Source organism: Pontibacter pamirensis, assembly GCF_010015475.1.
Lineage (GTDB): Bacteria > Bacteroidota > Bacteroidia > Cytophagales > Hymenobacteraceae > Pontibacter > Pontibacter pamirensis.
On sequence record NZ_SSNI01000031.1, the window covers coordinates 1 to 57,671 of the forward strand.

Genomic DNA, 57,671 nt, shown 5'->3' on the forward strand with positions numbered 1-57,671 from the left:
TTTTAAGACAGTACCTTACAGACATCTCACTTTTGAGATGATCTGGCATAAAACCATGAGAGAAGTGTTGGGAAGAGCGCTGGTTCCGAGTCCCTTTTTCATTTTTAAACTTCCCATGCCATGAAAATCATCAAGCAATCGGTGGGCGCTGACATCGCCAAAGACAAGTTTGACGCCTGCTTCTCGGTGCTTACCCATGAGCAGCGCGTAGTGGTGAAAGCCTCCCGCAAGTTCCCCAACTCTCCCAAAGGCTTTGCTGAGTTTACCCAGTGGGTGAGCAAGTGGGCAGATCCATCAGTGGAGCTACTCTTCATCATGGAGGCCACCGGGGTATACCATGACAACCTGGCCTGACAGCTGCATCAGGCGGAACGGAAGGTAATCATCGTGCTTCCTAACAGGGTCAAGCAGTATACCAGGAGCCTGGGTCACAAGTCCAAGAACGATAAGGTTGACGCCAAAGCCCTGGCTCACATGGGGGCGGAAAGAAACCTGGCACCCTGGCAGCCCATGAGCTGTCAGCTCTACCTGCTGCGCAAACTCACCCGGGAGCATGAGCAGATTCATCAGATGCACACCGAGGTCAGTAACCGCCTCCACGCTGAGACCCACTCCATGCTAGCAAGTAAGACCACACAGCGAAGGCTCCAGAAAACCCTAAAGCTCTACGACATGCAGCTGCAGGCCATTGAGGAGGAAATAAAGGCCACCGTCGAAGAGGATCCTTTGCTCAGTGACAAGGTAGAGAAGGTGACCACCATCAAAGGGGTGGGTTTGTTGACAGCGGCCACCGTTATTGCCGAGACAAACGGCTTTGCCCTCTTCACCAGCCAAAAGCAGCTCGTCAGCTACTCGGGCTATGACGTGGTGGAGAACCAGTCAGGGAAGAGGAACGGCAAGACGAGGATTTTCAAGCAGGGCAACAGCCACATTAGGCGCATTCTCTACATGCCGGCTTTGCATGCAGTGAGACGAAACGTGCCGGTTTTCCGGGCGCTATATGATCGCCTGACGGGGAAGGGGAAAAAGAAGATGCTGGCCTATGTGGCAGTGCAGAAGAAGCTACTGATTCTGATTTACACTTTATGGAAGAAAAATGAGGTTTGGAACCAGGACCGCTACGCGCAGCAAACCCCCAAAGGAGACATCCAAGGCCTGGAGGCCGGAGCCTCTCTTTCAGGTGTCAGCGCAGCTGACAAAAACACAGTAGCCCCGACTCTTGCCAGGGCTACACAAGATGAGCATCCAGCACCTATCGGCCAGGAGCTCTCTTTCAGGTAAGGTGAAGATAAGAAAAATTCAACTAAAATCCTTGACTTTCAAAACAGTACCTCATGCTCTGCACCACTGGTACCCCCTCGAGTTGCTCCCGGAAGGCACTGCAGGCATACTGCACGCCCCGGTCAGAGTGGAACAAAAGGGAGTGGGACAGGGGCCTGTTCCTGATGGCCATCTGCCAGGCCGCCACGGTGGTCGCCTCCGCCTCCATCGTCTGGCTCAGCGCCCAGCCCACCACTTTCCTGTCCGCAAGGTCCAGCACCACCGTCAGATAGAGCCAGCCTTCCCCGGTTCTGATGTAGGTTAAGTCGGATACCCATTTCTCCGCCGGTCCTGTCGCTTGAAAATCCCTCGAGAGGTGATTCTCCGCCACTGTGTATGCATGGCTGGAGTCGGTGGTCTGCATCCGGTATTTCTTGCGTATAATGCTCTTGACCTGATGCTTCTGCATCAGGCGGGCCACGCGTGGACGCGACACGTGAACTCCCTGCTCTTTGAGCTCAACAGCAATCCTGGGGGAGCCATAGCGGCGTTTGCTCTGCTCATAAACCTGTTTAATCTGCTCGACTAGTTCCTGTTCTTTGCCTGCTCTCACCCCCACCGGATGCTTGAGCCAGTAATAGTAGCCACTGGTACTTACCTGGAGCACCTTACACATCCTCTCAACGGGAAACTGGTTTCGGTGCTCCTTTATGAACCTGTATACCGCCCGTCTCCCCTGGAGAAGTTGCTCACCGCCTTTTTTAGAATATCGCGCTCTAATTGCGCCTCCTTCAGTTCTTTTTGCAGCCGCTTTATCTCCCTTTGCTCGTCTGTCAGACCTTCCGTGGGTCGGATTGGCGAGCTGTCCTTCTGTCGCCACTTGCTCAACCGGCCGGGATCTATTCCCAGTTCCTCAGCTACCTCTTTTACCGAACCTCTGGCGTAGGAGAGGTCAATGGCCATCCGCTTGAAGGAGGCATCAAATTCACGTCTGTTCATAGTAGTCAAATTTAAACCTTTATTTAAATCTGCCTAAGAAAAAGCCTCCAGTCAAAGGTAGCAAGTTCAATGCGCTGTATCTGATGCTGTTGAGTCTGGGGATAGTGCTGGTGAACCTACCGCCCAATCGCCCGACCTTAACCCAATAGAGCGCATATGGAAACAGGTAAAGAAGGCGATAAGTGAAGATAAGATATGACGCAGTCTATAACCAAAGCTATCTTAAAGAAAGCCAATTCAAGGAGCTAAAACTCTTTGTTATATCGCGCTATTTTTGCGCCTGAATGACCTCATACTGTATAGGTTTGAAGCTATAGTTGTTGGACTGCTCCGCTGAGCAGGCCGTAAGCCCAACAATTAAATCCATCTTAGCTTCCAGCAGCAGATAATCTCCAGCCTTACTGGTGGGCGGGGCAACAGTCAGTCTGCCATCTGCGGCGAACTGCACATTCATGAAGATGTTGAAGGCAGTCGGCACGTCATCAGGCTCTACGCCATACTTTGCCAGATTGGTGTAGAGGTTTTCGAAACAGCTGGGATGGTACTCGGGGTTTTGGTACATAATTTGAAAGGTTTCCGGACTGCAGGGAGCCAGCAGGAAATCGTTGCGGCCGTTGGTATCCTCCAAAATATGCATCATCTTATGGCTGCGGTTGCTCCAAAGATGGTGCCCCTTCGTAATCAGAATCGTCTCTTCAAAATCTAGTGTTTTCCCTGAAGATAGTTTCTCACGCTTGTCCTCGGCATTGAAAAGCACCATATCGCTTACCTGCTCGCCCTGTGGGTCCATCACTTTCAGCTTATCGCCTTTATTTAATTTAAAAGCGGCACCTGTCTGCCTGGCTATTGTTTCTATCATTCTTAAATATTTAGTTGCTTCTATTCGAGTGATTATAAATTACCTGCCAGGAAAGGGCACTTCCAGCTTTCGTCTACGTGGCGGCCGCTGTACTGCGGTGCTTCCAGCCCTTTGTCGAAGTCTTTCAGCATAGGATTTATACTTCCATCATAGGCAACATCCCGGTCGCGAATTACATTCTTCATGTTTTCATAAACGCCTTTCTCGCGCAGCTGCTCAAACTGCCGGTGCAGGTTAAAGGCCATAGCTGTGTAGCCTAACCTCCTGGCTTTTCTGCTGGCGTTGGGATGCAGGCCTACCACAAAAAAGGCGGTACCGTTGTAGCTGAAGCTGAAATTAGTGTCAGTGGGGTTGCTGCTAACCTCAGAATCCCAAGGTTCGGAACTGTTGTCGCTGTTATGCAGCAGCTGCAGCTGTGCCCACAATTTGTTCTCAAAGTCAAGCTCAGCTGCTGGCTCTTCCTCTCTGAAGAAGGCAACCAACGTCATATATTCGCTGTCGGCTGCAATTGTCTCGGCTATATATTGCTTCAGGTCATGGCCCAATAACCCGGTGGTTTCATCTGTCGCCATCCTGTTATACACCCCTATCCGGAGCTGCTTTGAGTTCAAGGCAGCCTTGGCACCCACGCATGGATACTCCATATCGCCTACTTTATCGGAAATGCTACTGAGGAGGTCTTTTAAATGTGCACTATCGTCTGATTCCAGTTCTTCTGGCGTAAAGTATGTTTTGGTACTCATATTGATTATATAAAAAAGTCGTAAATGAGGCTATTCCTTTCAAGAGAATGAAGCCTTTATATTAAGTCAGTAGTAGCAGCGAAAAGCATAAAACACATATAAATTGGCTGCGCAGGCTAGCTAAAAGCATAAACCCATGCTCTTGCCTTCTGATTTTAGCTGTTGCCGATAGGAGATTAAACTTACTCGATTGACAGGCGATTATACTCTCATTGTCTCAAAAGGGTGCTATTTTATTAATTTAAATCTGATGAGTAGAGGATATGTATACTTGCGGGAGGAACCAGTTATCTATACGCTTTTTTCTACTGTACTAGCTACTTTGCTGCCCCACACTATCTTACCAAAGGCTGCTGTTGCTTTAGCTAATGCTAAAACGTGCGTGTTGTGCCTTATAATGGTCTTTAAGCTTAACTGATATGATACTTTAACTATCTTTTCAAATAAATGTTTATATTTCTTGGTGATGATGCTTCACCGTACTTCTATAACACGGATGCAGTGCACCCACTTGCAGGCCTTTAAGCTGCTGCTCCCGCAGCAAATACCACTTTTTTTGGTAACGGCAGGGGAATCTTATTTAATCTGAAGATGATGAAACACACCTACAGGTAACTTTTATTTCTCTTTCATACTATCATGGGTTTCCCCAGTTCGCTTTTGCTTTGAGCACCGGCACGCATCACATCATCGAATTTAAGAGAGCCAGTTTTCCCCTTAAGGCATGTTCTTTTTCTCAACTCTCCAATTTGGGTTCTTTGAAAGACCTGCAGGTTCACCTGTAAATAGCTTGCCTGCCGCGCTGTCGCCCTTCAGTTGCCACTTGTACCAAGCGGTAGCAACCTTAGCAAATTCACCACCATGCGGCTGGCTGTAAGTTCCGGCATGCCCAACATCCATGTTGGCCATGAAAACCGGTACATGGTTAATTTGTTCGTAATCGTCCATGCCATTGGCATAGGCTATGTCCTTTTCGCCTCCAAGCATATACAGTGTTGGCGAATGAATTTTCTTCAGGTTTTCTTTCGTAAGGTTCGGCATGGCACTCCTCCCGTTTCCGGGGGTATTAAAAATACCGCTATTAAAGACCACTACTGTGCTTACACGTGGGTCGGAGGCTACTTCAAGCGTTTGTAAACCACCGCAGGACATACCGCTTACTGCTACTTTGGTGACATCAATTTTATTGTAATAAGGGCTTTTCCTGTTTTTATTCTGAGCAACCGCCCAGTCAATGGCATCAAGAAGCTGGGAAGATGTTGATTTCCCGGTCCCTTTTTCTCCTTCCTGTGGCATGGGGCCGATAGCAACCACTAAAAAACCATAAGAGGATACCTCAGACAAAAAGTTTACATGTTCCCAGGGAGAATTGGCACAAGCTCCATTGCCCCAGGCAATGATGGGCAGTTTATTTTTTTTCCCAAAAGCGCTCAGGTTTTTCGGGCGGAAGACGGTATGCGTGGGTAATGTGCTTTCGGTGAGCATCAAGGCGCTAAATGGACCGGTTCCGCCGTCTTCCACCACTCTTGACGCAGATTGATCGGAGGTAGATGGCCGCTGTGCATAGCCCGGATTGAAAGCGCTTAGCAAAGACAAAGTCAGGAAAGCAGAAAATAAAATTTTAGTCATCATATGAATCATGTGCTATCATATAACAGCAGCATAAGCTGCTTTCAATATGTGCTTTGAAGAGAAGTCGCAAAAGAAAATTTACCTGCACGTTGGGTGATTTTAAAATCACCCAACGTGTTAAGACCAGATGGCAATTTCTACTTATTCTTTTATTAGCTTCTTTAGAACATTGTCTCCGGCCGGGTCTGCTTTTATACTGGTGCTGCCCGGTTTATGCTGCAGGTGGCCTTACTTTTTTTTGAATTAAGTTGAAAATTTCTGATTACTGCTGACAGGCTGTTGTCATTCTGCAGCTTTAGCTTTGCCTGTACAATCAGTTAAAAGATAACCCTTGAGCTATGAACATGGAAGAAACAAAGAAGCGAACTGCTTCGGTGGTCACCTCAAAAGACCTGCTAAAGCACTGGCAGGGCCACAGAAGCCTTACCCGCAGGGTAATTGAGGCATATCCTGAAAAAGAGTTGTTTGAGTATTCCGTTGGCGGGATGCGCCCTTTCGCGGCCATGGCGCAGGAGCTTCTGGCCATTGCTGTTCCGGGTATCCGGCAGATTGCCGGAGAGGGGACGGAAGAATTAAACGAGCACCTTGACAAGGCCGGTAGCAAAGGGGATTCTAGCCCTCTGGGACGAGGCTACAGCGGAAATCAACAGGTATGGGGCGCAAATCCCTGAGGAAAGATTCCAGGAGCACATCCTGGCCTTCGGGCAGTATGAGGGGACGGTGTGGTCTACCCTTTTTTACTTTATCGACAATGAAATCCACCACAGGGCGCAGGGCTACGTGTTTCTGCGCTCACTAGGCATAGAACCGCCTTATTTCTGGGAAAGGTAAAAGCCTCACGCATCGCATGGAAACAGTGCTGGTATTCAGAACATCGGTGACAACAAACCGCAAAGTCAGCCAGGTCAGGCCGCTGCTGGACAGGCTCATGGACAAAAGCGAGAAATGGAACTTTGACCTGGAGGATTGTGACCATATCCTCCGGGTCGAGGCCGTCTCGGTGCAGGCCGCTGCCATCATCGAGAAACTCGGGAAAGCCGGCTTCGCCTGCGTAGAACTGGAGAACTGACGCTGCCTGCTTAACTTCCCGGTTTCAGGTTGGTGCTCGCTTTTTCCAGCAGCTCGCTCACCCGCGCCCTGAGGCTCTCGGGCTCCACAATATGGGCGCAGTCGCCGAACATCATAAACCAGCGAGGGAAGCCGTCCTGCATGCCGGAGGTCTGGAAGACCATCTCCACCTGATCGCCTATGGTGCTTTCCGATGTGAAACCGTAGTACCTGCGCCCGGATTTGATGTGCTTTGACACCTCTCTATCCACCCGTATCACCACTTTGGTTCTTTCGGCAGGAACATCACTGTTCCTGTAGCCGGCTGCGTCCCTGTGTTCCTTTGTAAAAGGCAGGTTCGTTCGTCTTATCACCTGCATCCGGTCGGTGCGGAACTGGCGGTAGTCGGCACGCAGGTGGCAGTAAGCCATCACGTACCAGTAGTTGTTTTCATTGAACAACCCTACAGGCTCAACGATACGGTCTGTCGGCTCATCTGAATAAAGGGACTGGTACTGAAGGGTGACTTGCTTCTTTTCTGCGATGCCGTCCAGTATCACGTCCAAAGCATCGGGTGTGCTCTCATGAAAGAGCTCCTGGGAGGAGTGGACCCAGATCTGCGTCTCCAGGGCGGCCACCCGGTCTTTCGCACTACCCCTCAATATGGATTTTACTTTGTACATGGCTGACTCGTAATGGGCTCCCAACGCTTTGTCGCTAAATTTCTGCATCAGCTTTTCGGCTGCCACGAAGCTGCCGGCCTCTTCCCGCGTGAACATGACCGGGGGCAGGCGGTACCCTTCCACCAGAGAATAGCCCACGCCAGCCTCCCCGGTAATGGGCACTCCGGATGCCTCTAACGAGCGAATGTCCCGGTAAATCGTGCGCAGGCTCACCTGGAAGCGGTCGGCCATCTCCTGTGCCTTTACTACCCGCCCTGACTGCAGGTGAACGAGCATTGCTACAATGCGGTCAAACCGGTTCAAGTGGTCACTTTTCATAAGCAAATGGAATGCCCTTAAAAATACATAAACAATCTGGAAATGCGCCTTTGGCACGTTTCTTCCCTTTCCTTTTAATGGGTTTATAATTGAAAAAATCAGGACAAAGAATAAAACATTGTGCACAAGACATACAAGGCATGCACTCGCTCAGGCCGTTGGTCTGCTTTGAAAACCGCCCAGTAATATTGTGGTACTAATTTTAAGATTTTTAAACAGTCTTTATAAAAGTGTAAAGCCCAGCGGCAGGTGCCCCGACACAAACCTGCTCTCTCTCTAACTGGTGCTGCTCACAGGATTGAGCTGATAGAACGACACACCTTGTCTCTAGGGCGTTATACCTTCTAAAAAAACCTCAAAAAATAAATCATATGCCTTGACTTTACGTAAAGCATTATTAACTTTGAAACACAAAGTACTTTAAAGATGAATCAACAGCAAGACCAGTTAGCTACCCTGCACGAGATCAGGAACATCATGAGTCGCTCCTCCCGCTTTATCTCACTCAGCGGCCTGTCCGGCGTGGCTGCCGGGGTTTCTGCGCTCTTGGGCGCGGCTGTTGTGAAATGGTACCTGGTCACCCACCAAATTAACTATACACAAAGCCTAGGGCGCAACCTAACAAGTGAGTCTGTCCTTTTTATGGCCGCTGTGGCGGTGCTTGTGTTCATTCTTGCACTCTGCTCTGCTACTTACTTTACTGCACGCAATGCCCGCAGAACCAACCACCAAGTCTGGGATAGTAAAACAGAGCGGATGCTGGTCAACTTGTTCATCCCTCTGGCAGCAGGCGGCGTGTTCTGTGCCGTGCTGCTCTACCACAACCTGCTGTACCTGGTGGCACCCGTGATGCTTGTCTTCTATGGCCTGTCATTGTTAAACGCCAGCAAGTATACCCTGAACGAAATCCGCTACCTGGGCCTCTCTGAAATTATACTTGGCCTGCTTAGCAGCTTTTTTCTGGGCTATGGCTTGCTTGCCTGGACGGTGGGCTTTGGAGTGCTGCATATTGTGTATGGCACGCTGATGTACTTCAGGTATGAGCGCTAACGGACCTGTGAAAGATTATCTTGAAAACATAAATAAGGCCTTCGAGAGCAGGGTGCGGCTCGGTATTATGTCGGTGCTGATGGTGGAGGACCGTGTGGATTTCAGTACGCTGAAGGATACACTGCAATTAACAGATGGCAACCTGGCCAGCCACCTGCGCGCACTGGAGGAAGCAGACTACCTACAGGTGGAGAAACAATTCGTGGGCCGCAAGCCGAACACCACTTACCACGCTACTGCCACCGGCCGCGACGCATTCGGCAGCCACCTGGACGCCCTGGAGCAGCTAATCCTGAGTAACCGGAAGGACAGTTGAAATTTTTTTGCTCTTAAACTTTGTAACTCAAAGTACTTTACTGAAATGGAAAGTCAAATCACCATACATACGCTTAAAAACGCAGGGCAATGATACTGGAAATTCACAATCTCTCTAAAACCTATCCGAATGGTGTTCAGGCACTAAAGGATGTCACACTCACCATTCCCAAAGGGATGTTCGGCCTGCTCGGCCCAAACGGTGCCGGAAAGTCTACGTTGATGCGCATTCTTGCGACACTGCAGGAGCCGGACCAAGGCAGCATTCAACTCGGCGATATAGATGTCATCAGGCAAAAGGAGGAGGTGCGCCAGACACTTGGCTACCTGCCCCAGGAGTTTGGCGTTTACCCAAAGGTAAGTGCGGAAAGTCTGCTCGATTACTTCGCTATACTCAAAGGTATTACCGAGCGGCGGGCGCGCAAAGAGGTGGTGGAGGCGCTTCTGCGGCAGACGAACCTTTGGGAGGTGCGCAGGCAGAAGCTGGGCGGCTATTCGGGCGGTATGCGGCAGCGCTTCGGTGTGGCGGTGGCACTTCTGGGCAACCCGAAGCTGCTGATAGTGGATGAACCGACGGCTGGCCTGGATCCGGCTGAGCGGGTGCGGTTTCTGAACCTGCTGAGTGAGTTGGGCGAGAACAGCGTCGTTATCCTTTCAACTCATATTGTAGAGGATGTTTCGGAACTGTGCACCAACATGGCCATCATCAACAAAGGAGAAATACTGCTGGAGGCACAACCGCTGCAGGCTGTGGCAGAACTGGAAGGCAGGATCTGGCGCAAGCTCATTGAAAAACACACGCTGCCTTACCTGGAGCAGGAGCACCAGGTGATTTCTACTAAACTTCTCAGCGGGCGCACCATGGTCCATATCTATAGCCATGAAGCACCCGGCCATGGCTTTGAGCTGGTGGTGCCAGACCTGGAAGATGTTTACTTCAGCACCATGGCAGGCTACTACAGCGCCAGCCATCATAAAGTGGTGGCACCATGAAGTTTTGGGCAATTTTTCGGTTTGAGTTTACTTACCAGGTAGGCCGTCCCTGGCCCTGGCTCTTTGTCATGGTGCTGCTCGTACTCACTTTCCTGATGACGAGAGACGGCTCCCTCTCCGAAGTGCTATACTCCGAGTTCTTTCTAAACTCGCCTTTCGCCGTCGCAAAAACAACGGTATTTGGAAGCCTGATCTGGCTTGTGATGGCCGCGGCCATAGCCGGAGATGCGGCGGCGCGGGACGTGGAAACGCGCATGTATCCACTTACCTACACCACTCCCGTCAGCCGGACCAATTACCTAGGTGGCCGGTTTCTTGCTGCGCTCGCTCTTAATGCCTTGATCCTGCTCGCCGTGCAGGCAGGTATTTTGCTGGGCGTTTACCTGCCAGGCGTGGATGCTGAATTAACCGGTCCTTTCCGTCCGGCTGCCTTCCTAACAGCCTATGCCATTATCGCGCTTCCCAACGCCTTGGCTGCTACGGCAATCCAGTTTTCGCTGGCGGCACGAAGTGGCCGTGCTATGGCGGGTTACTTCGGAAGTTTCCTCCTCATTTTCATGGGCTTTTTTGTTGCTGCGCTGCTGCTGTACCACCGGAGCGTGGGGACGCTGCTGGACCCAATCGGGGTCCGTTTTATAGTAGAGGATGTGGCGCATTTATGGACACCAACAGAGAAAAACTGGCGCCTGCTCGGGATGGAGGGAATTGTGCTTCAGAACCGCCTCTTCTGGTTCAGCATCGCGCTGGTGACGCTCGCCTTCACCTATCTGAGCTTTCGCTTCGCCCATCGTACGGAAGGCATCTGGTGGTGGCGCAGAAAAGTAAAACGGTATGACAATACCCCAGTGGAGGCAGGTATAGGAGCCAGACAGGGCGCGCCAATCTTCGTTCCGGCGATCACTCGTACCTTTGGCCTCGCCACTCATGCACGTCAGACTGCCGCCATCGCATGGGCATCGTTTCGAACGGTTGCAACGAGCTGGGGCGGAATCTCCCTGTTAGTAGCCCTGCCGCTCCTGACGATTCCGGTGGTGCTTGATCAAATGGAATCCAGAGGTGTTCCGCTGGTACCCAATACCATCTACGTCATCAGCGAACTGACAGGCTCTCTTTCTGATGAGCTGAGTCGCTGGGTGATCATCCCCTTCCTCATTGTTTTCTTCGCCGGTGAGCTGGTATGGCGGGAACGAGACGCTGGACTGGGTGAAATAACGGATGCTATGCCGGGTTCGGAATGGGCTCCGTTCCTCGGTAAATTCCTGGGACTCGGCTTCGTACTGGTCGCTTTTCTGGCTCTCCAGACTATGGCCGGGATAATTGCTCAGGTTATATTGGATTATCAGGGCTTTGAGATCGCTCTATACCTGAAAATCATGTTCGGGCTTCAGCTTACCGAATACCTTCTTTTCGCGTTGCTTGCCCTCGTGGTGCACGTGCTGGTGGACCACAAGTATATCGGCCACCTGGTGGCGATCATTGCCTTTGTTTTCATCGCTATGGCCTCGCTGTTCGGTATCGAGCACAACCTGCTCATCTACGGCGCCGGTCCGGGGTGGTCCTATACGGAGATGCGCGGCTTCGGCCCTACTCTCGCGCCATGGCTCTGGTTCAAGGGCTACTGGGCAGCCTGGGCAGTGCTTCTCGCAGTGATGGCGCGGCTGCTTTGGGTGCGCGGCAAGGAGAGTGGCCTGCGGGTGCGGCTCCAGCTAGCGCGCCGTCGTTTCATAGGTGCCACCACCTGGACTGCTGCGGTGGCGGCGGGGCTTATCCTTGTGCTGGGTGGGTTTATCTTCTACAACACGAACGTGCTGAACGAGTACCTCACTTCTTCTGAGGTGAAGGAGCGGCAGGCGGAGTACGAGCAACACTACGGACGGTACGCAGGTATCCCACAACCGCAGGTGTCGGCCACTAGGCTGCACGTGGAGATTTATCCTGTGCGGCGGGAAGTGGAAATACGCGGCACCTACAGCCTTGTGAACAGCACCACCGAGGCAATCGATTCTATCCACATAGCTACCATGCCCGGGATTGAAACAGAAGCCCTAGCGTTTGATCGGCCCGCGGCCCGTGTGCTCGCCGATGAGGAGCTTCACTACCGGATTTACGCGCTGAAGCAGCCGCTCCAGCCTGGCGATTCAATCCAGCTTGACTTCCAGGTGCGCATGAAACCGCGTGGCTTCCGCGAAAATGGAGTCGATGCTTCTGTTGCTGAGAATGGGACTTTCTTCACGAATGCCTGGCTGCCTGCTATCGGCTACCAAAAGAGCCGCGAACTAATTCTTGCCAGTGACCGACGGGAACACCATCTTACCCAACGCCCGCTGATTGCCTCCCTCTATAATGTGGAAGCGCGGAAGAAAAGAGCAGGGGGGAAGACCACCTTTGATGCCGTTATTGGCACCGATGAGGGGCAGGTCGCCGTTGCGCCGGGGGAACTGCGCCGGACATGGGCAGAGGGTAGTCGCCGGTACTTTCGCTATTCCACCAGTGCCCCCGGGCATGAGTACGCCTTCTTCTCCGCCGGCTATGCGGTGCATGAAACACTGTGGAAAGACTCTACGGCTGACTCCGCGCGAAATATCTCCATCCGAATATTTCATCACCCCGAAAACACGGCGCAACTGGAAAGCATGGTTCAAACCATCCAGGCTTCTCTGGATTACTACACCGCACAGTTCGGCCCATACCGCTCCAGCCATCTCACCTTTGTCGAGCGCCCTGGCAATGGTATGGGCATGCACGCTGAAGCCCGCAGGATCTCGTACGCGGAAGGATTCTCCCACTGGATGCCGAAGGACGAACCGGGTAGTCTGGATGTCCCGTCTGCGATAGTGGCACACGAGATGGCCCATCAGTGGACTGTGCCCTATGCAAATGTCGAGGGCGCACCGGTGATGTCTGAGAGCATTGCCTGGTATTATGCTATGAAACTTTTCGAGTACGACAGAGGTCCCGAGCAGTTTCGGAAGCTTCTAAGCTGGATGCACGAGCCGTATCGACGGGAGATTCGCCAGGGGGAACCCTTGCTCCGCGGTCTTGACCCTTATATGTCCTACCGCAGGGGACCTTTTGCGCTGTACACGATGAGCGAATACGTTGGCGAGGATCAGGTAAACAGTGCGCTCCGGCGCCTGCTGGAGAAGCACCGGCAGCAAGACGCACCCCTGGCAACGACGCTCGATCTGTACCGTGAGTTGCAGGCGGTCACACCAGATTCGCTGCAGTACCTGCTGCACGATTTGTTCGAGGTGAACACCTATTGGGAACTGGAGACAGAGCGCGCCACAGCGACTCAGACGGAAGCAGGAACCTGGCAGGTGACGCTCGACGTGCAGGCGCGCAAGCTTGTGTCTGATAGTGCAGGCGTGGAAACGGAGGTGCCGATGAATGACTGGATACAAATCGGAGTGTTCGCCAAAGGCGATGAGCTGAAAGAGCCGCTATACCTGCAGAAGCACCGCATTCGCTCCGGAACGCAGACGGTAAAGGTGACGGTGCCTCGTGAGCCCGCTCGTGCCGGCATCGACCCCCATTACCTGCTGGTGGATCAGGAAGCAGGCAACAATGTAGCGGAGCTGAAGATGGAATGATGAAGCTGCATCACAAGCACGCTTGTCAGTGCCACTCCATTCATAAAGACTTCCCTAATGAAAATCTCATTCAGCATCTAAAGAAATAGAACATGAAAATAGACATCATCATCGCCTATGTGCAACGGTATGAGTTTGGGCATGAAAGAGATTTCGTTCCGCCCATTACAGGCATCCATTTAGCGGCCATCACACCTGCAGAACATGAAGTCAGGGTATTTCATCAGCAGGTCGACAAACTTGACTACAATACTGATGCTGATGTAATAGCCATCTCTTTCTTTAGTGGCTTTGCCATGGCGGCTTACAGTTTGGCTGCTGAATTCAGGAAAAGAGGAAAAGTAGTGGTGGCCGGCGGTCCTCATGTGACTTATTGCCAGGAAGAAGCCTTGAACTATTTTGACGCCATTGTGACGGGCGAAGCAGAAAACGTGTGGCCAACGCTGTTAAGGGATTTTGAGCTTGGACAGTTGCAGCAGGTATATACCGGAACACCCTGCGACATGGTAAATTTGCCCACACCCCGGTATGACCTGTTGCCCGAAAAGTTTTTCATAAAAAAGGTGCTTCAGGCCACTAGAGGCTGCCCTTTCTCCTGTTCATTTTGCACTGTTCCTTCCTTGAACCCCGGGTTCAGGTTACGGCCCATTGAGGATGTGATAAGAGATGCTTCCTATGACAATTTCAGCCATTGGTGGCAACGAAAGATTGTGTGGTTCTGGGATGATAATCTAACCATTCGGAGGCCCTACATCAGACAGCTCCTGAATGAAATGATACCCCTGAAAAAGTGGTGGCTAACCCAGGCCAGTATGGATATTGCAAAAGACCCGGAACTGCTGGACTTGATGAAAGCCTCTGGTTGTATAGGTGTTTTTCTGGGGATAGAGTCTTTTGGTGTTGATTCCCTGGCGGATGCCAATAAGCGGCAAAACAAAATAGCCCACTATAAAGTGGCTGTTAAGGAAATCAGAAAACGGGGAATTGCTGTGATGGCAGGGTTCATTGCCGGTTTTGACCATGATGATGAAAAGAGCATCATCCATATGGCTGACCAACTGATGGAAATCGGGATAGATGTTCCCTTTCTAAGTATCATGACTCCTTTTAAGGGAACCCCCATTTATACCAAGCTAAACCAGGAAGGCCGGATTTTAAGCCAAAGAAACTGGAATTTCTATAACGGCTACAATGTAGCATTCAAACCGAAGAAATTAAGCGAGGCCCAGTTACTGAATGCGCATAGGGAGTTGTGGAAAAAGTCTTTTTCGCCCTGGTATTCGCTCAAGAGGATTTTACAGGGGATTTATACTTTAAGAACGGGTGCTTTTCTCTTGTCCTTTTTCATGAACTCATTCTATACCTACAAGAGACTGAGAAGTAATTACCCGATTGACATGAGCAAGAGAACAGACTTGAACAATCTTGTGCCACCTCCAACAAAAGCTGAAAGCAACAGCAGCCTGCTCGTTGTAGCTGAAGCCAGCTAAACTGCCAGTTGCAGGCTAAAATATGGAACAACATTAGATTCTTATTCAAAGGGGAAGTGAATTAAGCTGCACACCATGATTATCAACTCTAAATAGTATATGAAACAGTCCAAGTTCATTAGAATCTATTCATTAGTACTGCTGTTTACAGCATTTTCCGCAGGTGTTTACGGTCAGGAGGTTGATATAATTCAAAAGCCTAAAACAGTTGAAGAACTAAGAAAAGCTATCCTCGAGGTGTTAGCGGAAACAGGCACTCCTGCTGCCGGTATAGCCTTGGTAGATAGTGAAGGGCCGGTATGGATTGAAGGAATTGGGATAGCTGATCGGGAAAAAAATGTTCCTGCTGACGAGGAAACCATGTTCAGAATTGGATCTACCTCCAAAGTCTTTGTTGCGCTAGCGATCTTAAAACTACAGGAGCAGGGAAAGTTAAGCCTGAAGGACCGTGTCAAAGACTTGGTGCCTGAAATTGAGTTTGCAAATCCTTGGGAAGACACAAACCCCATCCTTGTGGAGCATCTCCTGGAGCATACCACAGGCTGGGACGACATACATCTACCAGAATTCACTTCAAATGACCCTGAACTTAAACCACTGAAAGAAGGACTGGCTTATCACCCTCATTCCAGAATTTCCAGGTGGGTACCGGGCACAAGAATGGCCTATGCTAACTCAGGCCCTGCAGTGGCTGCCTACATCGTGGAGAAAACTACAGGTCAAACCTATGAGGCTTATATCCAGGAGAATTTTTTATCTCCTATGGGTATGGAGACCATGACTTATTTTCTTTCGGAAGATTATAAGCAGAAAGGAGCCACCTTATACAAAGAAGAGTATCCGCAGGAATACTGGCACATCATCATGCGGCCTTCGGGAGCTATTAACGCATCTCCAAAAGATATGGCCAGAATGCTTCAGCTTTTTGTCCAAAGAGGAAGGGTGAACGCCACACAGCTGATATCGGAAAGCGCCTTAAAAAGGATGGAAACTCCTTCGACGACCTTAGGCGCTAAGGCGGGATTGAAATACGGGTATGGCTTAGGCCTCTATACTTCTGACCATAATGGTTTCACCTATTACAAGCATGGAGGCGGGATAGGTGGAGGCGTTTCTGATTTCTCCTATCTGCCGGATTATGGTGTAGGCTACTCCGTTCAGATAAATGCCGGCAAGCCTGAGGTTATCCGTAAGATTTCAGGTCTTATCAGGGACTATCAGACACATCATCTGCCAAAGCCCGAAAAGACATTTTCTTCTTCTGAATTCAAAGGTATTGCACGTCCATTAAACGGCTATTACCAAGCTATAAATCCAAGAAACAGCTTGCCTTTTTATTTGCCACCCTTAACGGCAGAGCGCATTTGGACAGAGGGAGACACCATATACAGCCAGCTTCCTGCTTTTTTGGGAGAAACAGTGAAGTTTGTTCCTGCTGGTAATGGCTTTTACCACAATCTACATACAGGTAGACCAGATTTTGTCATTGTCACTGATCCGCTGGAGGGGGAGGTTTTGGAACTGGCTGGGAAGGAAAGCGGAACGGTTACCCTTGGCGCAATTCCCGGAGCAATATTATTCGGGAGAATAGCAGTGCTCATGCTTTGGGTAATTCTTGTTATTCAAGCTTCTGTATTAGTACCCTTTTGGGGTTATCGCTACTGGAAAGGCAGGATACCCGGTGGCGCTAATGTGCTGATCAGGGTTTGGTCTCTACTGCCGGTGGCATTTTTGATGTCCGCTCTTGTGCTCTTTGCTGCTGGCGCAATGGACGGAACAGGGCTTTTAGCTAAACCCAATATCCTTTCATTATCCATCATGCTTGCAACACTAGGGTTTTTTGCTGCTGCGGTTTTCTCTGTTGTCATAGTAATCAGGTTTCGAAATAAAGGCATCAAAAGATCTATATTTCTTCCTGCTACTTTCTTGTCTGGACTACACTTACTCGTTGCTTTTTACTTGTTATGGCATGGTGTCATAGGCCTTCGGACCTGGGCATAGGGTGGAAATCAATTCCAGTGCTCCGACCTCCAAACTTGCTTCATTTTTTAAATAAATAAAACTATCCCATTCGCGTGGAATCAAAAGATGGAACTACAAATCACGAAAATCTACAGAAAACACCCAAAGGGTGTTCAGGCACCAAAGGATGTCATGCTCACCATCCCCAAAGGTATGTTCGCCCTGCTTGTCCCTAAGGGGGCTGGCAAGTCTATGTCGACGCCGATGCTGGCCACACTGCAGGAGCCGGATCTGGATAAATTATACTGCAGCAGTATGGTAATCTACTACAGCGACAACCAGAAGAAGGAGGTGACGCCATGAAGTTCCGGACAATTTTACAATATGAGTTTTCCTACCAGTTACGCCATGTTTCAACCTGGTTCCTGTTTGCTGTCTTCCTATTGTTCGGTTTCACTATCCTGAGAATGGTCACGCTTACCGACGAAACGCACCTGAATGCGCCGGGCACGATCGCCTTCTTTACGGTCTTCGGCAGCGCGATATGGGTGGTGATAGGAGGGGTGGTTGCCGGTGATGCTGCTACCCGGGACATGCAGACGCATATGCATCCACTTACTTATACTACGCAAGTTCCCAAGATTAGCTATCTGGGAGCGCGATTCCTGGCGGCATTGGTACTTAATGCTTTACTTATGCTGATACTTTACGCCGGAATGCTCCTCTCCTTTTATGGTCCCGGTGCAAAGACGCAGTTTATCGGTTCATTCCGTCTCGCGTCTTATCTAACCAACTTTGGTTTTCTGGCACTGCCTACGGTCATCGCTACTACGGCCATCCAGTTTACGTTCGCGGCATGGAGCGGCCGGGCCATTGCCAGCTATATTGCCAGCATTGCCATCATTATTTTTTCCCAGTTCGGCGGCACAACGGTGCGGTTCATGCTGGAGTGGAAGGTACTGGGTAGCCTGATGGACCTCCTGGGCACCAGCATTATTGCGGAAATGGAAGGCTGGACGCCGATCGACAAGAATACGCGGTTGATCCTGCTGCAAGGTACATGGCTCTGGAACCGCGTCATGTGGTTTTGCATTGCTGCAGGTGCGCTTGCGTTTACTTACTTCGGTTTTCAATATACCCATGTTACGAATGTCAAGAGGTGGAGTATTTTCAGGCGCCGGTCAAATACGGCGCAAACTGCCGCGCAGGCTGCACCGGACGCGTTTCATACCCGCAACATTGCGACCAGTCCAGCTAAAGTGCCGCACTTCACGCGTAATTTTGTATGGGCAACGTATGTGCGCCAGGTACTCACCCTCGCGGGGACGTCGTTTTGGGCAGTTGCAAAAAGCTGGGCCGGGCTTACTCTTGTAGCGGTATTAGCTATAGGATCTGGTCTGTTCGCGACCGAGTATATGGAATTTTACGGTGTTCCGCTGCTTGCCCGAACCGAGGAAGTTTTAAGAGTCTTGACGCCACCCCTGAGTAACTACCGGACACAGTGGATCATTTTCCCCTTGCTCACCATCTTTTACGCCGGCGAACTCGTCTGGCGCGAGCGCGAAGCAGGTCTGAATGTACTTTCGGACACCACGCCAGTGCCAGAGTGGGTCATGTTCCTCGGTAAATTCATCGGGCTCGCACTCACTATCACCGCTTGGGTCGCTTTTCTGATGGTGGCCGGGATAATCAACCAACTCGTTATGGACTACCACCAGTTCGAGATAGATGTATACATGAAGGCGCTCTTCGGGATGCAACTCACGAACTACCTTCTCTTCGCCCTGCTCGTCTTTGTGATTCATGTTCTGGTGAACCAAAAGTACATCGGGCACATGGTAGCCTTCTGCGCGTATGGTTTTATCCTTTTTTCCTCAATGATAGGGGTAGAGCACAACATGCTGGTATATGCCTCTGATACGGGATGGTCTTACAGTGACATGAGCGGCTTCGGTCCATTTATCACGCCCTGGTTGTGGTTTAAGTTCTACTGGGCCTCCTGGGCTTTCTTACTCTCCGTGCTAGCAATTTTGTTTTGGGTGCGAAGCAAAGAAGGCGGCCTTGCCACGCGGTTTCACCTGGCACAGCACCGGTTTGCAAAGCATAAAAGAGCTTTATTCACAGCCCTGGCGCTTGTTCTTGTATCGGGTGGTTTTATATTCTACAACACCAACGTGCTGAACAAGTTTACAAGCACCGCTGACAGAATGGAGATGCGCGCGGAGTACGAGCGACGGTATGGGCAGTATGAAAACACACTGCAGCCAGCACTGACTCGCACCAGGTTAAAGGTGGAAATCTACCCAGATGATTATGCAGCTGATATAGAGGCCACGTATCATCTCGTAAATAGAGGCGAAGTTGCCATCGACTCCATCCACTTTTCTACCGTACCGCACCTCGCAATTACAGGGATTTCCTTTGACCGGGCGGCTACCCCGGTGGTGCTTGATGAACATCTCGGTTACCGGATTTATACTTTAAAAAAAAGGCTTGAGCCAGGTGACTCCCTGCTAATGAGCTTTAAAATTCAAATAGAATCGCGCGGTTTCAGCAACGATGGAGTAGGCGCCTCTGTGGTTGAGAATGGTTCTCATATTAAAAGCGACTGGATGCCGGTTATTGGCTATAATGATGACCGGAGACTGCGCGATGCGCGTGACCGCTCCACGTATGGGCTTCCTCCGCGTCCGGAGAGGCCTTCTCTGTACGATGTGGCAGCACGCAACGACGCCCGTCATGCGGAGCAGATGGACTTTGAAGCTGTTGTGGGCACCACAAAGGACCAGATTGCTGTTGCGCCAGGCGCTCTACGTCGTACCTGGACGAAAGGAGACCGCCAGTATTTTCATTATGCTACCACTGCACCCATTCATAACGAGTATGCTTTTTTCTCGGCCAAGTATGCCGTACGTGAGGCACAGTGGGTGCCGCGTTCTCCCCGCTCAGGGCAAGCCGCTGCGTTTTCCGGTCACGGTGACAACACAGGGAAACCTGTTGCCATCCAAATCTTTTATCATCCCGCCCATGACATCAACGTGGAGCGCATGGTAAAAAGTGCACAAGCTTCGCTGGCATACTACACGCAGGAGTTTGGACCTTACCCGTACAGTCATTTCCGGGTGCTGGAGCGACCAGGGCCTGGCCGCGGAATGCATGCCGAGGCTATGACGATTGACTATCCGAGCGGGTACTCCCTGATGAACCGGGCGCCAGGTAGCCTAGACCTCCCGTACCACATCATGGCGCACGAAGTGGCGCACCAGTGGTGGGGTATCTACCTTTCTCCCGCCGCAGTGGAGGGAGCCGGTTTACTCGTCGAAAGCTTTGCCACATATTCTGCCATGCAAGTGGTGGAGGAAACGCTGGGCTACGATCACCTGCTCCTTTATTTGTCACAGATGCGACACGAGTATGAGGTGCCTCACTCTAAGGCGGCTCCTCCCTTACTACGGGCCAACAACAGGTTTATGAATTACCGCAAGGGGCCTTTCGCGCTCTTCGCACTTCGGAATTACATTGGGAAGGACAGTGTAAACAATGCACTCCGGCGGATGCTTCGAGACTATACGCCAAGCCCTCCCTTGCCAACGACGCTCGACTTTTACAGGGAGCTGCAGGCAGTGACGCCAGACTCTCTTCAATACCTGGTGCATGATCTCTTCGCCGCCAACACGTTCTGGGAGCTCGAGACGAAGCAGGTCACGGCAAAGCAGACCGAAGCAGGTAACTGGCAGGTAACACTGGAGGTGGAAACTCGAAAGGTGACAGTCGACAGCATCGGAGCAGAGACAAACATACCTATGCAGGATTGGGTAGAGATCGGCGTCTACGCGCCGCGTGCAGCAGGCGAGTCATCGGCAAAAGTACTCTACCTTCAGAAGCATCGCATTGGCTCGGGCAAGCAGACGATTATCCTCCATGTATCAGAACAGCCCGGGCGTGCCGGCATTGATCCGAATCACCTGCTGATTGATTTGGATTTACACAATAACACCAGAAAGGTGGAGGTTGAGGGGGTGGACGAAGCGGAAGAGGAGCCTGATCTGATCTAAAGGTAAGTTGCTCGGTACCAAATAGGTGTTTGCCAATTATGGTTCTAACCCACCCGCTGGTTTTGTACTTTAAAAAAGACAAATCAAACAACATCAAGACAAGGAGATACAGCTCATCAGCACATCGGTGTAGGTATTTCGTATAAGTTGCGTGCATCCAAGTGAAGCTGCCTACTGTTCGGATATAGGTATAGACTTTCGGTGGCAAGGCGGATAACATGCAAACTATACTATCATTCACTTTTTTGAAACGGTACTTATGAAATGGCAAGGCAGAAGAAAAAGCGGCAACATAGAAGACCGTAGAGGACAATCAGCAGGCGGCTTTGGAGGAGGCAGAGGCATCAGTCCAATGCTGCTTATACCTTTGTTCCGGCTACTTTTTTCAAAAGTGGGGCTGATTATTGTGGCGGTGCTGGTGGCGCTGATGTTCCTGACAGGAACCAACCCCATAGCGCTGCTGCAGCAGTTTGTGGGCGGCGAACCGCAATACACACAGTCAACCAATTACCAGCCAAGCCCGGAAGAGCAGGCGCTGGCTGAACAGACGGCCGTGGTGCTGGCAGATACCGAAGATGTCTGGAACAAGATGATAGAAGGGTACAGAGAACCCACCTTGGTGCTGTTTTCGGGGCAGGTAAGCTCCGCCTGTGGTTCAGCTTCCTCTGCTTCAGGACCTTTTTACTGCCCCGGCGATGAAAAACTGTACATCGATCTAAGCTTTTTTGGCGAGATGGAACGCAAGTTGGGTGCTGCAGGAGACTTTGCACAGGCCTATGTGGTTGGCCATGAGGTGGGGCACCATGTGCAGAACCTAACGGGTACCATGGAGCAGGTAAACGCCATGCGGGGCAAACTATCCGAAGTAGAATTTAACAAACTCATGGTAAAAGTAGAGCTACAGGCGGATTTCTATGCCGGTGTGTGGGCACATCATACCCAAAGATCAACAGGATTTTTGGAGCCCGGCGACCTGGAAGAAGCCCTGAATGCAGCAAGTGCCATCGGCGATGACCGTCTTCAAAAGCAATCCACAGGAAGAGTGGTGCCAGACTCCTTCACACACGGCACCTCTGCCCAAAGAGTCCGCTGGTTTAGAAAAGGCTTCGAGACAGGCGATGTGTCCCAGGGCGATACCTTCAACGCCGCCGAGTTATAGATTAACAGCTTAACAGCTATATACCAGTAGCAAAAGTAAAAGCCTCTCCGGAAATGGAGGGGCTTTTACTTTTGCATTTTAAAGGTATTGGCAAGTTCATTGCACGCCACCTCCGTGGCCTTGCCTGGTGATTAGCACAGACTCTCATCCTTCTTATCTGGGGTACTGGCGTTTGAACTTGTTAAAAAGATGTATATACCCTTTAATTATAAATCCGCCAAATTGATAAGAAAACAAGCTTTATAGATTTTCGCTATAAAGCTATAGATATTTCGAATTACAGAGGATTTGTTTACAGGTCTGTGAATAGGTATCTTTATTAAGAATCAGATGCATAATTTCAAAAAAGCATATCTATTTTTAACTTTTATCATGAAAACTATGGAACATAAGAAAGACAGACATGTAGCTCCTAACACCCCTGTGTGGGATACCAACGAGTCTAGAAGATGCCCTTTTATGGGTGGTGCTGTTAACTTTACGGCAGGTAGTGGAAGGTCTAACCGCGACTGGTGGCCAAATATGCTAAACCTTCGGATACTACATCAGCATTCTTCTAAGTCTGATCCTATGGGGGAGGAGTTTAATTATGCAGACGAGTTTAAAAACCTTGATCTGAAGGCTGTGAAGCAGGACCTTTTTAACCTGATGACGGATTCTCAGGAGTGGTGGCCTGCAGATTACGGGCACTATGGCCCGCTCTTTATCCGCATGGCCTGGCATAGTGCGGGTACCTACCGTATTGCCGACGGGCGGGGAGGAGCCAGCTCTGGCTCTCAGCGCTTTGCCCCCCTCAACAGCTGGCCGGATAATGCCAACCTGGACAAGGCACGCTTGCTGCTTTGGCCAATAAAGCAGAAGTACGGAAAGAAAATATCATGGGCCGACCTGATGATTCTGGCCGGGAACTGCGCCCTCGAATCCATGGGGCTTAAAACGTTTGGCTTTGGCGGAGGAAGAGAAGACGTCTGGGAGCCGGAGGAGGATATCTACTGGGGCTCAGAAGGAGAGTGGTTGGGAAACAAGGAGCGCCACGCAGGCGGCGTGCTAGAAAGTCCGCTGGCAGCCTCGCACATGGGGCTTATTTACGTGAACCCGGAAGGTCCGAATGGCAACCCTGATCCGATTGCGGCAGCCCACGACATCCGCGAGACCTTCGGCCGGATGGCCATGAATGACTATGAAACCGTTGCCCTGATTGCGGGCGGGCATACCTTTGGTAAAACGCACGGAGCTGGCGATCCGCGGGAATTTGTAGGCACAGAACCTGCAGGCGCCGGCATTGAGGAGATGGGACTTGGCTGGAGAAACACCTTCGGCACCGGTAACGCAGGCTATACCATCACCAGCGGCCTAGAGGGTGCCTGGACCACCACCCCTACCACGTGGAGCAATAACTTTTTCGAGAACCTGTTCGGGTTTGAGTGGGAACTTTCCAAGAGCCCGGCGGGGGCCCAACAGTGGAAGCCGAAGGGTGGGGCAGGCGAAGGTACTGTGCCAGACGCACACGACCCATCGAAAAAGCATGCGCCTTTTATGTTGACCACCGATGTTGCGCTGCGAATGGATCCAGCATATGAAAAAGTTTCTAGGCACTTCCTGGAGAATCCGGATGAGTTTGCCGATGCCTTTGCCTTGGCATGGTATAAACTGACGCACCGCGATATGGGCCCTCTTTCGCGCTACCTGGGTCCGGAAGTGCCTGCGGAAGAACTGATCTGGCAGGATCCTATACCGGCCGTCACACATGAACTGGTAAACGAGCAGGATATCAGTGCTTTAAAAAACAAAATACTGGACTCCGGGCTTTCTGTCTCTCAGCTGGTTTCTACTGCCTGGGCTTCTGCCGCTACTTATCGTGATTCTGATAAGAGGGGAGGCGCGAACGGCGGACGAATCCGCCTGGAGCCGCAGAAGAACTGGGAGGTGAATAACCCGGCTGAGCTGGAAAAGGTGCTTCAGCAATATGAAGGCATCCAGCAGGAGTTTAACAGTGCACAGGGCGATGGCAAACAAGTTTCCATGGCTGATCTGATTATACTGGGAGGTTGTGCCGGCGTTGAACAGGCAGCCAGAAATGGTGGTCAGGAGGTGAAAGTGCCGTTTACACCCGGACGTGCCGATGCTTCCCAGGAGCAAACTGATTGGGATGCTTTCGCTGTCCTTGAGCCGAACGCAGACGGGTTCCGCAACTATTACAGGAACCGGGACAATGTTTCTGCCTCAACAGAGGAGATGCTGATTGACCGGGCACAGCTGATGAGCCTTACTGCCCCTGAATTAACAGTGCTGGTAGGCGGGATGCGTGTGCTGAACACCAATTACGATCGGTCTGAGCGCGGCGTGTTCACAAATCAACCGGAAGCACTTACAAACGACTTCTTTGTAAACCTGCTAGATATGGGCACCACCTGGAAGGCGACTTCTGAAGCTGATAATGAATTTGAAGGTCGTGATCGCAGAACCGGGGAAGTGAAGTGGACCGGTAGCCGGGTCGACCTGATCTTCGGATCAAATTCAGAGCTTCGGGCTATTGCGGAAGTGTATGCCTGCTCAGATTCAAAAGAGCGATTTACAAGAGACTTCATCAAAGCCTGGGATAAGGTAATGAACCTGGACAGGTTTGACTTAAAGTAAAATCAGCAACTCTTGGGTGGCAAGGTTTCAATGATCCTATCAAGAGCTAATTAGATAGATTCAGAAACAGGAATTATCCAGGAGTATAGTTGAGGTATGAATAAGGAGAACCTCCTGCTTGAGTGGTATAACCGATGTACCATCATAAGCAGGAGGTTCTTATGTTTTTACGCTTACATAGCGGTGCGGGCGAGCCTGCTGTTTTCTCTTTAAACTGAAGGTGGAGTTGCTACCTTTGACTGGAGGCTTTTGATAGGCAGATTTATGAAAGTATTAAATTTGACTATTATCGATAGACGTATATTTGACCTCTCCTATGCCTGAGGTTCGGTAAAAGAAGTAGCCGATGAGCTGGGCATAGACCCCGGCCGGCTGAGCAAGTGTCGGTAGAAGGACAGCTTGCCAGTCCGGCCCACCGAAGGGCTGACAGACGAGCAAAGGGAGATAAAGCGGCTACAGAAGGAGTTGAAGGAGGCACGTTGGAGCGTGATACATATCCGATTCTGACGCATGTCTGCGGGTCAAAAAGCCATTAGCATCTTCTCCAGGGTGACAGGCGGTATACATTGGCTTCAGAAAGGAGCACCGCAATCAGTTTCCAGTTGAGAAGATAGAGTATTCAAGGTTAGTGTCAGTGGCTACTACCACTGGCTGCAACACCCTGTCGGCCTGCGGGAACGGAAAGAGCAGGAGCTTGTGGAGCAGATTAAATAGGTCTATGAACAGAGTAAGTGCCGCTACGGCAGTTCCAGGATTGCTGCCGAACTCAAGGAACAAGGCATCAGCGCTTCTTGTCCGCGTGTGGACCGCCTGATGCAGAAGCACCGGATACAGCGCATCGTGCGGAAGAAATACCGGCTGCAATCCACCGACTCTGACCACGTGTATGGTGAGGCAGATAACTACCTTGACAGAGGGGCGTGCAATACGCCTGCAGTGCCTTCAGAGAGCAGTTGGAGGGAATGCCGGTGCGGCAGAGCATAAGCAGGAATGGAAACTGCTGGGATAATGCAGTGGCAGAGAGTTTTTTAAGAAAATGAAGCCGGAGATGATCTACCATCAAAAGTTTGCCACCAGACAGGAGGCCCGACTGGCCGTGTTTTAATACGTAGAGGTTTCTACAACCGGAGAAGGAGACATTTAGCACTGGGCTACATGACTCCTTGCCAATATGAGAACCTGCTGTGCAACCAGGCAATGGCTGCCTGAAGTAGGTCTCATGTAAAATATTGTAATTCCACTGGACAACATACGAACTGGTGCATCTGACGTTAGATCACTCTTACTGTACTACTAGCCGGGCTTGGCGCTTTCCCGATAGACCCTGCGTCTGTACAAGGTACAGCCCTTTCTGAAGTCTTTTCCCTAAAGGTAGTTCTAGATGAAAATTCCCTCGCTCATTTGCTATGCTAGCTTCTGCGTGTATAACACGACCTGTTACATCATATATGGATGTAGTTATCGCTTCATTTGCGGTATGGCCTGACACCTCCACAAAAAGCATGTCGCCTGCGTTAGGATTTGGATAGACCTTCAGGCTTGTGTCCCCTCTAAACATTTCCTGAGCTATTATGCTTGCAGTTGCAGATGTATTTTGTTTCATTTCTATTCCTGATATTACAGCATTATCAGTGACGGAAGTAAAGAGAATGTTGAGCGTACCATCCGTGACAGAAACCCCTTCATACGTCAGCACCACTGCAATGCCAAAGCCATACTGGGCATAGAGATCTATGTTGCTGATTACCCGCTGCCCTTCAAGGTCTACATTGAATTTTCGGGCACCAGACGCCTTAAAGTAAGGCTCCACAAAATGCAGCTTTACTGTATAAGAGCCGGCTTCGCTTACCGGAATGCTATAGGTGAAGGGAGCGCCGGAGGAGGCGAAGCGGTACTTCAGGTAGAGCTGATCATTGGTAGTGCCAGCCACATCAAAAGATTTGGTAGAAGTTACACCGCTGGAATAATATGCGTCTGCCGCCCAAATTCTGCCTTCGCTGTCTGTGTGCTCTGCACCTCCTACGTTCAAGGCTAAGGTAGGCGCTGAGGGAGACTTTATCAGCTCGACACCCGATATGATGGCATTGTTTGTCACAGAGGTAAGAAGGATGTTGGCTGTACCATCCGTGACAGATATGCCATCAAAGGTCATTACCAACGCCTTGCCATACCCCTGCTGCGCCCACAGGTCGTAGTTGCTTATTACCCGCTGCCCCTCAACATCGACATGGAATTTGCGGGCGCCGGACTCTTTGAAGTAAGGCTCCACGAAGTGCAGCTTTACGGTGTAGGAGCCTGCCTCGCTTACCGGGATGTTGTAGCTGAAGGGGGCGCCGTTTTTAGCATACCTGTACTTCAGGTACAGTTGGTCATCAGTGGTGCCGGCAACATCGAAGGACTTGGAGGAGGTGACCCCGCCAGTGAAATGCGCGTCCGCTCCCCATACCCTGCCTCCACTATCTGTATATCCCGAACCTCCAGAATTCACAAGCACTGCGTTTTGAGTGCCTCTTACCGTTAACTTTACACAGAAGGCTGCGCCGGAGAAGGACGGCCCTGCTCCTGTACCCGTTGCTGTGACAGTGGCTGTATAAGTGCCTGGATCTAAACCGGTAGCATCTATGGTCACCTCTACTTCAACTGCTGATTGCACAGCGACTCCAGTAGCGTTTTTGGTAACACTAAGCCATTTCGCGTTAGAGGACAAAGTATATTGCTTTTCCTTTTCTAAGGTAAAAAGCAGGTTTTTTAGCACCAGTTTCTGATTAGACTCTACCGTTCTTGTGAAACATTCTTCTGTGAAGCCAAATTTATAAGGGATATTTCGGGTAATGCTCGATGTGTAAGCTGTTTTTTGGGTATTAGTACTATTTCCTTGACCACCATGTGAGATAATGAAGGTATTGCCAATTACTTTTGATGCTATTCCCTCATACTCATTCGGTAAGGTGTAGGCTGTAGCATCCGCCCATGAACCAAGACCTCCATTAGCTTCCGGAGTGAAAATTGTTACCCGGTCCTGATTAGCTCCGTATGTGCCTTGACCTGCCACTATGTAAATTTTGCCGTCAAGCGGAAAAGTGCTTCCTTCTATATGTGAGCGAGGAGTAGGCATATCAGTTAACTTTGTCCATGTATCTGTGATTGGGTTATACATATGGGAGTACTTTTGGTCCGACCCTCCACCGCAATCATGGCCGAACTGGCCACCTAAAGCATATATTTTACCTCCCAGTACTGTGGTGCCAAAATGGTTCCTCTTTGTTGGCATGGGGGTCAGCTTATTTTCCCATTGCGTTGTCTTCGGGCTATTCAGCCATTTATCAATATCCAACGTCAGGTGGTACTTATCCTGATCACTGTCACAGGCACTAGTCACAAAGCCTCCGAAAACATGCAACCTTCGCCCCACCAATGCTGCCCCGCCTCCAGCCCATAGTAAAGGCTTTCCGTTGGCAGGGTCTATTAATTGTGGACCGGAATGCCAGCTGTTATTTGTAATGTCATAAATCCATATTTCACTTGTCAAGGGACCAGGATTCGTTCCTACTCTACCGCCGATATGCCATACTTTATCATCAATCAGCACAACTCCCTGGTGCGTAACAGTTTTTCCTGCGGGCATAGAAGCCAAAAGTGTCCATTTGCCCTGTACAGGATCATATACCTCACTCGAACTTTCTACCTCGGGGAAAGTGCCAAAGCCCATAAAAGTGTAAAGTTTTTCTTTGTATATGACACTTGTTACCTCAGATCTCTTCTTGAAGGCATCTTGCTTACGTGTCCACTGCGCATGGGCAAAATCTGGCGACAGAAGTAACAGGCAAAGCAGCAATAGGCTGCAGAAGTTAGCTAAGCCTGAAATTGGCTTCTGATGCAGAATAGTAGTTATTTCTTTCATAGTTATTAAGGAAAAACTTCTAATATTATACTATTTTAAAAGAATTCTGTTTTAAAATAAAACAGAAAGGGGCTTAAATATATGAAAGTCAGGTGCTGTCGGCTGCCGAAGGATTATAACTTGGAGTAGTAGAGTGGTTCAGTGCTACATAATTCTAGTATATTGATGGGTTGCGCGTTGTTCTTTTAATATGAATTAGGTTAATGTGTATAGAGAAGTGCGATAAAGCCTTTTGATAGTGAGTGCTCTTTCAGGTTCTTTCCGAAAGTGAAGGCGTACGCTATGCAATGTATACTTGAAGCACTTATTAAAAGCTACATATGTATGATTACACCACATTTGGCAGCCGTCTCAAGAGCCTCCGTAAGCATATGAAGCTTAGCGGGAAAGACCTTGACACTATATTTGGGATGTTAAGAACTCAGATGTCTGGTATTGAGCGTGATAAGACGAAGCCCACTGTAAAAAGGTTGTTAAAGCTTTCGGCAGTTTTCCCTAACTGGATCTTCACTGGCTTCTGACAGGCAGGGGAGAAATGCTGATCAAATAACTGTACATTTGATTGCTGAGTAATCACAGCACAAGCCGCACCATAACATTACTAGCGTGAGCGGCTTGTTTTTCTGTAACACAAGGAAACATCCTGTACCTGTTGTCGCTGACTTATTTTGCCAGTACGATACGCTTATATAACTCAAATGATTGTTACAAAAGTGGGGGAAAATAATAAACTTAGTTTTGAACTGCCATTTGGTTAATGAAAATCATGGCTATAACTATTAATCCTAAGCAGTACCTGATAGGCTCTTGAGTTCCTGATACTCTTCCTCGCCCATTAATTCCCGCACATACGCCTCTAGTACCGGTTCGCGCTTCTTCTTCATGAACCTGATGAAGCCATGTTCTAAACAGCACCCTGCAAACCCTTGTGCGGCCATTACTTTGGCTATAGCCGGATGTAGCGTTTGGAGCCACTCCTCGTAATCCTGCTCACTGGGTGGAATGTGTCCGAATTCCTGATCATACCTGGCGGCGGCATTGCTGTAGCTGTACATCAGTTCATGAAGGCGCCTGGCCTCAGGCGCTGATTTGGTAAAGCAGGTTTCCTGCTCCTGGTTGCGGTACTCCAGCGGGTGTTTGACCTTTATCATGTACTAAGAACAAAGGGGGAGAAAAGATTTGAGTTAGTTTTAAAGTTAAATTAAGTTATTGGTTGCAGTGGTTCACCTTCAGAAGCTTTCTTGCCTGCTAGATTAATTAACATCATTACCTGCATTGGTTAAATGGGGGTAATCGCTTGTCAGTAACTTCTGTCATAGCCTTGCACTCAGTATAGTCCTCAGCCCTCATCAGTTCGCGTACATAGTTGACAAGCCCTAGATCTCGCTTCTCATTTGCGGACCTTGTGAAGCTAAGTACATGCAGGCACTATTCAAAACCTTCATCAACCATAACACTGGCAATATCTGGCGTCAGCTCCTCTAACCATTCTTCATAGTCTTGGCGCATTGACCGCTGCTCTGTGGCTCCCTGATAATAGCGACAGACAGCGTTGCCGTAGCTAAAGAAAAGCTTGTGAAAGCGTTTTTCATCAGCTGAAAACTGCCTGACAAGTATTTCCTATGCTATATTACAGGATGGTTTTGGATGTTTAACTATAATCAAGCAGTTGAATTAAAAGAATAACAAATGAAGAATTAAGTTTATTGACCTCATGCTTATAATAAATGGTTTCTGTTTCTCAAGGAAGTCTGATAACGCTCTATACTCCTGATATTCCTCATCGTCCATCAGCCTGGAGTACTTTAGCCATCTGACCTGTACTAGCTTTACTCTATCACATAAAACTACCCCATGCTCATTTAAAAAACTGCTGTTACCGCCATTGGAGCCGTTCGCTCACTTGTATTTAAAGGGTGAATATAGCAAAAACATGTATACAAAACGCATGCAGTGTTGCAAAAGGAAAAGAAATTGCTGCTACCTGGCAGACAGCTGATAGAAACACAGTCTCTCCAAGCCCGTACACTTGTATACTATCATCATTTATAACCAAAAGCTAACGAGATGAAGACAAATTTCACAATCACCTTTCTTGCTGCCGCCGGTCTTTTGGCCAGCTGTAACGAGGTAAGGGAAGACAACGTGGACGGCGCAGGCGAGGTGCGCGAGATTGCAACAGAAGACACTGCCGTAATGTACGATGACGGAAACCTGGCGGGAGGCGTGCTGGAAACGGAAGAGGAGGCGTTTAAGGAGGTTGACTTCGGCGCGCCTGCAGTGGTGGAGCCGGCCCTGCAAGCGGCCGAGATAGAGGTACGCGGCGCCGAGGGCTACAGGATCTATTCCGTTGGCGAGGACATCATGTTTGACCTGGACGAGGCGGAGATTAGACCGAGCGGAGAGGAGAAACTGCAGGAAATTGCAAGGACCCTGAAGGAGAATAACACGGAGGGCATGATTCGGGTGTACGGTTTCACGGACTCTTTGGCAGGTGAGGCCTACAACAGGCAGTTGGCCAGGGAACGGGCCCGGGCTGTAGAGGACTGGCTACGGCGGAACAGCGGGCTGGACACAGCCCGCATGCGGCTGGTGCCGGTTGGGGAGCACATGTACGAGGCCACCAACGAGACGGCGCGCGGCAGGCAGCAAAACCGCCGCGTGGAAATTGTGGTAGTAGAGCAGTTACCCCTTTAAGGGATTATTAAGCCAAGACCGAATACATGTCGGCAGAGGCAGTTAATACACCCTCAGGAGGAGTACTTCATAAATAAAAATGAGACTCGGTTTGGGTCTCATTTTTATCTATGAAAAAACGTAATAATATTTTTAACGGAGCCTCCGCTTTAGGTTCTGCCCAAGTCAATGCATAGCATGGGGGAGCGCCTTAGATAAAAGGTAACAAGGTTATCTGACGCCATGCCAGTATAAAAACCTTTTCCTGCAAGGAACAATGAATTCTTGAAAAATCCCTCCAGAAATTTTTGCAATTCCAATGCTCTACCTGTTAGTTATCACCAAAGGATTTTGGGCTTTGCCAGTTTATGATCAAAAGAGAAATGACGTAGCAAACACCTCCCAGCACAAAAGCCAGGTAGTTACTTTTCTGCACCTCGGGCAGTTCCTTTTCAAACACAGTAAGCAAGCTTGTCCCGGCCAAAAAGGACTGTGAAATAGCCGGTATTGCGTCAGAAAAAGACCCGAAAGCACCCACTCCCCAACCAATCAAAGCAGCCATTACAAGTATCCAGCGCCCTTTGTTGTTATAGAACTCCTTTTGTTTCGTGTACAGGTTGTTGTCGTTGAGGATAAACTGTAGCACCATGGCAATAACAAACATAAGCAGAGCCGACAGCCCCGTTTCCATTTTAGCCAGCAAAAGAAAGCCTATGATGCAGTTTAGTATGGCAAACGTAAGTGTGGGCAGCCAGAAAACTTTAAAATGAACATCTGGCCTTTGCTCACGCTCCTCCAGGGCTTTCTGTGCTACTTGTTCCGTCCAGTAGAAAAAGCAAAGGCTAACAAACAAAATGAGGTAGACAGGATGCGGCAGGTAAGAGAAAAAGCCCCTGCTATCTACCTTCTCCATAAGAATTTCTTCCCCCTTACCCAAACCCGGGAGCAGAACCAATATGACAAAAGCAACTAAAAAGCCGCCGGAGAAGGATAGGAGAGGGTTTCTGGGTATTCCATCGAAGACACGAAAGATGCCAGATAAAATATGGATGCAAGCCAGCACCGCTACTGCTGCAAGTGATATGATGATACTGGTGTCATTCATATGAGGAACTGATAGTGGATTTTGTTCTTAGTTAAGGTGCCTGAGAAGAATGGGTAAGGCACTACTAAAAAAACTGCTTATGGCTCTCTATAGAAAAGCGAAACGGCCCGGATTATTTTCTGGCCGATGAAACCGCTGCCCAGAGCGCCAGTAAGGGTGCCCAGCGTACTCACCACCACCGCGATCTTCAACAGTTCATGCCAGCCCACCTGAAAACCGAAGTCTGTGAACCAGTGCTTTATGAAGTCAGCCGGGAAAAGCCAAAGTTCCAGGATAAGTATAGCCAACGTGATGATGATGAACAGCCCGATCACCATGAAGAACATGGTCAGGAACATGCCAATGTTCACGATCGCCACATTAGAAGTGATCACGCGTTTCTCCCGGTGTGGGAACAGCAACTCCTGTGAGAAGGGGATATAACAGGTAGCACTTAGGATGGCCGCCGCCGCCGACCAGACGTAGGCGGGGGCCAGGTTAATGCCGGCCCACCAGAATTCATCTGTAAAAAACATCAGAAAAGCCGGGGCCAGGGCAGCAGTGGTTACTTTCGTGAGGGTAAAGGGCAGCAGGATAGCTTTGCTTCGCCAGGCCAGCGCAAGCACCTTCCGCGGATTTTTGGCGGCAGCCTTCAGGTGTAACACCAGGTGGTGCAGGTTTCCTTTAGTAGGCACCTCCCGAACGTGCAGTTCTTTGGCCGCCTTTGCCAGGGCAGCCCGCTCATCTGGTGAGTAACCCGGAATACGGTTACGCTCCTCTCTGAACTCGAAGGGTGCCATGATGCCCTCTTTGCAATGTTCCAGACCCATCAGGTGCCCCATCAGGTGCAGGAACAGAGCGGCGGCGTTCCAGCGCACAGCAGGGGAGTCAAGGGAAAGCACCGGCTCACCGAATGGTGCATAAGCAGCTTCTTGGTGGAGATAACAATCACCTGCGCTTCGGGGCGCCGCAAGGCCAGGTACCATGAGCTGGCTTTCAGACACTATACCCGTATCAGTAATAACCAGCACAACATCGCTTGGAGTCTAAACCATGCGCAGAAGCGATTCGCGCATAAAGTCGTCTGCCCTTCGGGTGTCTGTGTTATCCAGGTGCAATGCCTCACCCAAATGATAATGATAAGGTACACTGAGTGCCTGCTCCAGTTCAGGAAGAGCGTCCTGTCTGAGCTGCCCCGCAAAAGCCTCCAATGCTTCCTTGTCCCCTGTTGGAGTGTAAGCTGCCAAGGCATATATCCTGATGCCCTCCGTGTTGTTCTTCTCTGATTCTACCATAGGACATTCTACTCACATCATAAGGTAGAGGTTTAACTTCTACTTTACCTGTCTCTCAGCTTGGCTAATAGCAGGAACCGCTCTTTTCATCAGTTCACCGCCGAGTTGCATTCAATTGTTTTATAGCAGGGTTAGGTCTCTGCGTTTATTATCCGGCTATATGCTGGTAATATCCTCTGTATGTATACCTCGTATAGCAGATTTTAGAATTTGTACTTAAAAAACACTCCCCGATGAAAAACAGCGAAGAGGATGAGCACAAGGATAATAAAGATAGCAATGGCAAACACAGCAGCTCTATGGGCATGCGCGGTGTGACAAGGCCAATGGCTGAGAAGGAGCTGCGGCAGCACAACAAGAAGATGCACAAAGACGGCCAGGAAAAACAGGACCAGCACAAAAGGGGGGATTACCAGCACGAAAGTCATCAGCACGAGAAAGGAGAGGGCAAAAGCATGAAGATGTCTGATGAGATGCGGGAGAAAATGCTGCACATGCACCACATGCAAACCCTGTGGGTGTACTGGATGATAATTATCCTAGGCGCATGGGTGCTGCTCTCGCCCCTCACCTTCGACTATAGCATCGGAACCGTGGAGCCGTCGGGCGGCAGAAGCGTGTGGCTCTCGCTGGACCAGCGCATCGCCTTCATGAAGTGGAGCGACATCATCAGCGGCGGGCTGCTCATCTTCTTCGGGTGGCGCGGCCTTACGCCCAACCGCCCCGTCAGCCTGTGGGTCTGCTGCTTTATAGGTATCTGGCTCACTATGGCGCCCATTATCTTCTGGTCTCCCACGGCAGTCGCTTACCTTAACGACACCATGGTGGGTGCGCTCATCATCGGGCTCACCATCCTCATACCGGGCATGCCCAACATGATAATGTACATGAAGATGGGGCCTGACACGCCTCCGGGCTGGAGCTACAACCCCTCCAGCTGGCCGCAGCGCTGGATTATGATGGTGCTCGGTTTCGTCGGATGGCTCGTGTCGCGCTACCTGACGGCTTTCCAGCTGGGCTACATCGACTCCGTGTGGGACCCGTTCTTCGGGCAGCAGAGCGAGCAGGTGCTCAACTCGGCCATGTCGCACTCGCTGCCCATCTCAGACGCGGGTCTGGGTGCCATGGCCTACACCTTTGAGTTTCTGATGGGCTGGATGGGAGCCCCCACCCGCTGGCGCACGATGCCCTGGATGGTGGCCGTGTTCGGTATTCTAGTTATCCCGCTGGGGCTGGTGCACATCTTCCTGGTCATCAGCCAACCAGTTATAGTGGGCGCTTGGTGTACTTTCTGCATTTTGGCTGCGGCCATCATGATACCCATGATTCCGCTGGAGGTAGATGAGGTGGTTGCCATGGGGCAGTTCATGAAAAGGAAGGTGAACCAGGGGAAGAGCTTCTGGAAGGTGTTCTGGAAAGGCGGCAATATCGAAAGCGATTCAAAAGACGAGGCACCTGAGATGATGAAGTTCCCGCAAAAGCCGGGGCCGGTGTACAGCGCCTCCATCTGGGGAGTGAGCTTCCCGTGGACACTGAGTGTGGCGACACTTTTGGGCATGGCTTTGGTGGCGGCGCCCGGCATATTCGGTGTGGGCATACAGGAAACGGTGGCCGATGTTTTCCACCTGAGCGGCTCGCTCATTGTGGTGGTGTCCGTGATTAGTATGGGAGAGCCACTGCGCATCTGCCGCTATCTGAACATACTGCTGGGGCTAATAGTAGCTGTTGCCCCCTGGTTTTTGAGCAACAGCCCAATGGGTTTAAGTATAACAGGCGTGGTCCTGGGACTGGCAGTAGCGGCACTTGCTTTGCCGTTGGGTCCTAAAACACAAAATTATGCAGGCTGGGATGAGTATATCAAATAAGATGACAAAGGATGAAAAGCTTCTAAACGATGAGCAGATAGAGCAGCAGGTACGAAAGATCATGTATGATAACATGATTGAGGGCCACAAGAGGGACTATACGTACCATTACACCAGGCCTTCGCCTGAGACCTATCCCTTTCAGTACTTCTGGGACACCTGCTTTCACGTGTGCACGCTCACAGCGCTGGGCGAGTATGAAATGGCCAAAAAGCACATCAAAAGCTTATTTCTACTGCAGGACGAGGACGGGTTTGTAGGCCACATTCTTTACTGGAAGCACCCATTCCCGACACGCATTACCGATGTTTTTCAGCTAAGGCCCCGGTACCTGCTTCGGCTCCCCCCTCACATGTCGGCGCTGGTGCAACCGCCGCTCGTTGCCGAGGCAGTACAGCGGATTTACAAACACACACAAGATCTGGCCTTCGTGAGGAAGATGCTGCCCAAGCTGAAAGCCTATTTTGACTGGCTTCACCGCAACCGTGATTTTGAGGGGGAAGGACTGTTGTCTATCATCTCTCCCTACGAATCGGGCATGGACTGGAAAGCCAGCTTTGACCCGGTACTTGGCTTTAAAAGAGGCAAGGGCGACTGGCGGCTCTTCTCAAAAGTAACGTGGTTGGAGGTGGGTAATTTCAGGAAGGGATACAATTTGAAGCGCCTCTACAAGCAGGATAAGTTTATTGTAAAGGATGTTGCCTTCAACACCATTTATGCCCAAAACCTGCAGGCTCTCTCGGAGCTTTGCAAAGCATCCGGTGACGGGGAGGCAGACAAATACCAAGGACGCTCAGAACAGTGCTGCAAGAGCATTCTGAAGTACATGTACCACGAAGAAGATGCCGCCTTCTATGATCTGGCCGGCCATGAAATGAAGCAACTGCGTGTTTGTACGGCTACTATATTTTTCCCGATCGCGCTGCCCAGCATCCCGCACCATATTAGCGAAGCTGTACTGCAGCGCCACCTACTGCACAAAGACGGTTTCAGCGTTCCCTTTACTATTCCCTCGCTTTCTGTTCGGGAGCCGGCATTTGACCCCGGGGAGTCTCTTTACATCTGGCGCGGCCCCACCTGGGTAGTGTTCAACTGGTTTATGCAGGACTTCCTGCTGAAGAAGGGGTACCGGCAGGAGGCACAGGCACTGCTGCTGAGCGTGAAGCGGCTGATTAGCAAAAGCGGCTTCAGGGAGTACTACAATCCCTTTACAGGGGAGGGGAACGGAGCCAAGGACTTCACCTGGTCCGGATTAGTAGTGGACATGATTAACAGGCAGCAGGAAGAGGATAAAAAGGCTAAGGAGTAAGGGGCATACAGCACTTGCCCAAAAGAGCTTCCTTCACTTTCCCCTCATGTAGTTGTTAAGGAACAGCGGTGAAAGCAGTACTACAGGTTTGTATCCAACTTACCGGCTTTTTTAGGGCACAGGCAAAATCCGCTGCCTGTGCCCTGTCTCTGTACACGGAAACTTTACGCGTTTGTGCCCTGGTACTTCCTGCAGGCTTCCTCGCAGGCGCGGCAGATCCTGGCGCAATGCATCGTCTCCTGCTCTTCCTCTTTGTGGTTCTCGCAGATATCGGCGCACTTCTTACAGACTTCGGCGCAAAGTTCGGTCATGCGCATTGCGAAGTCCGAGCCGGAGGCTACAAAGCTTGCTGTCATGCGACACACCTTGGCGCAGTCCCGGCACGCTCTCAGCGCACGCACCAGCGCGTCGGTTCTGTCATCTTCCAGGCACATGTCAAAGCAGTGGTCGCACTCGTCGGCGCACTGGGCCAGGATGTGAAGCAGGTCTTTGTGAGGGCTGTTGTTGTGTTCATGGTTGTGATTCATAGCTTAAGTTATTTTAGGATCTATAATTTACTTAGGGCCACAGGCCTGTATAAAGTTAACGGGGTCACGCGGGTTAGGTTGAGTGACCCCTCCTTTTCCAGCCCGCTCCCTCCATATCCTCCCGGCCCCATTTGCTGCCTCAAAGAAGTCCGTCTCTATCAACAGGATCCCTCTTTGAAACACTGTTTTCCCTTGGAACTACTCCCATATACTTGTGGCGTTCCTAACCCTTCTGCGTCCGCAGCTCGTTAAAAAGAACTTAAATTAATCTATTGTACAACCATTGACTATGAAAACATATGTTTCACCACGTAAAAGAATTACAGTTTAACGCAAGGGTATCGAAGCCGGACCCGAAGTTCGCCAGTATGCTGCTGGAGCAGTTCGGCGGTGCCAACGGAGAGCTGGCGGCAGCCATGCAGTATTTTATGCAGGCCTTCCCGGCACGTCAGCCATACCCGGATAAGTATGATATGCTCATGGATATCGCCACAGAGGAGTTCAGTCACCTCGAGATAGTGGGAGCCACCATACAGATGCTCCTTGGCCCGGTAAACGGAGAATTGAAGGACCTGGCTGACAAATCAGAGATTATGGAGTTGCTCAATGGCAAGGCTGCCAAAGAGAGCATAATCCATGAGGCCATGGTAAACCCCCAATTCATGGTTTTAAGCGGCGGCGGCCCCACACTCACTAACAGCCAGGGGGTGCCGTGGAATGCAGGCTATGTGAATGCCAACGGCGACTTGACAGTGGACCTGCGCTCCAACATTGCAGCGGAGTCGCGCGCCAAGATCGTGTACGAGTACCTGATGCAGTTCACGGATGACCCATATGTGAAGGAGACGCTCCGCTTCCTGATGACGCGCGAGGTGGCCCATGCCCAGATGTTTGAGGCAGCGCTGGCTACTATCAAGCCGAACTTCCCGCCGGGCATTCGCCAGAGTGACCCGCGCTACAGCAACTCCTACTTCAACATGTCGAGCGGCCCTGAGGTGCGCGGGCCATGGAACGAAGGGCAAACGCCGTTGATGGGTGAGGAGTGGGTTTATGTGGACGACCCGGTGAAGCATGTGATCGAGTCCAACGGCATGACAGACCACGGGCCGAGGGGCACGGACCGCACCGTAGAGGAAACAGATAAACAGAACATACAGCTGAGCGAGGAACGCAGCGGCCACATCAAGTCCTCCGTTCCCAAAGGGGAAAACCAGTGGAGCACGTATCCTCAGAAGGGTATGTAGCATAGGGTTATGCCTATGACAGAAGGTAAGCCAGAATACAGTCAACAGAAAAAGAAGCAGGGTTGGTGGAGATTCAGTCTTACACCGACCCTCTTTGTTGTTGGAGCTGGTCCTACGGGTCACAGTGGCGCTACCGCATGGCGGGCATGATTCCGAGCTGGGAATGGAGTGGCTGAAGGCAAAGCATCTCTCCGACATGCCCGTAGAAGACAGGGGGTGGTTCAATAACCCACTTGGTTCGCCTTGTCCGGACTGTGTTGCTGTGAGGTGCACGGGGCGGCAGAGATGTACCTGCGCCGGGTGCGGGAGGCTATTATGCTACAGGGCCGGAATATCTTCAAAAGAGAGGTGCTCTTAGAGGTGGCAAAGGAACAGAACCAGGAAAGCCCTGAACTAATAGAATATGCAAGGTTTGAGCAGGAGCTGAAGAATACTTAACGTACTGGAGCGGAGCCACAATTAGAGAAGTAGAGTAGGTGCTAGAACCTAAGGAATTTAGCTTTTAAAAAAAGGAGCAATTGAAGTAGCAGTTAGCAGGGGCATCATAAAAGACACATGAAGGAAAACAGAAACACCGGTACAAGTGAGCAGGAGGCTCCTGTCCAACACTCACCCTCGGCCAAGGCCATACATGACTCCATCTTTGAGGAAGCGGAGGAAGAACTCACCCGCCCATCCTCCGCCTTGTTCTGGTCGGGGTTGGCTGCCGGTTTGTCCATGGGGTTCTCCATGATTGCGGAGGGCCTGCTACTTGCTTATTTGCCGGATGAAAGGTGGAGCACGTTGGTTTCGAACTTTGGCTACAGCATAGGGTTCCTCATTGTTATACTCGGCAAGCAGCAGCTGTTCACAGAAAACACGCTGAAACCCATCCTCCCGCTTCTGCAACGAAAAGACGGAGCCACGCTCTGGAATGTGCTGCGGCTTTGGGGTGTGGTGCTCGTAGCCAACTTACTGGGAGCGCTTGTTATCAATTTGGCCGCGGCACATACCACGGCCTTCGACGCGCACGTCCACCAGGCGTTCATCAAAATAGGGGAAAAGGCCATGGAGCCGGATTTCAGCGCTGTACTGGTGCGGGGAATATTTGCCGGTTGGCTCATTGCGTTGATGGTTTGGCTCTTACCATATGCGCAGACGGCCCGGATATGGGTTATCATAATCATTACCTATATTGTAGGAGTAGGGCACTTTAGCCATGTAATAGCAGGCGCCGTAGAAACTTTCACTTTGGCCGCGATGGAACAGGCATCCTGGTGGACTGTTCTTCTAAACTATATTTTACCTGCCTTAATTGGAAATGTAGTGGGAGGGGTCGTGCTTGTGGCTGCCATCAACCATGCGCAGATAAAGACGCGTGAGAGTACAAAGTAGTGCCTTTATTACCCGTTAAACCACAAGAAAGCTCCAGACAGCCTAAGGTGGGAGCCAGCAAAGAATATCATCATCAATGCGGTATCTTTTTTATAAAATCGATTTGCCCCTTGCTTCGCATTCTCATAATCGGCAGCGAAGCGAGTGTGGGTGTCCTTCGCGTGTTGGGAGTCTCTGCAAAGCGAATGCCGCTGCGCATGAGCTCCTATGACTAAGCCCTGAAAGTGCTTCTGGGCTTAGTGCTCGGTTTTGTTCTTACCGCCGGCCAAATCTCAATGGCAGAAATGCATGTGGTTTTGGTGCTGCTCTTGAGCCTTAAGTTTACGTAAACCTGGCTGGAGAAGAGGTCGGGGAAGTTTGCCAGCCACACTGCGGTCAGCCCTGTTTAACTGTACTATCAGTGACAGTTTCTGGTGCAGGACATGAAAAAGCAGCGGGTAGAGCAGGTAGAAGTGCTCGCAGCGGCAGGAGCAAAAAGACTGCACGACATGGGCAAGGAAGAGGCTGTTGTCCTGGAAGAGAGCAGAAAGCTGCCCGTCATCAAAAAGCCGGACAAAAGCAGAGAAGCAAGGGCACAAGCCTGCGTTCCCTTGGGTAACTCTATTGTGGACTTGCTCCCAAAACGGAAGAGAGGCTTATTATTCTGGCTGGTAGACCTCTTTCCAGGACCAGCCGTCCATCTCCAGCAGTGCAGTAAGCAGTTTGCGGCGCTCCCTTAGGTCCTGTTCGAAATATTGTTTTACAGCTTCCTCACCCTTCAGCGGTACCCCTTTCTCCTCCAACTGCCTTAGGTCAGGGGCAGGAGCTTGTTCGTTGGGGGAGGCGTTCTTCAAGAAGTTTTCTCTCACCACCTCCAGGTAAGAGTCCAGTGCAGTCTGCAGCATCGACACCTTCACCTCATCAACAGCCACATCCTGCTGTAGGGCATTTCTCAGCAGCTGATACGTCTCGTCCAGCAGCACGATGGCCGGGGCAACGGACAGCTTCGATTGGCTGTTGTGAAAGTAATGGATCACGGGGTATGATTGATGGTTCATGGTGTGCTTTATCAGCATCTGGCAAAGATCCGACGTGTTGTCAAAGAAGGAGGCGAAGTCTTTGCCGTTCCAGCTTTTGGTCAGGACCTGCTGCGGGTTTTTACCCATGCCGCTGATGTACAGGCTAAGCGTGCTTTGCAGGCTGACCGCAGAAAGCACCGGCAGAAAGTAGGTGATGGAGGTGGTAATGAAAACCAGCCCGGAATACGCCGCCATATCCGTGACGATGCGCCAGAAGTCGTTCGAGGCAACGTAGTCCCCTACCCCCAATGTGGACAGGGTAAACCCCGCGTAGTACAGCTTCTCCACCGCACTGGCATCTGTCTTGGTGATGCTGTGCACAACAGAACCGGGGTCGGACAACAGGGCGAGAAACAAACCCGACCAAAATCCAACGATCCAGACTAAAAGCACAGAAACCAGCACAGCTGGACCTGCATAGCTCAAGAGTTTGGATTTTCCCCTCTTTCCTGCAGCTAAGAAGAAAAGTTTGTACACTGCCCGAGACACTAGGATCGTTACCATGCCGCCGCCGTTGGAGGAAAGGGTGGTTTTGATGATGTCCAGTGCGGTGATGGCAAAAACAAGCGCTCCAAGAGCAAAATAAAAGACGTTCATGACGAGCAGGTAGTAAGATTAGTTTTGTCTGCTAAACGTAACTACTTTGGTTGGGTTTGTGAACCGACTCCCAACGGCCTCAAGGGAGGCGCCTGAGGTTTGGCGGGTAGGCAAGGCTACAGCGGCTATTTGTATTTTCTAGAACAAGGACAATGCCCTGCTACTAAAATTTATAAAAGTAAGTGCCAAATATATAAAACACTTGAAGAGTGGGTGGGTATAACCCAAGATACTACGGATGGAACGCTTTGCTTTAACGCTGCCGATAACAAGAACCCCCTTCCAGATTGCCCTGATGCGGATAGCATTGGCAACAGCTTTAGCCCCTGTCATAGAGTTTAAGAACAGCATGACATACCCTGAGGAGGGGTTGGGAATTGCAGGTATAGGCGGCTACGTGTACAGAGGGGAAAGGCAGGCGCAGCTTAACGGGAGTTATCTTTTCGGCGTGTGGACGCAGCATCATGAAAAACCTGACGGTGCTATTTTCGCTGCCAGCGTAGCTGGAGAGCAAGAGCCCTGGGAGTACAGGAAGCTTCACTTCCGCAACAGGGCAGATGGCTCATTAGGACACTATCTGCTGAGCTTTGGCCAGGACAACAGTGGGGCACTGCTGGTCAACGATGAACACGGTCCCCATGGCAACACAGGGAAGGTCTATCAGATTAATTAAGCAGAACCAGCCACCCTTAAGACAGTTGTTTGTTCCCACTATCAACTGCCTCTGCTAAAGCTCAACGGTAAGTTTACCGGCACAAGTACTAGCATTTAATTTAACGTAAGAAGCAAAAAACGTGAAAACACTAGCATTCAATACTCTGGTTGTTATTCTGGTAACAGTTCTGATATTTACCGGAGAGAAGACAGCTGCACAAAATGACACCGTCGTCTACCGTCTCACTATTAACCAGGGAAAAGTAAAAATAGCCGGCCGAGAGAGTATGGGTATGACTGTCAATGGAAGTGTTCCCGGTCCTACTCTTCGCTTTACAGAAGGAGAATATGCTGTGATGTACGTCAAAAATGAAATGGACGTGGAAACCTCCGTGCATTGGCATGGCCTGCTGCTTCCCAACTTTTATGACGGAGTACCTTACCTGACCACACCGCCTATAGAGCCCGGGAATATTCAGAAGTATGAGTTTCCCCTCATTCAGGCTGGCACCTACTGGTATCATTCCCATACCATGCTGCAGGAACAAAGTGGTGTATATGGGTCAATCATCATAGAACCTAAAGAACCGTCCGACAGCTATAGTTACGACCATGAACAGGTACTGGTGCTGTCTGACTGGACTTTTCAGAAACCCAGGAATGTACTCCGAAACCTGAAGCGCGGCAACGAATGGTACAATGTTAGAAAAGGTACGGCTACCCCATTAAACCAGGTAATTGCCAGAGGTGCCTTGGGCGCTCAACTAGATTTCTGGCGACAGCGCATGGAAGGAGCAGATATCGCAGACATCTATTACCCGGCCTTTTTAACGAACGGCGATACAGTACAGTACTACACTAAGTATGAAGCCGGGGATAAGGTAAGGCTACGCATCATTAATGCAGCCGCATCTTCTCAGTTTTGGCTCACCTTCGGGGGCGCTCCGCCCCTTTTGATATCGGCCGACGGGCTGGATGTGGTTCCGGTGGAAAAAGACAGGCTTTTTATATCCATAGCAGAAACCTATGACCTGATTGTCACCATTCCTGAAAGTGGGCAAATCCAGATGCGGGCCATGGCGCAGGATGGTTCAGGGGCTACACATGCCTATTTTGGCAGTGGTCCTGTATTAGCAGCCGAGGTACTGCCAAGGCCTGACAAAATAGGGATGATGATGCAGATGGCCGAAATGGATATGCGCATGGGCGCGCCGGCCATGAAGTTCAACCCGAGCGAAGTAGAGCCCTACGAGTTTATGAGAGAATGGGGCATGCAGATGGAACATGGTGAAAAGACGGTAGAAGGTATGGATATGGAGCAAGATGCGAAAATGGAACATGGCATGAACAGGGAAAAGATGCCTGCCATGGAGCATGATTCTCATGAACCGGCTGCTGATACCCTTAAAACCGACCATGCCTCCATGCATCATGGCCAAACAGCAGCGAAAGGCCAGCCAGTGGGGGAGCCCGAAATGCCTGGAATGGGAATGTTTGCAGAATACAATTACGATTTTCTGCAGGCCCCTGCCACTACTGCCATTGATGAGAATCAACCTGAGAGAGAGATTCTGCTTAACCTGACAGGCAATATGTGGCGCTACATCTGGAGCATGAATGGGGTACCTCTGGCCGAAGCCGACATGATTAAAATTGAAAAAGGGGAGAAGGTGCGTATTATATTCAACAACCTGACTATGATGCATCACCCCATGCACCTGCACGGGCACTTCTTCCGTGTGCTCAACAAACATGGCGCCTATTCTCCGCTCAAGCATACGGTCAATGTAGCCCCTATGCAGAAAACCATCATTGAATTTGATGCCAGTGAAGACAGCGACTGGTTTTTGCACTGCCATGTGCTGTACCACATGGTGGGCGGCATGGCCCGCGCAATAACTTACCAGACTGCCCGCAACCCACTCATGAAGGAATATCCGAGAAAAATTCTTTTTAACGAAGGCAATCACCTGTACACCTGGGGCCTGGCCGAGGTGGCCTCCCACATGACAGAGCTGAACCTGGTGTCTTCCAATATCCGCAATCAATTTAATTTAAATGTGGAATTTGGGTACAACCAGAACCTGGAAGCCGAGCTTACCTATGAAAGATACTTGTACGATTATTTTCGTGTGTTTGCAGGCGTAAACGTTGAAAATGAAATGGATAACAGCCTCGATGAGGTAAACCCTGTTGCAGTTGCTGGTATCCGCTACTTTACGCCTTACATGTTTAACCTCGATGTGCGCATCGACCATAAACTACGGCCGGAACTGCGACTCAGCCGGGAAATCATGATTTTCCCCCGCACCTTTATTTTCGGCGAATACGAGCACCAATTCAATTTCGGGTGGGTAGAAAGGTCAGGTGAACCCCAAAGCCTTGACCAGTCGGTTAACTTCGAACAGGAAATTACCTGGAGCGCGGGCCTGGAATATATGCTTAACCGGAATTTTTCCCTTATGAGCAGCTACGATAACCGCTTTGGGGCAGGTGGAGGGCTAACAGTGAGGTTTTAAAAAGGCCTTTTAGTCCATAATGTAGCAACTCCACTGTCTTGTAGAGCGGCTAGATGCTTCATGAGCATATTGACTAACTCCTACCGCTACAGACCAGCGTGATAAATTCTCTTGCAACTCTGTTTAAGAGGAGGGCAAGCACCCGTAGTCGGCAACATCAGCACAACGGTGAAAGGCTGGGTTCAAACCTGGTACGCTAATGACGCGAGTGCGGCTTGCCTTTTAATTTAAAGCAGGAGAAGGCACAGTTTCCAATGAGCCTTCTCCTGCTTTGTCCTTACAAAGAATGATGAAGAGCGCTTTCAGCAGCAGCAAGACATCTGTTACTAGCTTTTCGGATGCGACAAGACCATGACGTGGCCACAGCTTAGTGTTCCCAAGCCAACGCAAGGCTATGAAAATGGCGCTTATCCCCTGTATTCATGTGGAGTCTGCGGTGGTTTACACTACTTTATCTGCCTTCGCAGCAGCTGCGCATTGATGGCGACAACGACAGTACTCAGGCTCATAAGGGCGGCACCGACAGCCGGCGAAATCATGATTCCCTGCTGGTAAAGCACCCCGGCAGCAAGCGGCAGGGCAATAATGTTATAGCCCGTGGCCCAGATGAGGTTCTGTATCATTTTAAGGTAGGTAGCCTTTCCGAAGAGAATGAGAGAGGCGATGTCCTGCGGGTTGCTGTTCACAAGGATGATGTCAGCTGTCTCGGCGGCCACATCCGTGCCGGAGCCTACCGCGATGCCCACGTCTGCCTGCGCCAGGGCTGGGGCATCGTTTACGCCGTCGCCCGTCATGGCCACGAATTCTCCCTGTGCCTGCAGTTCCTTCACCTTTTCCTGCTTCTGGTGCGGCAGCACGTTGGCCAGGTAGCCGTCCATGCCCAGTTTGTCGCTCACGCTTTTGGCCACCCGCTCATTATCTCCTGTCAGCAGCAGGTTCTTGATGCCGTTTTCCTTCAACACCCGGATTGCTTCTGCAGACTCAGGGCGTATCTGGTCCCGGAGCGTGATATAGCCTGCAACCTGCCCGTTTACCAGCACATACACCACCGTCTCCACGCCCTCCTCCGCCTGGCTCTGGGGCACCTGCACATTAAACTCCTTGATGTAATTCGGCCCAACTACCTTCACGTCGTGGCCCTCCACCGTTCCTTCCAGCCCTTTGCCAGGCAGGTATTTAAATTTATCAGATGGTGGCACCGTGATGCCCTCCGCCTTCGCCTTCTTCAGGATGCCCTGCGAGATGTAATGTTCCGAGTGCTGCTCCACGCCAGCTGCCAATCTAAGTAACTCCTGTTCGCTTATAGTCTGCTGAAACACCACTACCTGCGCTACCTCATGGGAGCCCTGGGTCAGGGTGCCAGTCTTGTCGAAAATAATAGTGGTGATGTTGCGGGAGTTCTCAAAGGCCGTACGGTTGCGGATGAGCAGGCCGTTGTTTGCTGATACGGCCGTGGAAATAGCCACCACCAGCGGGATAGCCAACCCGAGCGCATGCGGGCAGGAGATAACCATCACCGTCACCATGCGCTCCAGGGCAAAATCCAGCTCGGCACCGGCAACGAGCCACGCGGCCAGTGTGCCAAAGCCAGCCGTCAGCGCCAGGTAGGCCAGCCATTTGGCAGCCTTGTCAGCCAGCCGCTGCGTTTCAGACTTTGTCTTCTGCGCCTCCTGCACCAGGGTGATGACCTTGTTCAGGTAGCTGTCCTTGCCGGTACTCTCCACGCGCACCTGCAGGGAACCGTTGCCGTTGATGGAGCCGCCGATAACTTTGTCCTCCTTTTCTTTCTGCACCGGTTTGCTCTCGCCGGTCAGCATGCTCTCGTTCAGGTAACTTTCCCCTTGTACCACTGAGCCGTCCGCAGGCACTTTCTCCCCGGGTTTAACCAGAATAATATCTCCCTGCCGGAGTTCCTCTACCTTCACCGTCACAGTTTGGCCGTCCCGGATAACCTGCGCCTCGGCCGGCATCATGCTCACCAGCAATTCCAGCGCCTTGGATGCTCCCAGTACCGAGCGCATCTCAATCCAGTGGCCCAGCAGCATCACCACTATCAGCGTGGCCAGCTCCCAGAAAAAGTCCATGCCTTCCAGCCCAAAGGTGACGGCCGTGCTGTAGAGGTAAGCCACCGTGATGGCCACACCAATGAGTGTCATCATACCCGGAGCCCCTTTCTTCACCTCCGCCGCCAGCCCCGTGAGGAAAGGCCATCCGCCATAGAAAAAGATGATGCTGGAAAGAACGAAGGCGATGTACATGCTGTAAGGCACTTCCAGCTTATAGCCCAGGATTTGCTGCACCATGGGGCTGAGAACAATAACAGGCACCGACAGCACCAATGATACCCAGAAGCGCTTCTTGAAGTCCTCTATCATCATGCGGTGGTGATCGTGCCCTCCACCGCCATGGCCTTCGTGCCCGCTTTGCTCATCATATGGCGGGTGGTGGCCCGTATCTTTGTGCATGGCATCGCTGTGACCGTGCAGCGTTTTCTCCTCCAGCCGCTCTTCAACCTTACCTGCCTTGCTTTTCGCCTGCCTCTTGGCGCTATGGTTGTGATGGTCTTGATCGTGGTTCATTGCTATAACACTTTATGGTTCACCGCCTTGTCTTTATACACACACAAGTGGGAAGTAGTTATCGCATAACGACATAGGAACAGGAGGAAACGAACTGGACTGGTACAGGTCTTAATCCTCGATAAGGACTGACGTTTTATGAATTGTCTTTGTGGTAGCACCACATGGTCAGGTGAATTATTTAGATGTTGTTTCGCCGGTGTTTATACTACCTGGTGTATAAAAACACACCCGAAGACAAAGAACCATAAAACGAGGAAACATAGTGAGCAAACTGCACAACATCCTTTTCGCTCTCGGCACTTGGTTTTGAAAGAGGCAAGGGCGACTGGCGGTTCTTCTCAAAAGTAGCGTGGTTGGAGATGGGTAACTTCAGGAGGGGGGAATAATTTGAAGCGCCTGTACAAGCAGGATAAGTTTATTGTAAAGGATGTTGCTTTCAACACCATTTATGCCCAAAACCTGCAGGCTCTCTTGGAGTTTTGCAAAGCATCCGGTGACGGGGAGGCAGACAAGTACTAAGAACGCTCAGATCAGTGCTGCAAGAGCGTTCTGAAGTACATGTACCACGAAGAAGATGCCGCCTTTTATGATCTGGCCGGCCATGAAATGAAGCAACTGCGTGTTTGTACGGCTACTATGCCTTTACAGGGGAGGGGAACAGAGCCGAAGACTTCACCTGGTCCGGATTAGTAGTGGACATGATTAACAGACAGCAGGAAGAATCTGGAGAAAGCCAGTGAGACGTTCTCAGAAGCTGCTTGCTTCCTAAAGCTGCGGTTTACCTAACAAAAAGGAGCAGGTCGCATTGTTTAGCCGCTCCTTCACCTTATAAATCACTGTTACCTCAACCTGCTGTTCCTGCCCTCGTTTCAAAACACACATAACGATAGTTATGACAGTGAGAATATCAATTTAAAAAGGAGGTAATAATGTTTCATCACGTAAAAGAATTACAGTTTAACGCGCGCGTATCCAAGCCGGACCCGAAGTTCGCCAGCATGCTGCTGGAGCAGTTCGGCGGTGCAAACGGAGAACTTGCGGCGGCCATGCAGTATTTTGTGCAGGCCTTCCCGGCACGGCAGCCTTACCCTGATAAGTACGACATGCTCATGGACATCGCCACAGAGGAGTTCAGCCACCTGGAGATAGTGGGTGCCACCATCCAGATGCTGCTGGGCCCGGTGAATGGGGAGCTCAAGGATCTGGCGGAGCAGTCTGAGATCATGCAGCTGCTCAAGGGCAAGGCTGCCAAGGAGAACATCATACACGAGGCCATGGTAAACCCGCAGTTCCTGGTCCTAAGCGGGGGCGGGCCAACGCTTACCAACAGCCAGGGAGTGCCGTGGAATGCTGCCTATGTGAATGCCAATGGTGACTTGACCGTGGACCTGCGCTCGAACATAGCGGCGGAGTCGCGTGCAAAAATCGTGTACGAGTACCTGATGCAGTTCACCGACGATCCTTACGTGAAGGAGACGCTCCGCTTCCTGATGACACGCGAGGTGGCACACGGACAGATGTTCGAGGCGGCACTATCCACCATCAAACCAAACTTCCCGCCGGGTATTCGCCAGAGTGACCCGCGCTACAGCAACTCTTATTTCAACATGTCGAGCGGACCTGAGGTGCGCGGACCATGGAACGAGGGACAAACGCCGTTGATGGGTGAGGAGTGGGTTTACGTGGATGACCCGTTGAAGCATGTAATTGAGTCTAACGGCATGACGGATCATGGACCAAGGGGCACGGATCGCACTGTAAAGGAAACAGACAAACAGAACATGCAGTTGAGCGAGGAGCGCAGCGGGCACATTAAATCCTCTGTTCCTAAAGGGGAAAACCAGTGGAGCACGTATCCTCAGAAGAGCATGTAGCGTAAGGTGCCTAGTATGACAAATGTTGAAAAAGCACAGCGTAAGGAAACAGAAAATCAAGCGGGGTCGGTGGAGATTCAGGTCTACACCGACCCCCTTTGCTGTTGGAGTTGGGCCTTTGAGCCCCAGTGGCGCAGGCTGCGCTACGAGTACAGCGGCAAGATAAGGTGGCGCTACCGCATGGCGGGCATGATCCCCAACTGGGACAGCTTCAGTGATCCGCTGAACCATGTAACGAAGCCGCTGCAGATGGGGCCGGTGTGGCTGGAGGCAAAGCACCTTTCTGGCATGCCCATCGATGACAAAGTGTGGTTCAACAATCCCCCCAGTTCGTCTTACCCCGCCTGCATTGCTGTGAAATCTGCGGGGCTGCAATCACCGGAGGCAGCGGAGATGTACCTGCGGCGTGTGCGGGAGGCCATCATGCTGCATGGTCGGAATATAGCTAAGACAGCGGTACTGTTGGAGGTGGCAAAAGAACTGAGCGAGGAACAACCTGAGTTGCTGGTTTATGCGGAGTTTGAGCAGGAACTGAATGGCGAAGCGGCCAGAAAGGCTTTTGAGGAAGACCTCAGACAGGTGCGCTACCACCGCATCACCCGTTACCCGGCCCTGACCATCAACAAGCCGGGGCAGGCGGGCTTGCTCATTGTAGGATACAGGCCCTATGAGGCGCTGGTTAGCACCCTGAAGAAGGTAGCGCCGGAACTGGAGCCTACCCAAGAGGCAGAAGATGCGGAAGAATACAGAAAGTTCTGGGGCGGAGCCACTGAAAGAGAGGAAGAGGAGGCTCTAAAACCCGTTAAATAGTAAACTTCATCATACCACAAACTTAAATACGAACTGAATATTGAATGAACTGTACATTGGATTAGCGGCAATTGGAGGCGTTGTTCTGTTGGTGCAAGTCGCCTCAAGCTTTATTAAAAAGAAATGGTTTCTCACAGGGCCTTTAATAGCGTTAGCGATCGGCATATTGTTAGGACCAGTTTTTAGCCTGATACAACCCGACAAATGGGAAAGCGAAAACAGCTTTCTGCTGGAAGTGACCAGGCTTACGCTTGTTTTTGGCTATATGGCCATTGCTCTTCGTTTGCCCGTTGCTTATCTCCTGAAAAAATGGAAATCCTTAGCTATATTATTAGGTATAGGAATGCCGCTGATGTGGATAAGCACGGGCGCGGTAATCTATTTCACGTTAGGGATTTCCTTTAGCGTTGCCATGCTAATTGCTGCCACTGCTGCTTCCACAGACCCTATTGTTGCCTCCACGATAGTAACCGGAGGAGTGGCTAAGAAAAACCTTCCTGGGCGCATACGCCATATTATCTCCGGAGAATCAGGGTCCAACGACGGCGCAGCTTACCCTATCGTCCTCTTACCCATCCTGCTCTTCACCCACCCGACCGCCGAAGCACTCTCCCAGTGGTCCCTGAAGGTGATGTTGTGGCAGGTTGGCTTTACAATACTGCTTGGAGCTGTACTAGGCTATGCAGCAGCAAAAATGCTGAAATGGTTTGAAGCAAAGGGCATTGCCAAAGAAAGTAGCTTTCTGGGTTATATAGTTGCCTTGTCGCTGCTGGTCATCGGCATAGCAAGGGTGATGAACACGGATGGGATTTTGGCTGCATTTGTTGCTGGTATTGCCTTCAGAATGGCGGTTGGGAAGAAGTCAGAAAGGGTAGAGATAAAGATTCAGAAGGCTGTTTCGAAGTTTTTTTATACTTCCCAATTTTATTCTTTTTGGCCTGATGATGCCCTGGCAACAGTGGCTGGATTACGGCTGGCGTGGGGTAGCGATGGCGCTAGGCGTGCTGCTTTTCCGCAGGATACCCGCCTTGTACCTGCTGTCTCCATTCATAAAGCCCCTGCGCAGCTGGTACGATACGCTGTTTGTTGGGTGGTTTGGCCCCCTTGGTGTTTCTACGATTTTCTATGCCGTGCTTGTCCTGCAACGGACAAGTCAGGAGGAAGCGTGGGTCCTGGGAAGCCTTTTGGCTTTTGCCTCTCTGATTGTACATGGCTTTACAGCCACTCCTTTCACACGCATGTTTAATAAATACTTCTACGGGAATGAACCGCAAAATAAAAGTGAGGCAACACAGTAAGTAGGAGCATGTTTAAAATTCATCCTTTGCGCTGCAAACCGCCGCTAAAGGAACCTGACTTCACAGTTTTCTCGCTCCATAGCGCTGCTATGAAGCTCCAAAACCGTTTCGGCAGAACCCTTTAAGGTCAGTTTTCGCTTGCAAAAACGTAATTTAAACATGCCCTAAGCAACTTAATGCCCAAGACAGATTAAAACTATGGATATACTTCTTCTTTTACTTGGCATAGCAGTTGTGTTTTGGAGCATTGTGGAAGCCTTTTGGACCATTATCTGGATCGTAGGAGACTCCGCTCCCATAACCTCCCGCTTTACCACGGTTACCTGGCGCCTGTTCCGCACAATTTTCAGTAAAAAGCAACACAGGATATTAAGTCTTGCAGGCCCGCTGATTCTTTTCTTTAGCATCCTGCTCTGGCTCCTGTTCCTTTGGTTGGGCTGGACATTGATCTTTTACGCTGATCTATCCTCCATTGCCTCTACAAGGTCTAATGTTACGCCTGACTTTACAGATGTGTTGTGGTATATAGCCTACTGCCTGTTTACCATTGGCAATGGCGATTTTACGCCCAATGGAGATGCCTGGCAGGTGCTAAGCTCACTGGTGGGCCTTAACGGGATGCTGATGATCACCCTTTCAGTGACTTACTTTCTTCAGGTAGTATCGGCTGTAGTAAACAAAAGATCGTTTGCCAGCCAGGTAACCAGTGTAGGCAGCACTCCGGAGGAGTTTGTTTTAAAGTTCTGGAATGGCAGAGATTTTAAGGACATGGAGTTTCAGCTAAGTTCATTGTCTCAACAGCTTGCCACGCTTAATGAGCAGCACATGGCGTTTCCTATTTTGCATTATTACCGAACCACAAGCAATCAAAAGTCTCAGGGGAGGGCCATTGCTATTCTGTATGATGCCCTGCTGCTTCTTGAGCATGGTGTAGAAGAATGCGCGCGTCCGTCACAGGCCTACTTGCATTCTGCTCTGGAATCAGGAAAGAGCTTTTTGAGCACACTAAAAACTGCCTTTATAGATAAAGCAGAGGAATTACCTCCGCATCCCTCTTTATCCAGGCTATATAATAAAGGAGTGCCCACTCTCCCTGAGCAGGAGTTTTATCAGAGACTGGAAAAGGAAAAAGACAACAGGAAACTTATCTTAGGGTTGATACAGAACAACGTCCGGCAGTGGCCATCTTGAAATGTTTTAAATTACTTTGTCCTATCTTGCCTTCGCTTTTACAAGCTTCTGCCGCCACTTGTGGAATGCTTAGGAGACTAACATTCGTGTGGGGGAGTATTCAGGCGGTACTATAATTATCCGTTCTTTTGCTTTAAAAGCAGCCAGCTGCTCAAAATCAAAAAGCCCTTCAAATCGAAGGGCTTTTTGATTAGTAGAGGGGATTTACTATTCTTTCACAAAGACATAGGTTACAACCTCACCTGGCCCTCCGGCAGGCAGAGTTCTTTCCAGTACCATTTGTGTTGGGCTAAGGCCTTGTACGATGTAGTCGTGTGACAAGGTCAGTACATTTCCTTCTGCCTGCCATTCAGGATCATCATAATACGTTTCACCTAGCAAAGCCCCACTGAAGGTGCCATTGCTCCTGATGTCAAAGTAAGAGCTTTCCAGTTGATACACCTGGTCATAGGCAGCAGTAAAGTCTGCACCATCCAGTTGCACCTGCTGTAACTGCCATACCATACCTGTGGCGAGGCTGTCGGTTACCAACATCTCTAAGGGAGAGGGTGTCTCTGGTTCTGGCTCAGGCTCTTCAGTACCTGGTACCGGAAGCATGTCTTCAATTAGTTCGCAGCTTGCAAAGCCAAACATCATAAGTGTAAGAAATAGTAGCGTAATTGGTTTAAGTGTTCTCATAAGTTTTATAGGATTAAATAAATAATAAATTTTGTCTCTATACTGTATTGTATAATAAGGGTTATATTTATTTTAAAAATGTGGTTATAATCTTGCGCTTAGGCACAATAAAATGCAAAATACTGCATTGGTGTGTTTTAGAATGTTTGATGTTATAGTGCCAGGAGATTATATAAAAATAGTTCAAAAGTTATCATAGTCGCTTTACTGTCTTGCAGGCAATTTATATCAGGCAGCATCAACCCATTATAAAAACATAAGACGCAGGAATAAGTATAAGTTTGAAGGCCAGGGATCAGTATCAGTTGTTGCTATATGCACAGACCTGTTTCTATGTCTTATCATTTCCCTGTGTGGGCTTGCCTGTAAAGTTAAAGAATCAGTGCCATTGACAACGCCAGTTTTAAATTTTCCAAACCCTTTGAATAGGTGATTGTACCAGACCTTCTTTTTTACTTTTAAGGTTATACTAGCATAACCTGCTGCGATAAACTGCTTCGATTACGCAAACCCATAGCAAACTGATAGACAGGTAGAACAGGTTTGTTATCAGTTGTTATGTCATATCTGCCAAGTGTATTCCAGTTATAACCCGCCAAGTTGGAGCGGGTGATTCTGGCCAAATGTTTTTACTTCTTTTAGTCACCTTTAAGGCAAAGTGAACGTAAAAATGATTACGAAGCCCTTCGCTTTTCACCCTTATAATAGTCCAATTATGATAATAAACAACTACCAATCAACCCCCACGGACAGGAAAGAGAAGAAGCGGGGGGGCATTCTGAAGTGGACGTTAATTGGAATACTGGTCCTTGGCATTTGCGTTGCCATAGCTGCTGTGGCCTATGAGATGCATACCTCCAGGTTTCAGGCGGAGGAGCTATCGCAGTACGCTGCTTCGCTGACTTACAGCGTGAAGCCAGGTGCAAGCGACACCATTGCTTATCCGAAGGCAGGCCCTTTTGACATGCGCCTGGGCTATGCACAGCTGCCAAAGTTACTGGAACGTGCGCAGTTACGGGGTTTAGAGATAGAGTACCAGGCCCGGTTCTCGCCAGCTTTAATGGAATATACCACTAAAGGATTCTTTACGCCCTATCCTGAGAAATCCCAGACGGGCCTGAATATCGTTGACTGTGGGGGGCAGTCTGTCTATCACTCTCCTTATCCTAAACGCATCTACGATTCCTTTGAGTCAATTCCTCTTCTTACCGTGCAATCCCTGCTGTTTATCGAAAACAGAGAACTGCTGGACACAGACAGACCCTTCATGAACCCGGCCATTGACTGGGGACGCTTTACCAAGGCTATCATGCACGAGGCAGCCAAATCTATTGGGCTTGAGTACGAGACGATAGGAGGCAGCACCCTGCCCACTCAAATAGAAAAGTATCGCCATTCCCCGGCAGGGCTAACCGCCGGCCCCCGAGATAAACTGATGCAGATGGTTTCCGCGAGTGTGCGGGCTTACCAGGGAGGCCCTGAAACACTTCCTGCGCGCCAGGCGGCGCTGCTAGCCTATGTAAACACAGTGCCGCTATCGGGGGCACCGGGGTATGGCGAAGTGCATGGCCTGGGAGATGGCCTCTGGGTCTGGTTTAACTCAAATTTTGACGAGGTGAATCATCTTTTGAACCTCCCAGGCGCTCAGGGAGATACCCTTGTTGCCCAGGGACAGGCCCTGCGGCAGGTAATTTCCCTGATGATTGCCCAACGCCGGCCTTCTTTTTACCTGGGGACCCGGGGCCGTGCTGAACTGAGCAAGCTAACGGGAAGCTACCTGCGCCTGATGGAAAAAAATGGCTACATCAGTCCCGCACTGCGTGATGCGGGGCTAGCGCAGGAAATAACTTTCCGCGACTTCAGCAAAGCGCCGGCAGTAACACCTGTAGATACCGACAAGGGCGTTCTGATGGTCCGCACCCATCTCTCCGAGCTCCTCGGCACCTCGCTTTACGACCTGGACCGCCTGGACCTTGCCGCCACAACCACTTTGCAACATGATTTACAGAAACAGGTCAGCACTTTTCTTGATAGCCTGAGCGATCCAGCATTTGCCAGCACTGTTGGCCTCTTCGGGGATCGCCTGTTAACTCCTAGCAGTACAGAGCAGGTGCGTTACAGCTTTACTTTATTTGAACATACCCCGCAGGGCAACTTGGTACGGGTGCAGACAGACAACACCGATCAGCCATTTGACATCAATGAAGGTAGCAAACTGGAATTGGGCTCCACCGCCAAACTGCGGGTACTGGTTACTTACCTGGAGATAATAGCGGAGATACATGAGCGTTATGCCAACAAGCCTCTGGAGACATTGCGCAAAGCATTACAGGAACCGCAGGATAACCTGACCAGCTGGGTGCTGGTGTATCTGATACGGGAGAAAGACAAAGGCCTGCCGGCAATGCTTCAGGCGGCACTGGAACGCCGCTACTCCGCCAGTCCGCGGGAAGTGTTTTTTACCGGCGGCGGCCTGCATAAATTCCATAACTTCCGGAACGAAGACAACTGGAGCAATCCAACTGTGCGGGAGGCTTTGCTGAAGTCCATCAACCTGCCCTTCGTACGGTTGATGCGGGATTTAGTGCGCTACACCACTTACCAGAACACCGGCAGCAGAGCCAAACTACTGGGAGACGACCGTGACCCGCGCCGTCGGGAATACCTGACTCAGTTTGCCGATCGGGAAGGCAAGACGTTCCTGCTACGCTTCTGGCGCAAGTACAAGGGCAAAACACCAGAGGAGCGCCTGGATAAATTCCTGGACGGGCTTCGCCAGGACCCGGTACGCCTGGCCGCCGTGCACCGCTACCTCTATCCTGAAACCGACTCCGTCAGTTTCGCTGCATTTCTGCGCGAGCGCTTGCCAGATGAAAAGATTACCGATGCCAGGATGATAGAATTGTACCAGCGGTATGGCCCCAATGCCTATAACCTCCCGGACCAGGGCTATATTGCCCGTGTCCATCCGCTGGAGCTGTGGGTGCTGGCTTACCTGTTGCAGCACCCCGGGGCGGAGTGGGCTGAGGTAGTGGAAGCAAGCAAGGACCAGCGCCAGGAGGTTTATACCTGGCTGTTCCGCACACGCTTTAAAAACGCCCGTGATTCCCGTATCAGCACCATGCTGGAAGTGGAGGCTTTTGCAGATATCCAGCAGCGCTGGGAACGGCTCGGTTATCCTTTTGACCACCTTGTGCCTTCTTTCGCCACTGCGCTAGGTTCCTCCGGCGACCGACCGGCGGCACTGGCGGAACTGATGGGTATTATCCTGAACAACGGAGTGCGCCAACGAACGCTGCGCATCGAGAAGTTGCACTTTGCTGCCAATACCCCTTATGAAACTTCCCTCACGCGCCCGCCCATGGCGGGGGAGCAAGTGATGGTACCCGAAGTGGCCGCCGCTGTGCGGGAAGCACTGTCTGAGGTGGTGGACCTGGGAACTGCTCGCCGACTGCGGGGCGGTTTTACCATGGCCAACGGTAATCCGCTGGATATGGGGGGCAAGACCGGCACAGGTGATAACCGGCTTGTCACGGTCAGTTCCAGGGGGCATCGCATGACCTCCCGTGCTGTTAACCGCACCGCTACATTTGTCTTCTTCCTCGGCGACAATCATTTTGGCACTCTGACTGCCTTTGTGCCTGGCCGTGAAGCAGCAGGCTACAGCTTTACCTCTTCGCTGCCGATCCAGGTGCTGCGTGGAATGGCTCCGATACTGGAGCCTTACCTGGAGCCAGGGAGCAGCACCTTATGCTTAGGTGCACCTGAGGTTCCTCCGGCAGTCAAGCCCCTGATTACGGTAGATGGGAATGTCCCTGCTTCGACTGTTGCATTGCCTACCTCCGCTTACATAGAGCAATAAAGACAAAGAGTAGTATGTTGAACCTGAATTCAATGTCAGGTTGGATCGTTAAAAGCAGGTTTTTAGAAATATGCTACTGGTTCTGAGTTAGTCAGAGGTTACATAAAAGTAAAAGGGAATAGCCTTCAAACAGCTATTCCCTTTTACTTTTATGTAACCTCTCTTTCATAGCGCGAGCGTTCTCGCTCGTGCTGACTATCTAACGGCCTCAGGCTGTATGTGAAAGCTACAGAGCCTGGGTAGTAAAACAATTCAAAGCCTATGCTTCAGGGGCCAGAGGCCCTGCAATAACAGACATGAGATTGGACCCTCACGCCATAGGTTTAGTTTAGTATATTACAACCTGCCTTCAAAGGGGCTTTATGAATCCTGACTAAAGCCTGTTAATAATCAAGCTTATACGCTGCTACCCTGTTTTTGAGGAAAGTAGGAACCAGAACCAGTTGCTCTTCTTCTATGTAATCAATATCCGCTGTGT

The 57,671-nt window shown here is 50.5% G+C and carries 50 protein-coding genes and 2 pseudogenes (1 of these 52 running past the window's edge); 33 read left to right on the forward strand and 19 right to left on the reverse strand.

What is annotated here, in order from left to right; translation table 11 throughout:
• The first annotated feature begins 120 nt into the window (after positions 1-120).
• A pseudogene (locus E1919_RS20125) lies at positions 121-1,281 on the forward strand (IS110 family transposase).
• A 22-nt stretch (positions 1,282-1,303) separates the two neighbouring features.
• On the opposite strand, the gene E1919_RS20130 reads toward E1919_RS20125, so the two are convergent.
• The 5 genes from E1919_RS20130 to E1919_RS20150 all read right to left on the reverse strand — a co-directional run bounded on the left by E1919_RS20130 (position 1,304) and on the right by E1919_RS20150 (position 5,493).
• Positions 1,304-2,041, reverse strand: coding sequence for an IS3 family transposase (locus tag E1919_RS20130; protein WP_237144716.1), 738 nt, complete (start codon positions 2,039-2,041; stop codon positions 1,304-1,306).
• The gene (locus E1919_RS20135; protein WP_162055227.1) at positions 1,969-2,259 is read right to left on the reverse strand and encodes a transposase; all 291 of its coding nucleotides are present in this window, start codon (positions 2,257-2,259) and stop codon (positions 1,969-1,971) included. The genes E1919_RS20130 and E1919_RS20135 overlap by 73 nt, the downstream gene beginning before the upstream one ends.
• Before the next feature lie 268 nt (positions 2,260-2,527).
• Positions 2,528-3,118, reverse strand: a complete 591-nt coding sequence (locus E1919_RS20140) for a DUF1989 domain-containing protein (RefSeq protein WP_162055228.1) — start codon at positions 3,116-3,118, stop codon at positions 2,528-2,530.
• A 32-nt stretch (positions 3,119-3,150) separates the two neighbouring features.
• Complete coding sequence (gene gntA / locus E1919_RS20145) at positions 3,151-3,861, reverse strand: guanitoxin biosynthesis heme-dependent pre-guanitoxin N-hydroxylase GntA (RefSeq protein WP_162055229.1); 711 nt, start codon at positions 3,859-3,861, stop codon at positions 3,151-3,153.
• 717 nt (positions 3,862-4,578) lie between these two features.
• Positions 4,579-5,493, reverse strand: coding sequence for a poly(ethylene terephthalate) hydrolase family protein (locus E1919_RS20150; RefSeq protein WP_202915954.1), 915 nt, complete (start codon positions 5,491-5,493; stop codon positions 4,579-4,581).
• Positions 5,494-5,831: 338 nt separating this feature from the next.
• Here E1919_RS20150 and E1919_RS27645 point away from each other — a divergent pair, with 338 nt between their 5' ends.
• Genes E1919_RS27645 through E1919_RS20160 form a run of 3 tightly spaced genes read left to right on the forward strand, consistent with a single transcriptional unit; the run spans position 5,832 to position 6,562 of the window.
• Positions 5,832-6,164 carry a hypothetical protein gene (locus E1919_RS27645; RefSeq protein WP_237144686.1) on the forward strand — a complete coding sequence of 111 codons (333 nt, stop codon included), beginning with the start codon at positions 5,832-5,834 and terminating at the stop codon, positions 6,162-6,164.
• On the forward strand, positions 6,079-6,324 hold the full coding sequence (locus tag E1919_RS27650; RefSeq protein WP_237144688.1) for a DinB family protein: 246 nt from the start codon (positions 6,079-6,081) through the stop codon (positions 6,322-6,324). The genes E1919_RS27645 and E1919_RS27650 overlap by 86 nt, the downstream gene beginning before the upstream one ends.
• A 16-nt stretch (positions 6,325-6,340) precedes the next feature.
• On the forward strand, positions 6,341-6,562 hold the full coding sequence (locus E1919_RS20160) for a hypothetical protein (RefSeq protein WP_162055230.1): 222 nt from the start codon (positions 6,341-6,343) through the stop codon (positions 6,560-6,562).
• Positions 6,563-6,572: 10 nt separating this feature from the next.
• Here E1919_RS20160 and E1919_RS20165 read toward each other — a convergent pair whose 3' ends face one another.
• Positions 6,573-7,541, reverse strand: coding sequence for a helix-turn-helix transcriptional regulator (locus tag E1919_RS20165; RefSeq protein ID WP_162055231.1), 969 nt, complete (start codon positions 7,539-7,541; stop codon positions 6,573-6,575).
• 426 nt (positions 7,542-7,967) lie between these two features.
• On the opposite strand from E1919_RS20165, the gene E1919_RS20170 reads away from it, so the two are divergent.
• The 3 genes from E1919_RS20170 (at position 7,968) to E1919_RS20180 (ending at position 9,899) form a co-directional block, all read left to right on the forward strand.
• Positions 7,968-8,591, forward strand: a complete 624-nt coding sequence (locus tag E1919_RS20170; RefSeq protein WP_162055232.1) for a hypothetical protein — start codon at positions 7,968-7,970, stop codon at positions 8,589-8,591.
• Positions 8,581-8,907, forward strand: coding sequence for a winged helix-turn-helix domain-containing protein (locus tag E1919_RS20175; protein ID WP_202915955.1), 327 nt, complete (start codon positions 8,581-8,583; stop codon positions 8,905-8,907). Before E1919_RS20170 ends, E1919_RS20175 begins: the two co-directional genes overlap by 11 nt.
• 89 nt (positions 8,908-8,996) lie before the next feature.
• Complete coding sequence (locus E1919_RS20180; protein ID WP_162055233.1) at positions 8,997-9,899, forward strand: ABC transporter ATP-binding protein; 903 nt, start codon at positions 8,997-8,999, stop codon at positions 9,897-9,899.
• A 31-nt stretch (positions 9,900-9,930) separates the two neighbouring features.
• Here the strand turns inward: E1919_RS20180 and E1919_RS27655 are convergent, their stop codons facing one another.
• From E1919_RS27655 to E1919_RS27665, 3 genes are all read right to left on the reverse strand, one after another.
• The gene (locus tag E1919_RS27655; RefSeq protein WP_237144690.1) at positions 9,931-10,155 is read right to left on the reverse strand and encodes a hypothetical protein; all 225 of its coding nucleotides are present in this window, start codon (positions 10,153-10,155) and stop codon (positions 9,931-9,933) included.
• Positions 10,156-10,333: 178 nt separating this feature from the next.
• Positions 10,334-10,555 (reverse strand): hypothetical protein, encoded by a 222-nt coding sequence (locus tag E1919_RS27660; protein WP_237144692.1) that lies wholly within the window; start codon positions 10,553-10,555, stop codon positions 10,334-10,336.
• 702 nt (positions 10,556-11,257) lie between these two features.
• Entirely contained in the window at positions 11,258-11,422 is a 165-nt protein-coding gene (locus E1919_RS27665; RefSeq protein ID WP_237144694.1) for a hypothetical protein, read from the reverse strand.
• Positions 11,423-11,548: 126 nt separating this feature from the next.
• On the opposite strand from E1919_RS27665, the gene E1919_RS27670 reads away from it, so the two are divergent.
• The 10 genes from E1919_RS27670 (at position 11,549) to E1919_RS28130 (ending at position 26,004) form a co-directional block, all read left to right on the forward strand.
• Positions 11,549-13,492, forward strand: coding sequence for a M1 aminopeptidase family protein (locus E1919_RS27670; RefSeq protein ID WP_237144695.1), 1,944 nt, complete (start codon positions 11,549-11,551; stop codon positions 13,490-13,492).
• A 92-nt stretch (positions 13,493-13,584) separates the two neighbouring features.
• Positions 13,585-14,982 (forward strand): B12-binding domain-containing radical SAM protein, encoded by a 1,398-nt coding sequence (locus tag E1919_RS20190; RefSeq protein WP_162055235.1) that lies wholly within the window; start codon positions 13,585-13,587, stop codon positions 14,980-14,982.
• A gap of 99 nt (positions 14,983-15,081) precedes the next feature.
• Complete coding sequence (locus E1919_RS20195; RefSeq protein ID WP_162055236.1) at positions 15,082-16,983, forward strand: serine hydrolase domain-containing protein; 1,902 nt, start codon at positions 15,082-15,084, stop codon at positions 16,981-16,983.
• A gap of 87 nt (positions 16,984-17,070) precedes the next feature.
• On the forward strand, positions 17,071-17,307 hold the full coding sequence (locus E1919_RS20200; protein ID WP_162055237.1) for a P-loop NTPase family protein: 237 nt from the start codon (positions 17,071-17,073) through the stop codon (positions 17,305-17,307).
• Entirely contained in the window at positions 17,304-20,999 is a 3,696-nt protein-coding gene (locus E1919_RS20205) for an ABC transporter permease/M1 family aminopeptidase (protein ID WP_162055238.1), read from the forward strand. Before E1919_RS20200 ends, E1919_RS20205 begins: the two co-directional genes overlap by 4 nt.
• 259 nt (positions 21,000-21,258) lie before the next feature.
• Positions 21,259-22,158 (forward strand): KPN_02809 family neutral zinc metallopeptidase, encoded by a 900-nt coding sequence (ypfJ, locus tag E1919_RS20210; protein WP_162055239.1) that lies wholly within the window; start codon positions 21,259-21,261, stop codon positions 22,156-22,158.
• A 381-nt stretch (positions 22,159-22,539) separates the two neighbouring features.
• Positions 22,540-24,795, forward strand: coding sequence for a catalase/peroxidase HPI (gene katG / locus E1919_RS20215; RefSeq protein WP_162055240.1), 2,256 nt, complete (start codon positions 22,540-22,542; stop codon positions 24,793-24,795).
• 753 nt (positions 24,796-25,548) lie between these two features.
• On the forward strand, positions 25,549-25,779 hold the full coding sequence (locus tag E1919_RS28120; protein ID WP_162055277.1) for a hypothetical protein: 231 nt from the start codon (positions 25,549-25,551) through the stop codon (positions 25,777-25,779).
• Positions 25,780-25,831: 52 nt separating this feature from the next.
• Positions 25,832-25,900 (forward strand): hypothetical protein, encoded by a 69-nt coding sequence (locus tag E1919_RS28125; RefSeq protein WP_162055278.1) that lies wholly within the window; start codon positions 25,832-25,834, stop codon positions 25,898-25,900.
• Positions 25,900-26,004, forward strand: a complete 105-nt coding sequence (locus tag E1919_RS28130; RefSeq protein WP_394351797.1) for an IS3 family transposase — start codon at positions 25,900-25,902, stop codon at positions 26,002-26,004. Before E1919_RS28125 ends, E1919_RS28130 begins: the two co-directional genes overlap by 1 nt.
• Before the next feature lie 73 nt (positions 26,005-26,077).
• Here the strand turns inward: E1919_RS28130 and E1919_RS20230 are convergent, their stop codons facing one another.
• Positions 26,078-28,696 (reverse strand): malectin domain-containing carbohydrate-binding protein, encoded by a 2,619-nt coding sequence (locus tag E1919_RS20230; RefSeq protein WP_162055241.1) that lies wholly within the window; start codon positions 28,694-28,696, stop codon positions 26,078-26,080.
• A gap of 320 nt (positions 28,697-29,016) precedes the next feature.
• Here E1919_RS20230 and E1919_RS28135 point away from each other — a divergent pair, with 320 nt between their 5' ends.
• Entirely contained in the window at positions 29,017-29,217 is a 201-nt protein-coding gene (locus tag E1919_RS28135; RefSeq protein WP_162055242.1) for a helix-turn-helix domain-containing protein, read from the forward strand.
• Between the two features lie 264 nt (positions 29,218-29,481).
• On the opposite strand, the gene E1919_RS20240 is transcribed toward E1919_RS28135, so the two are convergent.
• Positions 29,482-29,847 (reverse strand): hypothetical protein, encoded by a 366-nt coding sequence (locus E1919_RS20240; RefSeq protein ID WP_162055243.1) that lies wholly within the window; start codon positions 29,845-29,847, stop codon positions 29,482-29,484.
• A gap of 916 nt (positions 29,848-30,763) precedes the next feature.
• On the opposite strand from E1919_RS20240, the gene E1919_RS20245 reads away from it, so the two are divergent.
• The gene (locus E1919_RS20245; RefSeq protein WP_162055244.1) at positions 30,764-31,393 is read left to right on the forward strand and encodes an OmpA family protein; all 630 of its coding nucleotides are present in this window, start codon (positions 30,764-30,766) and stop codon (positions 31,391-31,393) included.
• 310 nt (positions 31,394-31,703) lie between these two features.
• Here E1919_RS20245 and E1919_RS20250 read toward each other — a convergent pair whose 3' ends face one another.
• From E1919_RS20250 to E1919_RS20260, 3 genes are all read right to left on the reverse strand, one after another.
• Positions 31,704-32,477: a hypothetical protein gene (locus tag E1919_RS20250; RefSeq protein WP_162055245.1), complete on the reverse strand. Its 774-nt coding sequence runs from the start codon at positions 32,475-32,477 to the stop codon at positions 31,704-31,706.
• Between the two features lie 77 nt (positions 32,478-32,554).
• Complete coding sequence (locus tag E1919_RS20255; protein ID WP_162055246.1) at positions 32,555-33,487, reverse strand: hypothetical protein; 933 nt, start codon at positions 33,485-33,487, stop codon at positions 32,555-32,557.
• 15 nt (positions 33,488-33,502) lie between these two features.
• Positions 33,503-33,751, reverse strand: a complete 249-nt coding sequence (locus E1919_RS20260; protein WP_162055247.1) for a hypothetical protein — start codon at positions 33,749-33,751, stop codon at positions 33,503-33,505.
• Between the two features lie 233 nt (positions 33,752-33,984).
• Between E1919_RS20260 and E1919_RS20265 the strand changes: the two genes are divergently transcribed.
• Complete coding sequence (locus E1919_RS20265) at positions 33,985-35,616, forward strand: vitamin K epoxide reductase family protein (protein WP_162055248.1); 1,632 nt, start codon at positions 33,985-33,987, stop codon at positions 35,614-35,616.
• On the forward strand, positions 35,600-36,925 hold the full coding sequence (locus E1919_RS20270) for an amylo-alpha-1,6-glucosidase (protein ID WP_237144699.1): 1,326 nt from the start codon (positions 35,600-35,602) through the stop codon (positions 36,923-36,925). The genes E1919_RS20265 and E1919_RS20270 overlap by 17 nt, the downstream gene beginning before the upstream one ends.
• Positions 36,926-37,089: 164 nt before the next feature.
• Here E1919_RS20270 and E1919_RS27680 read toward each other — a convergent pair whose 3' ends face one another.
• Positions 37,090-37,281, reverse strand: coding sequence for a four-helix bundle copper-binding protein (locus E1919_RS27680; protein ID WP_237144701.1), 192 nt, complete (start codon positions 37,279-37,281; stop codon positions 37,090-37,092).
• A gap of 470 nt (positions 37,282-37,751) precedes the next feature.
• Between E1919_RS27680 and E1919_RS20280 the strand changes: the two genes are divergently transcribed.
• From E1919_RS20280 to E1919_RS20290, 3 genes are all read left to right on the forward strand, one after another.
• The gene (locus tag E1919_RS20280; RefSeq protein WP_162055250.1) at positions 37,752-38,696 is read left to right on the forward strand and encodes a manganese catalase family protein; all 945 of its coding nucleotides are present in this window, start codon (positions 37,752-37,754) and stop codon (positions 38,694-38,696) included.
• 243 nt (positions 38,697-38,939) lie between these two features.
• A complete protein-coding gene (locus tag E1919_RS20285) occupies positions 38,940-39,134 on the forward strand; it encodes a hypothetical protein (RefSeq protein WP_162055251.1) in 195 nt (64 codons plus the stop codon).
• A 117-nt stretch (positions 39,135-39,251) separates the two neighbouring features.
• The gene (locus E1919_RS20290) at positions 39,252-40,070 is read left to right on the forward strand and encodes a formate/nitrite transporter family protein (RefSeq protein ID WP_162055252.1); all 819 of its coding nucleotides are present in this window, start codon (positions 39,252-39,254) and stop codon (positions 40,068-40,070) included.
• A 638-nt stretch (positions 40,071-40,708) separates the two neighbouring features.
• On the opposite strand, the gene E1919_RS20295 is transcribed toward E1919_RS20290, so the two are convergent.
• Positions 40,709-41,725, reverse strand: a complete 1,017-nt coding sequence (locus E1919_RS20295; protein WP_237144703.1) for an ion channel — start codon at positions 41,723-41,725, stop codon at positions 40,709-40,711.
• Between the two features lie 238 nt (positions 41,726-41,963).
• On the opposite strand from E1919_RS20295, the gene E1919_RS20300 reads away from it, so the two are divergent.
• Both E1919_RS20300 and E1919_RS20305 read left to right on the forward strand, forming a co-directional pair.
• Positions 41,964-42,398 carry a PQQ-dependent sugar dehydrogenase family protein gene (locus E1919_RS20300; protein ID WP_162055253.1) on the forward strand — a complete coding sequence of 145 codons (435 nt, stop codon included), beginning with the start codon at positions 41,964-41,966 and terminating at the stop codon, positions 42,396-42,398.
• A 121-nt stretch (positions 42,399-42,519) separates the two neighbouring features.
• Positions 42,520-44,898: a multicopper oxidase domain-containing protein gene (locus tag E1919_RS20305; RefSeq protein ID WP_162055254.1), complete on the forward strand. Its 2,379-nt coding sequence runs from the start codon at positions 42,520-42,522 to the stop codon at positions 44,896-44,898.
• A 446-nt stretch (positions 44,899-45,344) separates the two neighbouring features.
• Here the strand turns inward: E1919_RS20305 and E1919_RS20310 are convergent, their stop codons facing one another.
• Positions 45,345-47,477, reverse strand: a complete 2,133-nt coding sequence (locus E1919_RS20310) for a copper-translocating P-type ATPase (protein WP_162055255.1) — start codon at positions 47,475-47,477, stop codon at positions 45,345-45,347.
• Positions 47,478-47,867: 390 nt separating this feature from the next.
• Between E1919_RS20310 and E1919_RS27945 the strand changes: the two genes are divergently transcribed.
• The 6 genes and pseudogenes from E1919_RS27945 (at position 47,868) to E1919_RS20330 (ending at position 52,653) form a co-directional block, all read left to right on the forward strand.
• On the forward strand, positions 47,868-47,999 hold the full coding sequence (locus E1919_RS27945) for a hypothetical protein (protein WP_262888742.1): 132 nt from the start codon (positions 47,868-47,870) through the stop codon (positions 47,997-47,999).
• A gap of 39 nt (positions 48,000-48,038) precedes the next feature.
• On the forward strand, positions 48,039-48,170 hold the full coding sequence (locus E1919_RS27950) for a hypothetical protein (RefSeq protein ID WP_262888743.1): 132 nt from the start codon (positions 48,039-48,041) through the stop codon (positions 48,168-48,170).
• A 239-nt stretch (positions 48,171-48,409) separates the two neighbouring features.
• Positions 48,410-49,354, forward strand: a complete 945-nt coding sequence (locus tag E1919_RS20315) for a manganese catalase family protein (RefSeq protein WP_162055256.1) — start codon at positions 48,410-48,412, stop codon at positions 49,352-49,354.
• Between the two features lie 15 nt (positions 49,355-49,369).
• Positions 49,370-50,164 carry a DsbA family protein gene (locus E1919_RS20320; RefSeq protein ID WP_162055257.1) on the forward strand — a complete coding sequence of 265 codons (795 nt, stop codon included), beginning with the start codon at positions 49,370-49,372 and terminating at the stop codon, positions 50,162-50,164.
• Positions 50,165-50,255: 91 nt separating this feature from the next.
• A pseudogene (locus E1919_RS20325) lies at positions 50,256-51,462 on the forward strand (cation:proton antiporter domain-containing protein).
• Positions 51,463-51,660: 198 nt separating this feature from the next.
• On the forward strand, positions 51,661-52,653 hold the full coding sequence (locus E1919_RS20330) for a potassium channel family protein (RefSeq protein ID WP_162055258.1): 993 nt from the start codon (positions 51,661-51,663) through the stop codon (positions 52,651-52,653).
• A gap of 207 nt (positions 52,654-52,860) precedes the next feature.
• Here the strand turns inward: E1919_RS20330 and E1919_RS20335 are convergent, their stop codons facing one another.
• On the reverse strand, positions 52,861-53,331 hold the full coding sequence (locus E1919_RS20335; RefSeq protein WP_162055259.1) for a hypothetical protein: 471 nt from the start codon (positions 53,329-53,331) through the stop codon (positions 52,861-52,863).
• A gap of 715 nt (positions 53,332-54,046) precedes the next feature.
• On the opposite strand from E1919_RS20335, the gene E1919_RS20340 reads away from it, so the two are divergent.
• Positions 54,047-57,193, forward strand: a complete 3,147-nt coding sequence (locus tag E1919_RS20340; RefSeq protein ID WP_162055260.1) for a transglycosylase domain-containing protein — start codon at positions 54,047-54,049, stop codon at positions 57,191-57,193.
• Positions 57,194-57,576: 383 nt separating this feature from the next.
• Here the strand turns inward: E1919_RS20340 and E1919_RS20345 are convergent, their stop codons facing one another.
• On the reverse strand, positions 57,577-57,671 hold the 3' portion of the coding sequence (locus tag E1919_RS20345) for an SMP-30/gluconolactonase/LRE family protein (RefSeq protein WP_162055261.1). It continues 781 nt past the right edge of the window; the window shows 95 of its 876 coding nt (coding positions 782-876); its start codon lies beyond the right edge, outside the window — the gene reads right to left on this strand; its stop codon occupies positions 57,577-57,579.

Excerpts from the sequence above, each read along its gene's own strand:
- E1919_RS27660 (WP_237144692.1), bottom strand. The coding sequence starts at position 10,555 with ATGCGCCACATCCTCTACTATAAAACGGACCCCGATTGGGTCCAGCAG.
- E1919_RS20205 (WP_162055238.1), top strand. The coding sequence starts at position 17,304 with ATGAAGTTCCGGACAATTTTACAATATGAGTTTTCCTACCAGTTACGC.
- E1919_RS20150 (WP_202915954.1), bottom strand. The coding sequence starts at position 5,493 with ATGATGACTAAAATTTTATTTTCTGCTTTCCTGACTTTGTCTTTGCTA.
- E1919_RS20260 (WP_162055247.1), bottom strand. The coding sequence starts at position 33,751 with ATGGTAGAATCAGAGAAGAACAACACGGAGGGCATCAGGATATATGCC.
- E1919_RS20170 (WP_162055232.1), top strand. The coding sequence starts at position 7,968 with ATGAATCAACAGCAAGACCAGTTAGCTACCCTGCACGAGATCAGGAAC.
- E1919_RS27670 (WP_237144695.1), top strand. The coding sequence starts at position 11,549 with ATGGCGCGGCTGCTTTGGGTGCGCGGCAAGGAGAGTGGCCTGCGGGTG.
- E1919_RS20310 (WP_162055255.1), bottom strand. The coding sequence starts at position 47,477 with ATGAACCACGATCAAGACCATCACAACCATAGCGCCAAGAGGCAGGCG.
- E1919_RS27655 (WP_237144690.1), bottom strand. The coding sequence starts at position 10,155 with ATGCGCGTTTCCACGTCCCGCGCCGCCGCATCTCCGGCTATGGCCGCG.
- E1919_RS20160 (WP_162055230.1), top strand. The coding sequence starts at position 6,341 with ATGGAAACAGTGCTGGTATTCAGAACATCGGTGACAACAAACCGCAAA.
- E1919_RS20290 (WP_162055252.1), top strand. The coding sequence starts at position 39,252 with ATGAAGGAAAACAGAAACACCGGTACAAGTGAGCAGGAGGCTCCTGTC.
- katG (WP_162055240.1), top strand. The coding sequence starts at position 22,540 with ATGGAACATAAGAAAGACAGACATGTAGCTCCTAACACCCCTGTGTGG.
- E1919_RS27680 (WP_237144701.1), bottom strand. The coding sequence starts at position 37,281 with ATGACAGCAAGCTTTGTAGCCTCCGGCTCGGACTTCGCAATGCGCATG.
- E1919_RS20200 (WP_162055237.1), top strand. The coding sequence starts at position 17,071 with ATGGAACTACAAATCACGAAAATCTACAGAAAACACCCAAAGGGTGTT.
- E1919_RS20140 (WP_162055228.1), bottom strand. The coding sequence starts at position 3,118 with ATGATAGAAACAATAGCCAGGCAGACAGGTGCCGCTTTTAAATTAAAT.
- E1919_RS20190 (WP_162055235.1), top strand. The coding sequence starts at position 13,585 with ATGAAAATAGACATCATCATCGCCTATGTGCAACGGTATGAGTTTGGG.
- E1919_RS20280 (WP_162055250.1), top strand. The coding sequence starts at position 37,752 with ATGTTTCACCACGTAAAAGAATTACAGTTTAACGCAAGGGTATCGAAG.
- E1919_RS20340 (WP_162055260.1), top strand. The coding sequence starts at position 54,047 with ATGATAATAAACAACTACCAATCAACCCCCACGGACAGGAAAGAGAAG.
- E1919_RS20300 (WP_162055253.1), top strand. The coding sequence starts at position 41,964 with ATGGAACGCTTTGCTTTAACGCTGCCGATAACAAGAACCCCCTTCCAG.
- E1919_RS20230 (WP_162055241.1), bottom strand. The coding sequence starts at position 28,696 with ATGAAAGAAATAACTACTATTCTGCATCAGAAGCCAATTTCAGGCTTA.
- E1919_RS20330 (WP_162055258.1), top strand. The coding sequence starts at position 51,661 with ATGGATATACTTCTTCTTTTACTTGGCATAGCAGTTGTGTTTTGGAGC.
- E1919_RS20295 (WP_237144703.1), bottom strand. The coding sequence starts at position 41,725 with ATGAACGTCTTTTATTTTGCTCTTGGAGCGCTTGTTTTTGCCATCACC.
- E1919_RS20245 (WP_162055244.1), top strand. The coding sequence starts at position 30,764 with ATGAAGACAAATTTCACAATCACCTTTCTTGCTGCCGCCGGTCTTTTG.
- E1919_RS20135 (WP_162055227.1), bottom strand. The coding sequence starts at position 2,259 with ATGAACAGACGTGAATTTGATGCCTCCTTCAAGCGGATGGCCATTGAC.
- E1919_RS20270 (WP_237144699.1), top strand. The coding sequence starts at position 35,600 with ATGAGTATATCAAATAAGATGACAAAGGATGAAAAGCTTCTAAACGAT.
- E1919_RS20195 (WP_162055236.1), top strand. The coding sequence starts at position 15,082 with ATGAAACAGTCCAAGTTCATTAGAATCTATTCATTAGTACTGCTGTTT.
- E1919_RS20335 (WP_162055259.1), bottom strand. The coding sequence starts at position 53,331 with ATGAGAACACTTAAACCAATTACGCTACTATTTCTTACACTTATGATG.
- E1919_RS20180 (WP_162055233.1), top strand. The coding sequence starts at position 8,997 with ATGATACTGGAAATTCACAATCTCTCTAAAACCTATCCGAATGGTGTT.
- E1919_RS28135 (WP_162055242.1), top strand. The coding sequence starts at position 29,017 with ATGTATGATTACACCACATTTGGCAGCCGTCTCAAGAGCCTCCGTAAG.
- E1919_RS20250 (WP_162055245.1), bottom strand. The coding sequence starts at position 32,477 with ATGAATGACACCAGTATCATCATATCACTTGCAGCAGTAGCGGTGCTG.
- E1919_RS20165 (WP_162055231.1), bottom strand. The coding sequence starts at position 7,541 with ATGAAAAGTGACCACTTGAACCGGTTTGACCGCATTGTAGCAATGCTC.
- E1919_RS27645 (WP_237144686.1), top strand. The coding sequence starts at position 5,832 with ATGAACATGGAAGAAACAAAGAAGCGAACTGCTTCGGTGGTCACCTCA.
- gntA (WP_162055229.1), bottom strand. The coding sequence starts at position 3,861 with ATGAGTACCAAAACATACTTTACGCCAGAAGAACTGGAATCAGACGAT.
- E1919_RS20265 (WP_162055248.1), top strand. The coding sequence starts at position 33,985 with ATGAAAAACAGCGAAGAGGATGAGCACAAGGATAATAAAGATAGCAAT.
- ypfJ (WP_162055239.1), top strand. The coding sequence starts at position 21,259 with ATGAAATGGCAAGGCAGAAGAAAAAGCGGCAACATAGAAGACCGTAGA.
- E1919_RS20240 (WP_162055243.1), bottom strand. The coding sequence starts at position 29,847 with ATGATAAAGGTCAAACACCCGCTGGAGTACCGCAACCAGGAGCAGGAA.
- E1919_RS20315 (WP_162055256.1), top strand. The coding sequence starts at position 48,410 with ATGTTTCATCACGTAAAAGAATTACAGTTTAACGCGCGCGTATCCAAG.
- E1919_RS20320 (WP_162055257.1), top strand. The coding sequence starts at position 49,370 with ATGACAAATGTTGAAAAAGCACAGCGTAAGGAAACAGAAAATCAAGCG.
- E1919_RS20175 (WP_202915955.1), top strand. The coding sequence starts at position 8,581 with ATGAGCGCTAACGGACCTGTGAAAGATTATCTTGAAAACATAAATAAG.
- E1919_RS27950 (WP_262888743.1), top strand. The coding sequence starts at position 48,039 with ATGTACCACGAAGAAGATGCCGCCTTTTATGATCTGGCCGGCCATGAA.